Below are 54861 nucleotides of genomic sequence, written 5' to 3'. Positions count from 1 at the left end.
AACTTATCCCCATACAAAAAGCCTCCCCATCCATTTGTGGAGGCTTTCTTATTTTTGTCACCCCATGGCAAAATCCAGCGCAGATACTCCTCTCATGCAGCAGCACCGGGCCATCAAACAAAAATACCCCGATGCCGTTCTTCTCTTCCGCGTAGGCGACTTCTATGAAACTTTCGGAGGAGATGCCATCACTGCCTCGAAGGTCCTGGGTATCACCCTCACCAAACGCAACAACGGAGCCGCCCACTCCCTCGAACTGGCAGGCTTCCCCCACCATTCCCTGGACACCTATCTCCACAAGCTGGTAAAAGCAGGCTATCGCGTCGCCATCTGCGATCAGCTGGAAGACCCCAAATCCGTCAAAGGCATCGTCAAACGAGGCGTCACGGAAATGGTAACTCCCGGCGTCGCCACCAACGAAAAGTTATTAGAAGGCAATAGCAATAATTTCCTGGCAGGCATCTATTTCCCCGACCACTGGCCCGATGACAAGAACGGTCTGGGCATCGCCTTCCTCGACATCAGCACGGGCGAATTCTTTGTGGCGGAAGGAGATACCGAATATATAGACAAGCTGCTGCAGACCCTTCACCCCGCCGAGGTTATCTTTCAGCGCAATTTTCAAAAACACTTTAAGGAAATATTCGGGTCCCGGTTCTACACCTATACGATGGAGGATTGGATCTTTGAAGAAGCATACGCCACCGACATTCTCCTCAAACATTTTCAGACCCACAGCTTCAAAGGATTCGGCGTAGAGCATATGCACGAAGGCATGGTGGCCGCGGGGGCGGTACTGCATTATTTAAAGGACACGGAACATCCGCATCTGCAGCATATCAGCTCGATCGTACGCCTGGACAGAGAAGATCATCTGTGGATGGACAAGTTCACCATCCGCAACCTGGAACTGTTGACGAACACGGACCATCGCGAACAAAGCCTCAGCCTCCTGAAAGTGCTGGATCATACCGTGTCCCTCATGGGGGCGCGGCTGCTGAAGCGCTGGCTGCTCATGCCTTTGAAAGACAGTCTCCGGATCCAGCGACGCCTGGATGCCGTAGAATTCTTTATAAAAGGTCCCGATCTGCGCGGCAGTCTTTCCCGTCATATACATCAGTGCGGCGACATCGAAAGGCTGGTCAGCAAGATCCCCGTAAAAAAGATCAACCCCCGCGAGCTGCTGGTACTGGCAAAAGGCCTGCAGCACATCGACGAAATAAAACAAACAGGCGCCGACATCGACGACGAACACATCCGTCAGCTGACCACCCGCCTGGATATCTGCCGGCCCATCATGGAAAGGATCTTCGCCACCATCACGGACAACCCGCCCGTGGCTGTCGCCAAGGGAGAAACCATTCGCGCCGGCATCAACGATGAACTGGATCGTCTTCGGAAGATAGCCACGGGAGGCAGGGAATATCTCGGGGAGCTGCAGCAGAAGGAAGCGGAAAGATCGGGCATATCCTCGCTGAAAGTAGGTTTCAACAATGTATTCGGCTATTACCTGGAAGTCACCAACGCGCATAAGAATAAAGTGCCCGGGGAATGGATGCGCAAACAGACGCTGGCCAATGCCGAACGTTATATCACCCCCGAGCTGAAAGAATATGAAGAGCAGATCACCGGTGCGGATGAAAAGATATTGACGCTGGAGACAGGACTATATGACCATCTGGTGAGAGATCTGCAGGAATACATCGCCCCGATGCAGACCAATGGACAGGTGCTGGCCGAGTTGGATTGCCTCCTGACCTTTGCAGGCAATGCGCTTCAATACAACTACAAAAAACCCATCCTCCACGAAGGGCGTGACATGGAGCTGAAAGAAAGCCGCCATCCCGTCATCGAAACGAACCTGCCTCCCGGCGAGACATACATAGCCAATGACCTGCTGCTATCCCCTTCATCCCAGCAGATCATCATTCTCACAGGTCCCAATATGAGCGGTAAGAGCGCTTTGTTAAGACAGACGGCGCTGATCACCCTGATGGCCCACATGGGTAGCTTCGTACCCTGTGATGCAGCCAGGATACCGCTGACAGATAAGATCTTCACCCGTGTAGGCGCTTCCGACAACCTCAGCGCCGGTGAATCCACTTTCATGGTCGAAATGAACGAGACCGCCAGCATCATCAACAATATCACTCCGGCCAGCCTGGTGCTGCTCGACGAGATAGGAAGAGGCACCTCTACGTATGATGGCATATCCATCGCCTGGAGCATCGCAGAATATCTCCATAATTCGCCGCATGCGCCCAAGACATTGTTCGCCACTCATTATCATGAGCTCAACGAGCTGGAGAACAAGCTGCCCCGCGTCAGGAATTATCATATCACCAATAAGGAAGTAGGCAATAAAGTGATCTTCCTCCGCAAGCTGGCCCCCGGCGGCAGCACGCACAGCTTTGGTATCCACGTGGCCAGGCTGGCAGGCATGCCCCCCGCCCTTCTTCAAAGAGCTGGTGAGATCCTTCGGCAATTGGAGGACAAGCAAGCCGGCGCTCATATCGGGGACGTCATCAAGGATATCGCTGCTCCCAAATTGCAGCTGTCTATCTTCGATGCCCACACGGAAACCTTCGACCATATCCGCCGTCTGCTGGAAAGTATGGATATCAATCGATTGACTCCCGTCGAGGCCCTGCTCAAGCTGCAGGAGATAAAAAGCGTCCTGAAATAAGCGCCTGTCCGTCCTGCCCCCGGCGCGTTTCATCCGCCCAAAATACGGTCTTGTCCAAAAAAGTAACCCCATGGCGTTCCGATTGCGTTTCGTGTGTTATTTTACGTTAGCTAAACAGACCCGCTCCCTCGTCGCTGAATAGAAGATCAGTCATTGCAATTCGACATAATTTCATTAAATTACTATTGGATCTACTGATAATAAACCTTTCATCTTAAACGATCGTCCTATGATAAGATATGTTTATCAGTTAAGAGATTTCCGCAGCTGGCTCAAAGGTTTCAGCAGAGTTCTAAAATTGCCCGTAGTAGCTGGAAAGATACAGATCCCCCATTCCGTCGGTGACGGATACGTGATGGCTGCCAATATCAATACGGATATCTCCTATGTCATCATGAACTTCTCCCTGCATGAAGATCTGGTATTCCTCCGTAAAAAATCTTCTCTCTACGGTCTTAGTCTTTTTTTCAACCAGGTAAATGTCAGCGACTTTTTCGTGATCCGCGAACCACACAATACCATCACCGATAAAAGCCCCAACAGAAGCAATATATTTTTATCCTCCACCAACTATGATCTGGAGGTGACCTATTCGAGAGGCTCGAGGTTGAGACGTGTCGGTCTTTTCTTCAGCCCCTCCTTTGTCGGCCGCTGTGTCAAAAAAGATCTATTGCTCGACCTCCTCGTATATGCGGACAACCGGCTGCGAAATATAAACAGAGAACCCATCACTTTCGAATACCGGCAGCTGCTGGAAGATATCTTTAGCGCCGACCATCAGTCCCCTATCACTCACCTGCTTATACAGAACAGGGTGCTCATGCTGACGGAAAAATTCCTCAACGCCTTCCTTACCAAGGCTCCCCTCCTGAAAGAATCCGGTGGATTAAAACAAAAGGATAAGGAAAAGGACATCGACGCGCTGAAGGATGTAGAACGGATCCTCAGCAACAATAAGTTGGATAAATTCCCCTCCATCGACATGCTTTCCAAAACCGCCATGATGAGCTCCACCAAGCTCAAGACCAAGTTCAAAGAAATATACGGAATGAAATTATATGAATTCTACAACCGTAACAGGCTGGAAAAAGCAAAAGAAATGCTGCAAACAGGCAAATACAGCGTAAAACAAGTAGGAATGAATATTGGTTTCTCGAATTTGAGTAACTTTGCCAAGGCGTTCAAAAAAGAGTTTGGCATTCTTCCAAAAGAGATCATCAAGGGCCGTTAGCCAAAACTTTTCATATCTGCTCCTGCATGGCATTGATCTAGCTCAAGAAAACGTTAAATAGCCTTTGCAGCTATTAAAACACTCCCTACAGCCAATCCCCAAACACTATTTACCGTAATTTTGCGCTTTTGCGGCTATGGACCGCGTGCCTTATCTCAAAACCACGACAGCTGCCGATGATGTAATTAAATTTTAGAGTAGACGAAATACAGTGACCATGGTAATGCAATCATTCAAGCTGGAGAACTATGAAAAATGGTTGGAAGAATTCGCAGCGCTTCTGAACACACCTGTTAAAGACCATTTGCTCGTTTTACCCCCTCATGTTGGAGAAGGAACCATTTTGGCTCACACGATGAGCCCGAATCTTTCCTATGCCGTGATGAATTTCCGGCTTAACTCCGATCTTGAGATATATCGCGAACCGGATGGCGCAAAAGGGTTTTCCCTTTCCTTTAACCAGGTGGAAGTCAATAAGGAAGTGTGGCTCAAGGACGACCAACCTGTTGCAGCAGACAAAGGCTCCCTCCGAAACGACATTTTTCTTTCCGACACCCGGGAACCATTGCACGTCAAGATACCGGCCGGCAGCACGGTGAAGAGGCTGATGATCTTCGCTACGCATGAGCTCGCCTCCCGTTATTTGTCAACGGAGCTCCTGGAGAAGCTCGAAGCCTTTGCCCGCGCCAACAGCCTATCCGACAACCCATATTTCGTCAGCCTTCCGCATCGCGAGACGCTGAAAGAGCTGTTTGAAATGAAAGAGAACGATCCGCTGAGCCAGATCCGTCGCCTGTCCCGTATCATTCATCTGACGGAGAAATTCCTCCATTCGTTCCTGCGCCAGGAACAGGCATCGCTGCCCAGGGCTATCAAAAAGAACGACCTGGAGAGCATGCAGCACATCGAACAGATCCTCAGCAGCAGGCTGGAAGGCTTCCCTTCGCTGGAATCGCTGGCCCATGAAGTATTCATGAGCACCAGCAAGCTGAAGAATCTTTTCAAGCAGATCTACGGATACACCCTGTATGACTATTATAATAAGAACAGGCTCCAACGGGCCAAAGAAATGCTGATCACCGGCCAATGCAGCATCAAGCAGGCCGGCAGCGAGATTGGCTTCTCGAACCTTAGCCATTTCGCAAAGGCTTTCAAAAAAGAGTTCGGCATTCTTCCCAGGGACCTGGTGAGACACAAGTAACAAGTAGACACACACATGAGAGGAAACAAAGGCCCGCTTACGCGGGCCTTTACATTAGGTCACATCAGATCTTTCAGCCGCCCGTACAGCTCCGTATAGATCGCATACGATGGCCCATATATATCCTGCCGCCGCGGCTCATAACTATCCTTTATTTTGATCAGGGTTGCAGCCTCCTCCAATCCGGGGATGATCCCCAATGCATATGCCCCCATGATACAGGCGCCGATGGCGGATGCATCCGCGCTGCCGGTAGTATACACCGTCCGGCCAAAGATCTCGGCCATCATCTGCAGCCACAGCGGGCTATGCGTAAATCCCCCGCTGGCATAGATATGTTTTATCGGACCGATGGTCTCTTCCAGCGAGACCCCTACCTGCCGCAGGCTAAAGCCGATCCCTTCCAACACGGCCCGCATAAAATGCGCCCGTCCATGACTGGCCTTTATCCCAAAGAACACTCCCCTGGCATCCGCATTCCAGACAGGCGCCCTTTCCCCCAGCAAATACGGCAGAAAGATCAACCCATCCGAACCGGCCACCTCAAAAGCGCCCCGGACCAGCTCTTCTACGGGTCTTCCACCACCCAGGTTCGTGGCAAACCATTGCACGGCGCCGCCTCCATTGTTGGTTGCGCCGCCACAGACATAAAGGTCCGGAGTGAGTATATATCGAAAGATCCTTTCCTGTGCATCATAGGCAGGGCTTTGCGCCGTCATGCGGATAGCCCCGCTGGTGCCAATGGTGAGCGCCGTCTCACCCGGCTTTACCACCCCGCTGCCCAGGTTCGCCAGACACCCATCGCTTCCCCCAATGATAAACGGCAGTCCCTTTGGCAATCCCTCCAGCCGGTGGCCCGTTTCTTTATGCGTACAGGCAACAGGCTCCGACAGCTGGTCCTCCCGGATCCCCGCCAGCTCCAACGACTCCCTGTACCAGGTGAACCGATAGATATCGAACAGCCCCGTGGCAGACGCCAGGGAATGATCCACCTGGTACTTGCCAAAAAGCTTCCACCAGATATATTCTTTTATGGAAATAAATCGGGTCGCACGCCGGAAGACATCCGGCTCCTTTTCCCTCAACCAAAGTAATTTGCATAAAGGCGACATCGCATGTATCGGCGTGCCCGTCTGCCGGTAGATGAGCCGGCCCGCTTCGCTGGCTTTAAGCTTGTCTGCAAAAGATCTGCTACGGCTGTCCGCCCAGGTCATGGCCCGCGTCAACAGCTCTCCCTGTTGATCCACGGCTATCAAACTATGCATGGCGCAGCTAAAGCTGACACCTGCCAGCCCAGCCTGACCTCCCGTCCGTGACAACACCTCGGACAGCACTTTGAGGACGGCATCCCATAACGCACGCGGGTCCAGTTCATGCATCCCCTCTTCACCCGTAAAAGCGGCATAGGAAGAATTGGCATCGGCCAGCACGCGCCCCATATCCGTAAAAGCTACAGCTTTGGTATTGGTAGTGCCAATGTCGATGCCGATGATGTAAGACATAAAATATGCGGTCGGTGAAATATCAGATCATGTCCTTCAGCTTATCTACCACAGTATCCACCTCTTCTTTCGTATTGTGTTTGCTAAAAGAAAAACGAACCGTCACCTGATTGGGATTGTTATTGATGGCCCTGATCACATGTGACCCCTGCTCCGCGCCGCTGGTGCAGGCGCTGCCGCCGCTGGCGCAGATGTGATTGATGTCGAGGTTGAACAAAAGCATTTCCGACTTCTCCGTCTTGGGGAAGGACACGCTCAGTACGGTGTACAGGCTTCTTCCAAGCGCATCCCCATTGAAGGAGATCCCCTTCACATGCTTTTTCAGCTGCTCCATCATATAGACCTTTATTCCTTTGATATACGCGCTGTCTTCTTCGAACGCCCTGGTAGCGAGTTCCAGCGCCCTGGCAAAGCCGACGATGCCGTACAGGTTTTCCGTTCCCGCGCGCATATTGCGCTCCTGCGAGCCGCCGTGTATAAAAGGGTGGATCTTTACATTCTCGTTGATATATAGTAAACCCACTCCCTTGGGGCCGTGGAATTTATGCCCCGCTCCGGTGATAAAATGGACAGGCGTATTCCGCAGGTCGAATGGGAAATGGCCCACCGTCTGAACGGTGTCGGAGTGGAAATAAGCCCCATAAAGCTTGCACAGTTCACCCACCGCATGGATATCCAGCATATTGCCGATCTCATTGTTGGCGTGCATCAGCGATACGATGGTCTTTTCCTGGGTGGAAGCCAGCTTGTGCTCCAGGTCTTCCAGGTCGATGTGACCATTGGGCAGCAGCTCCACCCAGCTGAGCGCAGCTTCGCCTTTCTTATGAAGATGTTCCACCGTATGCAGGGTGGCATGATGTTCCAGCGGCGAGCTGATGATATGCGTACACCCCAGGTCCCGCACCGCTGCGGTAATGGCTGTATTGGAGCTTTCCGTACCACCGGAAGTAAAGAAGATCTCCGCCGGATGGGCATTCAGGATCTTCGCCACGGACTTGCGTGCATTCTCGATCGCCAGCCTGGACTCCCGTCCATATGAGTAAATTGAAGAAGGATTGCCGAATTTCTCTGTCAGATAGGGCATCATGGCTTCCAAAACAAGAGGATCCAGGGTCGTCGTAGCGGCATTGTCGAAATAAATTCTTTCCATAGCGGGCGTAAAGATACAATATTCTTCAGCTGTGACATATGTCGGCTGGACGACATCGGGCTGCACAAGGGACAAAGGCAGCCGGGAGCTAGATGAACTCCTTGATATCCTGCATAAGGCGCGTAGCTATATTATTAGCCGTCGTCTCGAAATTACTCTCGGCGTAGATACGGATAATGGGTTCCGTATTGGACGTACGCAAGTGCACCCAATCGCTGTCAAACTCTATCTTTAACCCATCGTCGGTGTTGACGGGATGATTTTTATATTTCTTCTTGATCTTGTCAAAGATGGCCGGGACATCGATACCTCGCTGCAGCTCGATCTTATTCTTGGAAATAAAATAATCCGGATAGCGGGCCCTGAAAGAACGGATCCCATTCCTATGATAGGATAAGGCGCTGAGAAAGAGTCCGATACCGATAAGGGCATCCCTGCCGTAATGCAGGTCGGGGACGATGATGCCCCCATTTCCCTCTCCGCCGATGACGGCATTCACCGCCTTCATCGTGTTCACCACATTCACCTCCCCCACGGCGGATGGATAATAGGCGCCGCCATGCTTCAGCGTGATCTCCTTCAGCGCCTTGGTGCTGCTCATATTGCTGACGGTATTGCCGGGTCGTTTGCTCAGCACATAATCCGCTACGGCTACCAATGTGTATTCCTCTCCGAACATGCTGCCGTCCTCACATACAAAACAAAGCCTGTCCACATCGGGGTCTACGGCAATACCCAGGCTCGCCTTTGATTTTTGCACCGTAGCGCTCAATCCGGAAAGATTCTCCGGTAAAGGTTCCGGGTTATGCGCAAAACGTCCATTGATCTCCTCATTCAACAGTATCACTTCTTCTACGCCCAACGCCTTTAGCAAAGGAGGCAGGAAAAGCGCTCCCGTGGAATTGATCGTGTCGACCACTATCTTATAATGCTTTTGCTGAATGCTTTGAACATCTACCAGCGGATGATGCACAATGGCATCGATGTGTTTCTGCAGCCAGGTGGTATTGAGCGCATAGCTGCCCAGCTTTTCGACAGGCGCAAAAGAGAGATCGCCCCTTTCCGCTTTTTCCAGGATGGCCGCGCCTTCCTTCGCGCTGATAAACTCCCCATCGCTATTCAGCAGCTTCAATGCATTCCATTCCTTTGGATTGTGGCTGGCTGTAATGATAATGCCGCCTGCCGCCTTTTCTCCGACGACGGCCAGCTCAACCGTGGGTGTAGTGGATAATCCCAGATCGATCACATCCAATCCCATCCCGATCAGCGTGCTGACAACCAGCTGGCTGACCATCTCGCCGCTGATACGGCCATCTCTACCGATGACGATCTTATTACCGCCCGGGCGGGTACGGGCGTCTTGCGCAAGTATCCGGCTGCCGAATGCAGCGGTGAATTTGACAATGTCAAGCGGCGACAGGTTCTCGGACGGTCGCCCTCCAATTGTCCCTCTGATTCCGGAAATACTCTTGATCAACGCCACGATCGAATAGATTTTACTTTAAATATACGGGTTTGAGTGGAGCGGTAGGCTACTACTTTGTGGGAATTCCTAAAGAATTGAATTTTAAAACGAACCTCAACCTTTCTGAAAAATAGATCATATTCCTTATAAAAATCTATTTTTTCGGACATTTTAAAAATCCGCAACTAAAATGCCAGAAACCATTTAATTTCTTACAAAATATCAACAAATTTGCCAGCGGACCACGGGTTCGCCGGCCGAAGTTCCCATCATTAAATATTCACCGGGGATGGGGTACATTTCGGCATAAATTATACTTACATCCCCTGCCGGCTCCCGGATGCCGGACCTGGCCTGCGGACGCGGGCGTCATGCCCGCGTCCTGGCCGATGAAGGCTTCGACGTGACGGGCATCGACCTGTCCGGGAACAGCATTAATTATGCCCTGCAATATGAGAATGATCATATGCCGAAGACAGACCGGAACGCCACTCTCAAAAGGAAATAGACGGCGTGATCTATCATAGGTATTCGGGAACTATGAGCTACAACCCTATGACAGCAAGCATTCTCCCCGTCTGCCGATCATCGCGCAGAAGAAGCAATAGCCGTGTCCTTCTTGTTTCTCAATATCATGTATTTCGCCGTCTCGAAGACGCCTTCCGTCAATTGACGCAGTTCCTTTTTCACCGGTCCGTTCATCACCGAATCAGGGACGGGGTCGTTATTGAGGACCGAAGCCATCTGCTCTTTTCCCGTCTTTTGCAACAGACGATATACATAACCGTTATGAACCACGCTGATGGATTCCTGGTCCGGGTTGTAGATGAAGGCCAGCTCCTTGTCATTGCTGTAACGCGCACTGTCCAGCAGGTCCCGTCCCAGGGCCGTATTCTTATAGGGGATATGACAGAGCCCGGCGAGGGTAGGCAGTACGTCCACCTGTGAGCAGGTCTTCGTGACCCGGCGGGGAGCGATCAGCTTTGGCGCATAGATCAGCAATGGTACATGCTCGGCCGTGAGGAACATATCTGTCCATGCTTTGGGGAACATTTTCCCCGCATCGCCCGGTATACCGTGATCCCCCACAAAAAGAAAGATAGTATTGTCGAAGTATTTTTCTTTCGAGGCCGCCTCGATAAAACTGCGATATCCGAAGTCTGTATAACGAAAGGCGTTCATTTCCTCGTTGCTGCCAAATCCGCATTTCTGCAAGGAATCCTGCGATACGGAGATGGAATGGAAAGCCTGCTTATCCTCGTCGGGAATGGTATAAGGACGATGGTTGTCGGCCGTTTGAATGACGGCAAAGAATGGCTTGTCCTCCCGGCTGAGGATCCCATTGGCCTCCAGGAACAGGTTCTTGTCGCTGATGCCCCATACATCCACCTTGGGAGATTTGAAGTTCTCCTGTTCATAGATCTTCAACCCTTCGATATTATTGGTGAGCAATCCTCTTATATTCGCCCAGCTGGTGCTGCCACCCAAAAAATAGAATTTGTCATATCCCTGGAAATCGCTGATGATCGTGTGCTGATCCACGGCGGCCGGGTTGCGGCTGGAAGTGGAGGTTGGAATAGCCACATCGGGGATACCCGTGATCACCGCCCATACTCCTCGGGCGGTACCATAGCTGGGCGTAAAGCAATGGTCGAAGAACAGTCCCTGCTGGCACATGCTGTTGAAAAAAGGGGTCGTGTTCAGCGGATTGCCCCACATGCTGCTTTTATAGCCGCTAAAGGATTCGCAAATGACCACTACCACATTAGGCATACGGGCGGTGACACCCGGCAAGACAGGTATGTCCCTTCTGACGGCGGCAGCCAGCGGATCGGAACCCGGTTGTCCACTCGCCACCTGGTGGAACCCAAAATAAGGCGCCAGCTCGGGCAAGGCCTGTTTTACCCTGGCCTCATCATAGGCGATATGCCGGAACTTCAGACTGCTAAAAAAGGATTGGAAAGGGTTTAGCGACAGGCTGGCCTTATAGTCATTGCCCAGGCTAAAGGCATCGCTCCATCGAAGAGGAAATTGCCCCACCCGCCCAAAGATGGCCAGCGCCAATAGCAGAAATGTCCCAACCCACCAACCTGCCCGTCCGGAGGTCTTGAGCACAGGGTCCTGTCCCCTGCCAATGCGTTTATATAGATATTTAGCCCCTTTCGCCACCAGCCAGGTGCCTATTATCAGCAGGAGCAGGATACGCAGGACGGGATAGGTCTGCCAGACCATATTGGCGGAGATATTGGCATCGGCCAGATAATTCAGAACGCTGGCATTCAGCCGCTGTGAAAGATAGCTGTAATGGGCAAAATCCACCGAGTAAAAGAAAAGGATGAGAAATCCGGATAACGCGATAAGGAAAATAGTCCATTTACGGCCCGCCGGCTTGCGGAATGGGTTTAAGAACGGCAGACTGCCGGTGATTAGGAGAAGAGCGCAAAGGATACCTACATAACGCAGGTCAAACCGGATCCCAAGGACAAAGGACGAGATCAGGTCGGAGAAAGAATGGCCCTGTCTGCTAAAAAAAAGGAAGAGACCCAGACGCAACAAGCTCATGATCAATAAAAAAATAATCCCCATCACAAAAATCAAACGAATCAATTTCGGTATCTTTATTCCTGCCTTTGTTCCCATGACCTGCCGGTATTATTTTTTTCAGGACGGACCCTGGTCCGTCGTCCGAAGGACAATAATTAAAAAATAGGCACAATTGGACTAAATTTTCCAGAAGTCCAATTGGGCCGCAATTAAATGGGCATAAAATTAGGGCAATTATTCAGGAAACCATGATTTTACTTGACAGTGACAGTCATTCAGGCCTCATACAAAACATCTTACGGGCTGACCATTGGCTGTTCAACAAGGTCAACCAGGACTGGACGGGCCCTTTCGGCGACCTCATCTTCCCTTTTCTGCGGGAAGCGGAATTCTGGGTACCTTTTTATCTCTTCCTCCTGGTGTTCATTACCCTGAACTTTGGCAAAAAAGGCTGGCGATGGGCGCTCTTCCTGGTCACAACAGCCGCCATCAGCGATCAGGTCAGCAGCGATGTGATAAAACGCCTTGTTTTCCGTCTGCGACCCTGTCATAACCCCGAGCTGGCCGACAATATCCATATTCTGGTAGGATACTGTCCGGTGAGCTCCAGCTTTACTTCTTCACATGCCTGCAACCATTTTGCGGCTGCCTGGTTTATATTCTTGACCCTGCGGCATACCAGCAGGTGGTGGGGATGGGTGTTTGCCTGGGCTTTTTTAATATCTTACGCACAAGTATATGTAGGAGTGCATTACCCTGTGGATATAGCTTGCGGGGCCCTTGTGGGCAGTATGATCGGATGGCTGCTCGCACGCGTGTTCAAATGGCTGTCCGGCACGCTTACCCCGCACATTTCACAACCCTATAATCATCAACATGTTTGAGATAGTAATTTTACTTTTTCTGATCTTTTTGAACGGGTTGTTCGTCATGGCGGAGATAGCGCTGGTATCTGCCCGAAAAAGCAGGCTGGAACAATTGGCTGACAAAGGGGATGACAAGGCAAAGGCCGCTCTCCGGCTGGCCGAAAACCCTGAGCTGTTCCTATCTACTGCGCAGATCGGTATTACGCTCGTGGCCATCCTCGTAGGTTATTACTCGGGCGAAAAGTTCGCCGCCAACCTGACACCCTACCTGGAAAAAATATCCTATCTCCATAAATACGCGGCTGATATCTCCACCGCCCTTATCCTGGTGCTGGTCACCCTCCTTTCCATCATCTTCGGAGAGCTGATCCCCAAACGCATCGGCCTGCTTCGGGCCGAACAGATCGCCCGGCTGGTGGCCAGACCCGTAAGAACCCTTTCCCTCGTCACCCACCCCATCGTCTGGCTGCTGAACACCACCAGCAATCTTTTCTTCAAGTTCTTCCCTATCACCCCTTCTCAGGACGGAGCCGTCACGGAAGACGAAATAAAGGCCATCATCCACGAAGGCACGGAACAAGGCACCATCGAAGAAGCCGAACAGGAGATCATTGAAAGAGTTTTTCATTTGGGCGACCGGAACATAACTTCCCTGATGACCCATCGCAGCGATATCATCTGGTTCGACCTCAACGAAAATGAAGAGACCATCAAGGAAAAGATCATCCGGGAGCCGCATTCCGTCTATCCCATCTGCGACGGGGCCATCGACAATATCAAAGGCGTCGTTTCCATAAAGGACCTGTATGTGACAGAAGATACCGTCCTGTTCAAGGATATCATGACACCGGCCCTTTTCATTCCGGAAAACAATTCGGCTTATGTGGTGCTGGAAAAATTCAAACAGTCCAAGATCCACTGCTGTTTCATCGTGGATGAATACGGCAGCCTCCAGGGGCTCATAACCCTGAACGATATACTGGAAGCCATCATCGGTGAGATCGCCCAGCAGGATATACCCGATTATGAGATCACCACCCGTGAGGATGGCAGCTTCCTCGTTGACGCCCAGATACCTTTCTATGACTTCCTCACCTACTTCCACAAGACAGCCTGGATGAATGAAGGCGACCACGAGTTCGATACGCTGGCCGGCTTTATCCTCAACGAGCTGGAACGCATACCCTCCATCGGTGAAAAAATGGAATGGAGGGGTTTCACCTTCGAAGTGATAGACATGGATGCACAACGCATCGACAAGGTGCTGGTAAGCCTTTCCGAAGAATTGAAAAACGAGGTAAAGGAGGAAGAGGAAGCCTAAGGTCCCCGCCGGCAGCTAAAATTCAAAGCTGGCCGAGGCTACAGGATAATCCAGCCGGGTGCTTTTCTTTACTCCTCCTGCCGAGGCATGCATGATATTGATCTCCTGGTTGAATCCGTCGTATAGCAGGTTGTTATTGACATCCAGCTTCTTCACGGACGGAACGTTATCTACCTGGAAATAGCTCCAGGTCCCATCCTCCTCTTTCTCGCTGCCTATGAAATGCAGGGATACGGGATGTCCGTCCACTTTCAGCTGTAAATGTTTTTCTACATAATCCGCTATCAGCTTGTCATTGGCCGCCTTGTTCTTTGCATCGGATAGATCTACCTTGGCATGCGCCGTCTTTTCCAGCACGGCCTCGAAATCATTGGTGAACATCTTACAGCTGATCTCCAGCGTCTTGTCCTTTCCATTGTGGTTTATCTCCGTGACGGTGATATACAGGGGATGTAATAAGATCATCAACCATTTAAATAGAGATGCAGCCATTTAAAAAGTAAATTTTTATGTTACAAAAGTCTGAATAATTTTGACCACCGCGAAACAAAGTTTCGACAGACATGGGAGAATTCAATATATATTTTGGGTTAGGCACCCACCATATCCTTAATCTTGACGCCAAAGATCATCTTCTCTTTGTAGCAGCCCTATGCCTGCGCTATCAGCTAAAGGACTGGAAAAAGGTGGCTGTACTGGTCACTGCTTTTACCATCGGGCATTCCATCACGCTGGCCCTCACCGCTACAGGCGCGGTACATATAAACAAGACATGGATCGAATTTCTCATCCCTGTCACCATCATCGTCACGGCCTTCAACAATCTGCTGCAACGCCGCGAACAGGTGGAACATCCGTCCCGTCTGCCTCTCATTTACTTCTTTGCCCTCTTTTTCGGCCTTATCCACGGCATGGCCTTCGGCAGCGACCTGCGCAGCCTGATGACCAGGGAAGAAGTGATCATACCCCTGCTGGCCTTTAACCTGGGCATCGAAGCCGCCCAGCTGCTCGTGGTAGCCCTTTTCCTGTTAATTTCCTTTATTTTCGTGCAGCTCCTGCGGGCGCCCAGGATAGGATGGATGCGTATTGCATCCGTGATAATACTGTTGTGGTCCATGCAAATGGCATGGGAAAGGTGGCCCACTCATCATTAATTTTAATAATAACAACACACATGATACGAAAACCACTGCTATTGTTTATGAGTCTTGCCGCCACCGGCGCCACCATGGCTCAGAACAACTCAACTTCCAATCACGGTAATAAATTCGAAGCCCTGGGCACTATGCTGCCTACGCCGAATGAATACCGTACCGCCAGCGGCGCCCCCGGTCCCAAATACTGGCAACAACGCTGCGACTACGACATCAAAGCCACGCTGGACGAAGACAAGCAATGGCTCACAGGATCGGAAACCATCACCTATTTCAACAATTCTCCCGACGAGCTCACCTACCTGTGGCTCCAGCTGGACGAGAACGAGCACAGCGCAAAGAACAACGCCAACTACCAGGACGGAAGCTCCATGCCCGGTATGATGAGCGACCAGAGCATAAGCCGCAGCATGCAGATGAAAGTGAATAACGACTATGGCGACAATATCACCAGGATTACGGATGCCATGGGCGTCAATCTGAAATATATGGTCAATAAGACTATGATGCGGGTGGAGCTGCCTGCGGTGTTGAAACCCGGTCAGAAATTCATTTTTAAAATAGACTGGAACTATCACGTCTCCGACAGGATGAAATACGGTGGACGGGGCGGCTATGAATATTTCCCCGAAGACGGCAACTATCTCTTCACCATGACCCAATGGTATCCCCGCCTTTGCGTGTACAGCGATTTCCAGGGCTGGCAGAACAACCAGTTCACGGGCCGCGGCGAGTTTGCCCTCACCTTTGGCAACTTCAAGGTCCAGATGACGGTCCCTGCCGACCATGTCATCGGCGCCACCGGCGAATGCCAGAACTATCAGCAGGTGCTGACACCCGCGCAGTTCACCCGCTGGCAGCAGGCGCAGACTGCCAAAGAGCCTGTCGAGGTCGTCACCCTGGCCGAAGCCAAAACATCCATGGTCAAAAAGACCAAACAAACAAAGACATGGATCTTCAAGGCCGACAACGTACGCGACTTTGCCTGGGGCTCCTCCCGGAGGTTTGTCATGGACGCCATGCCGGCGTATGTGGAAGGCAAAAAGGTGATGTGCATGAGCTACTATGGACAGGAAGCTTATCCGCTCTATCGCCGCTTCTCCACCAAGGCGGTGGCACATACCATCAAGACCTATTCGCATTTTACCATTCCCTTCCCCTATCCTGTGGCGCAGAGCGTGGAAGCTTCCAATGGGATGGAATACCCGATGATCTGCTTCAACTACGGCAGGGCAGAGAAAGATGGCACTTACAGCGAAGCCACCAAATATGGCATGCTGGGCGTCATCATCCACGAAGTGGGACATAACTTCTTCCCCATGATCATCAACAGCGACGAGCGTCAATGGTCCTGGATGGACGAAGGGCTGAACTCCTTTGTGGAATACCTTACCGAGGAGCTATGGGATAACAAATTCCCCGTACGGGGTAAAGGGCCGGCCTGGGCCATCGTGGATTATATGAAGCTTCCCAAAGACCAGCTGGAGCCTATCATGACCAATTCCGAGAACATCGTCAACTTCGGTCCCAATGCCTATACAAAACCCGCCACCGGTCTCAATATGCTGCGCGAAACGATCATGGGCCGCGAGCTGTTCGACTATGCGTTCAAGGAATACGCCCGCCGCTGGGCCTTTAAACACCCCACTCCCGCCGATCTGTTCAGGACGATGAACGACGCCAGCGCAGAAAATCTCGACTGGTTCTGGCGCGGCTGGTTCTATGGCATCGAGCCCGTCGACCTCTCCCTCGACAGCGTCAAACACCTGACCCCCGACTTCACGCATGTCCCGGCACATACCGATTCCACCGTCGTCAGGCACATCGACAAACCCATGCCCGACGGCCGCTTCCCGACGGACATCTCCAAGGTAAGGAACCGCGAAGACAAGAGCATCATCTTCCCCTCGGACGCCGACACGAGCCTGCACGATTTTTACTACAAATACACCCGTGGACAGATCCCCTACGACACCACCAGCTATACGGTTCACTCCACCTTTATCAATGGAAGAGAGGTCGGCACCTTCTCGAACGAACCGCTGGACGATGCCGACAAGGCAAAACTGCAGTCAAAACAATTCTATGAGCTGCAGTTCAGCAACAAAGGCGGCCTGGTGATGCCCCTCATCATCGAGTGGACCTACAAGGACGGCACAAAAGAAATCGAACGCATCCCCGCCCAGGTCTGGCGCAAAAACGAGAGCCATCTCACCAAGATCTTCGTAAAAGACAGGGAAGTACAGAGCATCAAGCTCGACCCGAACCGCGAGACCGCCGACATCGACGAAAGCAACAACAGCTGGCCCGTCGTTCAGACGGAAAGCAAGTTCGAAATTTTCAAAGCCAGGCAGCTCGGCCCCCGCGCCATCCCGCAAGCCAACAACCCGATGCAGTTGACGGGTAAGGACAAGAAAGCATTCTAAACACCTCAAAGCAAAGACCCCGGCAAATGCCGGGGTCTTTCTTATCTATGAACTGATCTATATCCGGTGCGACGGCCCATCTGGATGGAGCGGATTCACTGACAGCAAGGAAGCCTCAAGGGCACGAGAAAGGCACTGAATCAAATTTAATTATTTCCTACATTCACCCAATGAAAAAACTTCTCTCCCTTCTCTTCCTCTGCGCGACCCTATCGGTAACGGCCGCCGCCGGCCCCGTCGACACCATCCTCGTCCACAGCAACGCAATGAACAAAGACGTCAAATGCGTCATCATCCGGCCATCCCAAAAACCCGGCGCCACCGGACACTGGCCCGTCATCTACCTCCTCCACGGTCACAGCGGCAACTATGCCCAATGGATACAAACGGCCCCGCAACTCGCACCGGAAGCCACCACCGACGGCATCCTCTTCGTCTGCCCCGACGGCGGCTACGACAGCTGGTGGTTCGACAGCCCCGTCGACCCCAAAGTCCGCTATGAGACCTTCGTCACCACCGAACTGATCCCCTATATCGACGCCCACTACCCGACCCGCGCCGACAACGCTCACCGCGCCATCACCGGCCTCAGCATGGGCGGACACGGCGCCCTCTACCTCGCGATCCGCCATCGCGCTCTCTTCGGCGCAGCCGGCGCCACAAGCGGCGGCGTCGACTTCACCCCCTTCCCCGAAAAATGGGGCATAAAAAAGGACCTCGGCGACTACGCCACCCATAAGGACATCTGGGAGAACAACACCGTCCTCCATGCCGTCGACAACCTGCAAAACGGTCAGTTGAAAATTATCTTCGACTGCGGCGTAAGCGATTTCTTCCTGCCCGTCAACCGCAACCTCCACCAAAAATTACTGGATAGAAAAATTGATCATGACTATATCGAACGCCCCGGCGGGCATGAGCATGATTACTGGAACAACAGCATCGATTACCAGGTAATGTACTTTGAAAAATTTTTTAACTCAGCGCCCTCACCGCAAGGCCGGTGAGCATTGAACTAATACACGCTCCCGTCCTGCACTCTTACTTTTTTCTTACCGATCTTCTTCTCGAACTCGAGCACCTCCTTCGGTTTGGCAACCGTTTTCGGGGCCACGGCGGCCGCCGTTTGCTGGGCAGCAGGATGCTCTAACTTCCCGACGGTATAGGTCTCCTGCCGGGCGACCCTGCCGGTGGCAGGATCGTAATATTTCCAGACGCCGTCCTTGATGGCGGCACCTTCATTCTTAACAACAACGGTTTTGTAACTATCAAGCTTGTCCACATCCTCTACCTGCAACGTATCGTACTCCTTATCCGGGTTGATCGCTCGCCAGCTCTCCTCACGCAACAGCGTGCCGTTCATGCCGAAATACTGGCAAACACCTTCTTTCAAACCCCATTTGTAGAATTCCACACCGGAGATATCGCCACCCAGCGTATAGGTGCGCCAAAGCCCCTCTTTCCGGTTGTTCTTGAAAACACCCTCTTCCTCATATCCCGGTTCTCCTCTAAGCTCATCCACATGGATCACCCATCGCCCCTGCTTCTTATCATTTTGGTCCACACAATTCAAGGTATCCCCCTTGGGGCTGAGGATATAGCTCTTCCACTGGGAATAAGCATGGGATGCGCTCAACAACATCGCCGGGATCATATAGAAAAGGATACGTCGCATACTATTAAATTTAACGAAAATCGTTCCAATTTATGATATTTGCCGGAGCCGACGGAGGAGGCTCGTCTGAAGCACGATTATTAGCTTATATCTAATTGACCTACATGAAACTATATATATTGTTATTCATCCTGCCTGCATTCGCAACCAGCCTTCGCGCCCAAACCAAACCCGCCGGATCCACCACCGTCCAGCCCTCCACCACAGTTCCCACGACTATTCACCAGATAAAAGCCGAACTGGAAAAAAGCCCCAACCCCATTCTCTACGCCCGGGACATCCTGAAAAAACGCTGGAAGATCGATACCATCATCGTCAGCCGGACCCGCCATTTCCAGGCCATCGCCGACAGCCTCGCTTACACCGGGAAAGAAAAGAAAGTATATGGTCCCTACGGACCCGCAGGGAACCGTTTTTTGGTGCAGCTGCTCAGCAAGGCGCCCAACCAGTTCTACCACATCAGCCAGATATTCATCGACACCGCCTTCTTCCGCCGCCGCGTCGCCGATTCGCTGGCCGACGCCATTATCCGGAAGATCCGGAGCGGTACTGCAACCTTCGAACAGATGTCACAAACCTACTCCATGGGTGGCGAAAGCGTGACAAAAGGCGACCTGGGCTGGATCGCCCGCGGCATTCTACAGCCAACGATCGAGCACGAAGTGCTGGTCCATAAAAAAGGGGATGTCTTCAAGATCTGGAGTCCCGCAGGACTGCATATCATCCGCAAGACCGATGATCCCAAACAGGATACCGGCTTCGCCCTGATGCTCCAGGTGTTCCTATAAAAAGTATCTTATAGCCAATTCATATCCCTTCAACCCCAACCCAGCAATGGTTCCTTTTGCCTTGGCAGAGACATGCGAGATATGCCGGAAGGCTTCCCGGGCATGAACATTGGAGATATGCACTTCGATCACCGGTGCCGGAATGGCCGCGATGGCGTCACCGATCGCCACCGACGTATGGGTATAACCGCCAGGATTGAGAATAATGGCATCCGAAGCAAAACCCGCTCGTTGCAACTCACCGATCAACTCCCCTTCCACATTGCTTTGGAAGTAGTCGAAGCGGATCTCCGGAAATTTCGCGCGCAGTTCCCCGAGATAGGTATCGAATCCCTGGCTCCCGTATACATCCGGTTCCCGCTTACCCAGCAGGTTGAGATTGGGCCCATTGATGATCGTTATTGTCATGGCGGAGGTTTTATTCCTAATTGTATTCCCGCATCAGCGCAACGAACTCATCGAAGAGATACCGGCTGTCATGCGGACCGGGGGTGGACTCGGGATGGTATTGAACGGAAAAGGCAGGCCGGTCCTTCAGCCTGATCCCTTCAATCGATTCGTCGTTGAGGTTGACATGCGTCACCTCGATATTCGATGCCTTGCGAACAGCCTCGGGATCAACCCCAAAACCATGGTTCTGCGTGGTGATCTCGCAACGGCCGGTGACCAGGTTCTTCACGGGATGATTGAGCCCGCGATGCCCATGGTGCATCTTGAAGGTCGGGATATCATTGGCCAGCGCCAGCAGCTGATGCCCCAGGCAGATGCCGAACAACGGCCTCTTCTCCTTCAGTATCTCCTTGACCATCGGGATCGCATAATCCATCGGTGCCGGGTCGCCGGGACCGTTGGAGAGAAAATAACCGCTGGGGGAGAACTCCTTCAGCTTCGCCAGCGGCGTCCGGGCCGGGAATACTTTCACATACGCGCCGCGGTCGACCATACACTGCAGGATATGTTTCTTCACGCCAAAGTCCAGCACGGCCACCCGCAGGGTCGAGGCCGGATCACCCAGCTCATATTCCTTGTCCGTGCTGACAGCCGAAGCCAGCTCCAGTCCGTCCATCGAAGGCGTTTTGGCCAGCACACCCTTCAACGCGTCGAGATCGGTCGTCTCCGAGGAAATGACGCAGTTCATGGCGCCTTTTACCCGGACATGGGTCACCAGGCTCCGGGTATCGACCCCTTCGATACAAACGATGTTATTGGCCTTCATATATTCGTCCAGCGAACCCTTGGCCTGCATCCGGGAGAACTGCTCCTCCAGGTTACGGCCGATCAACCCGCGGATCTTGACGCCGGACGACTCCACATCACTCTCCTTCACCCCGTAATTACCGATATGAACGCTGTTCATGATCAGCACCTGGCCAAAATAACTGGGATCCGTGAACACCTCCTGGTAGCCCGTCATCCCGGTGTTGAAACAGATCTCACCCGAAGTGGTGCCTATCTTACCAAAAGCCTGGCCATGATGAACTGTGCCGTCTTCGAGCAGGAGGACGGCAGGAACGAATGTGGAAGTATGGGACATGTGAAATGAAAAATTTGGCAAAACTAATGAAAAAAAGAACCCGGCGAATGCGCCGGGTTCCCTAATTTTTATACAGAGGCCCTGTGAATTACTCAGTCGGCCCGTCTTCCTTCTTGGCTTCCTTAGCCCCGGCAGGAGCGGCATCGCCAGCAGCCTTTTTCTTGCTGCCACCTGCACGGCGGGTCTTCTTGCCCGCAGCTTCCTTGACCTCGCCCTTACCCTTGCCATAAACCTCGTTGAAGTCGACCAGCTCGATCAGGGCCGTTTCAGCGTTGTCACCAACCCGGGTGCCCAATTTAATGATCCGCGTATAACCACCGGGACGACCGGCTACCTTCGTAGCGACCTCGTCAAAAAGCGTGGTAACGGCTTCCTTGTCCTGCAGGTAGCTGAAAACGACGCGACGCTGATGGGTCGTATTGTCCTTTGCCTTGGTGATCAGCGGCTCTACATAGGTCCGCAGCGACTTTGCCTTGGCAAGAGTGGTAACGATCCGCTTGTGCGCGATCAGTTGAATGGCCAGATTGCTCAGCAACGCCTTCCGATGCGATGCCGTACGGCCAAGATTGTTGATTTTGTCTCCGTGACGCATGACTGTTTGATTTAAACCTTACACCGTGTCAGGAATTGCAAGGCTGTATTAAAAAAGAGGTGGACCCCAACCTTGGGGTCCACTATGAATTAAAAACTCACTCGTCGTCTACCTTAAGCTTCGTCAGGTCCATACCGAAGTGCAGACCCCGCTCGCCGAGCACCTGCTCGATCTCCGCCAGCGACTTCTGACCGAAGTTGCGGAATTTCATCAGGTCCTCCTGCTCGTAGGTAACCAGCTCGCTAAGACTGTTGATCTTGGCGGCTTTCAGACAGTTGAACGCCCGTACGGAAAGATCGAGATCCTCCAGCGGGGTCTTCAGGATCTTGCGCAACTGCAACGTCTGCTCATCCACCAGGTCTTCCTTCTTCTCTTCCTTATTGTCGAAAGTGATGTTCTCGTCGGTAATGATCATCAGGTGCTGGATAAGGATGCGCGATGCCTGCTTTACAGCCTCTTCCGGATGAATGGTCCCGTCCGTGGAAACTTCCATGATCAGCTTTTCGAAGTCGGTGCGCTGTTCCACACGGGTATTCTCGATAGAATACTTCACATTCTTGATGGGAGTGAATATTGCATCGGTCGGAATATAGCCGAACGGAGCGTCTTTGGGCTTGTTGTCTTCGGCCGGAACATAACCACGGCCCTTGCCGATGGTGATCTCGATGTCCAACTTCGCAGAAGAATCCAGGGTACAGATGAGCAGTCCGGGGTTCATAACCTCGAACGAAGGAGTAGCTTCTCCAAGCGTTCCGGCCGTGAATTCCGTCCTGTTCTTCAGGCTCAGCGTGATCTTTTCCTGTGCCACTTCATGCTCAACCTTCTTCTTGAAACGAACCTGCTTCAGATTCAGGATGATTTCCACCACATCTTCCGTCACGCCCTTCAAAGTAGCGAACTCGTGATCGGCACCCTCGATCTTGACCCCAATGATCGCATATCCTTCCAGAGAGCTGAGCAACACCCGGCGAAGGGCATTCCCGATGGTGACACCATAACCCGGCTCTAAAGGGCGAAATTCGAATTGAGCTTCAAAATCGGTCGCCTTTTGAAGAATGATCTTGTCTGGTTTCTGGAAATTTAAAATGGCCATATTTAAATTTACGATTTAACGATTACTTGTGTGCATCGGGCGATCCCGCCCGCCGCTTACTTGGAATACAATTCAACAATCAACTGCTCCTTAATGTTCTCAGGCACGCTCTCCCGCTCCGGGAAGGCGATAAAAGTACCCTTGAACTCGGCTTCGGACCAGTCCAGCCAGTTGATCCTGGCATTCTTGCCCCGGATCTGGCTGGTGATGCCGGTATTCCCCTTGGCGCTTTCCTTCAGCCCGATGACGTCCCCGGGACGCAGCTGGAAAGAAGGAACGTTCACCACTTCACCATTCACGGTGATATGCTTGTGCGCAACCAGCTGACGGGCCGCAGGCCGGGAAGGCGCTACGCCAAGACGGTATACCGTATTGTCGAGCCGGGCTTCCAACAACTTGATCAGGTTCTCACCGGTAACCCCCTTACGACGGTTGGCTTCTTCGAAAGTTTTACGGAACTGACGCTCCAGTACGCCATAGGTGTACTTGGCCTTCTGCTTTTCTTTCAGCTGCAGGGCATACTCGCCCGGAGCCTTGCGCTTCTTCGTCCCGCCATGCTGGCCGGGAGGATTGCTGTTCTTGGTAAGATACTTGCCATTGCCTAAGATAGGCTCGCCGAAAATGCGGGAAATTCTTGTCTTCGGTCCAGTGTAACGTGCCATAATGTGCTTTGTTAGATTTTTGAGTTACCCGGGTAAGATTGTTCAAAAATCTTAAAATTGAATCCTACCCGGCTTCTGAATATATACAGCCGCCACTACCGTGGCGGCCAATTGACTATACACGGCGTTTCTTCGGCGGACGGCAGCCGTTATGGGGCAGCGGGGTCACATCCTTGATCATCACCACTTCGATCCCGTTGTTGGACAGGGCGCGGATAGCGCTCTCACGGCCCGAACCAGGACCCTTCACATAAACATCCACCTTCTTCAGACCGGCATCGACAGCCGTCTTGGCAGCATCCGAAGAAGCCATCTGCGCGGCATACGGAGTGTTCTTCTTGGAACCCTTAAAGCCCATCTTCCCGGCACTGCTCCAGGAAATCACCTGCCCGTTCTTGTTGGTAAGGCTGATGATGATGTTGTTGAAGCTGGCGGTGATATGCGCATCACCATAAACATCCACCTTTACGATCCTTTTCTTAGCAGCGGCTTTCGCGCTGTTTGCTTGTGCTTTTGCCATACGGTTACCTTAGGTAATCTTTTTTGCTCCTCCACCGGCATAACCGGCCGGATTCGCCGTTTAAAAATCTTCCCGTCGCCGGGACCGGATCAACCCTCCGCCTGCACCACCAGCATCTGGCGCCGATCCTTCAAATTTTCGCGTCTGGTGCAAATATGAACAAGCACGAACCGGACTGCCCAAAGGCAACGCCTAAACAGGGCAGCTCCAGCTCATGCATGACTCAACTATTTCTTGGCTACCTTCTTCTTGCCGGCAACCGTCTTACGCTTGCCCTTCCGGGTACGGCTGTTGGTACGCGTACGCTGACCACGCACAGGCAGACCCTTACGATGACGAAGCCCACGATAACAGGCAATATCCAGCAACCGCTTGATATTCATCTGCACCTCGGAACGAAGCGCACCCTCTACCTTGAACTCATTCGTAATGATATTACGAATGGCGTTCAACTCCTCATCATTCCACTGATGCACCTTCTTGTCGAAATCGATCCCCGCCTTGGTCAGGATATACTGAGCAGTCGAACGACCAATACCGAAGATATAGGTAAGTCCGATCTCCCCCCGTTTATTTTTTGGTAAGTCTACACCGGCAATACGAGCCATATTCTCTTATTTGTTTTTAATTTGTTTTTCGCCTTCGGCAAAAACCCGCCAATGTCGGGCCTTCGGCCATCGGGTCCCTTACCCCTGTCTTTGCTTAAAACGAGGGTTCTTCTTGTTGATAACATACAGCTTCCCCTTCCTTCTCACGATCTTACAATCGGCGCTGCGCTTTTTAATGGATGCACGAACTTTCATGATGAGTAGTTTGTCTTTTATTTTGTATCACGCAGTCGGCTTCGCCTCGTGTCATGATATTATATTATTTGTACCTGAATATGATCCTCCCCCTTGTCAGATCGTAGGGACTCATCTCAACCCCCACTTTATCCCCCGGTAATATCCGTATGTAATTCATCCTCATTTTCCCCGAGATAGTGGCCAGTATCTCATGCCCGTTTTCCAGCTTAACTTTGAACATAGCATTGGATAAGGCTTCCAGAATGATACCATCTTGTTTAATGAGTGCTTGTTTCGCCATACAGTTTTTGGGAGCGCAAAGATAGGATTTCTTTGCCGAAATACGAAAACTTCGGCAAGAAAAATCAAATTAAATGAATTTTTTAGAAATTTTCCCGGCCAGGGCCGGTTTATCCACCTTCTAATGAGTTTGAACCTCCCTCACAAGGTCGATCTTCGTCATTCCATGGAAATGATTCTGCAACCCATGAACCGCCAAAGGCTGCGTTATATGCCGCCGATCCTCCCGATACCACATTTCAAAATCGGAAAAATTCCCTTTTCCGGACAAAAGGATGCGGAACGGCCCCTTCAGGTACTTGATCTTCCCATCCGGCATCTCCTGTCTCTCGAACCCGAACTGCGTCAGCTGCCCCTCGTCTAAAGGTATGGGATACAGATCATTAGGGGTGTACCAGAACTCCTGGTCATCCCCCGTCCTCACCTGTACCTCCCTGTCCGCCCCATTCAGCCCGAGCACCTCCCCTTCCGTGCGCTTGCCGTCAAATTCGACCAGCACATAGTCTCCCGTCCGTAATTCGTGAAACTGGATCATATGACATCGTTTTAGTGTTGTTATTTTCCAATTTACGGATTTTCATCAGAACAGCCTAATCGAGCTTCAATGCCGCTAACGTATTGTCAATAAAAGCAATCTCCTCCGCCGTCAGCTCCACCCGGCTCGCCCGTGCATTCTGCACCGCCTGCGCAGCATCCCGCGCCCCCACCAACGCTATCGTGATCCCCGGCCGCTGGATCGTCCACCGGATGACCAACTGCGCCAGCGTCGAACCCTTTGCCTCCGCCAACGGCCGCAGCTGATCCAAAAAGGCATTGATCCGGTTCAGGCTCTCACCCTGGTAATACTTGCTGTCCCCACGGTTGTCCCCTTCATTAAACCGGTGCCCCGGCCGGATCTTGCCCGACAAAAGCCCCCGCTGCAACGGACTGTAAGCCAGAATGGCCTTCTTATGCTCCAGGCAATAAGGCACCAGCTCCTTCTCGATATCCCGCCGCACCATGCTGTATGGCACCTGGTCCGACGCCAGCCGGATCGTCTTTTCCGCCTCCCTCATCTGTGCCACATCATAGTTCGATACCCCGGCCGCCCGGATCTTGCCTGCCTTCTGCAGCTCCGCCAACGCCTCCATCGTCTCGGCGATCGGCGTCGTGACATCAGGCCAATGCTGCTGATATACATCGATGTAGTCCGTCCGCAGCCTCCGCAAACTATCCTCACACTCTTTTATGATACTCTCCCTACCGCCATATTTATAAATGTCCAGCGGCCTGCCCGCATTGTCCTGGCTCTTAAAGGCAAAATCACCCCGGGCCAGATCCCACCGCATCCCGAACTTGGTCATCACCTGCACCCTGTCCCGCGGAATCCCCTGCAAAGCCTCCCCTACGATCTCCTCACTAAGCCCCTGCCCATACACCGCCGCCGTATCGATCGACGTAACCCCTTCGTCATACGATGCCCGGATCGCCGCCACGGCATCCGATCGCTCGCTGCCACCCCACATCCATCCGCCAATAGCCCAGGCCCCAAACGTGATCACCGAGGCCGAAACACCCGACTCCCCCAATTGTCTGTATTCCATAATAATCTATTTTACCCCACAAAGTTTTTTGCGGCGCAGGGATATTTTTTAAAATCCCGAAGCCCCAAAGATAAAAGCCGGCGGGCAAACCCCACCGGCTCACTTTATTCTGAGCAGCTGCAAACCACAGCGCCGCCCCTATTTCACCACGATCTTCAACGTCGTCCTCCCCGTAGCCGTATTCAGCTGCAACACGTACAATCCTGCCGAAACCCCATACTGCTTCACATCCGGCCAGCCGATCGTATTAACCCCCGCGGTCAAGACAAGCTCCTCCCTCAGAACCACCCGACCCGCCAGATCGAAAAGCTCCAGGCGCGCCGGTCCACCCGCAACCCCCTGGATATGCACATACAGTCCATGTTCCACCGGGTTCGGATACTCATACAACCGCGCCGGGTCCTCCGTAAACGAAGCCCCGCTTCTCACCAACCCTGGACCTGCGACAGCCGTCGAATGCGTCCCACACCCATGCCGGTCGTACGCGACCCCACCCAAATAGGAGGTCGTATCCAACCCCGTCTCCTGCCCATACTGGTTAAAGGTGGAATCGGTCTTGAAGGCAAGCCCGTTGCCAACCGTATCCCGCAGGAAATATGCCCGGCACGGATCATTGTGCTTCGTATAATAGTTATTGTAAGTAAATACCGCCCCCGACTGTGCAAAAGCAAACAACAACACATTGTCCGATGACGAATAAACATCATTCTCATCAAAGGTCAGGTTCTGGATACGCTGCATAACCATCTCCGCCGCCTGCCCCGAACTATCCGGCGTGCCATACCGGCCGTTCGCCCGCGCATAAAGGGTCGGATTGATCGTCCAGTCATCCGTGACCGTATTATACTTCACCACGACATTATTACAAGTGGAGGTTGAATTATTACTCCCCAGGTACATCCCCGGCCCAAGATTGCTCCAGAAATTATTGCTGATGATCGTATGCCCGCCACTGGTGCTGGAATCCTGTTCATTGCCGACGGACAGCCCCGTCCCGTTATTATAGCTTTCATTGCCCTGCACTTTTACATTCAACGACCCATCCAGGTAAATGCCCGCCGAGGTGGCAACCGGCGAGATACACCGGTACACGGAATTATCCTTGATCAACCCGTTCCTCACCTGGTTGTTGGCCTTCAACAAATTGGGATACTGCTGAAGCACCCATTTGTAATTTCCCGCCGCCACAATGCCGATATTGGCGACATCATAGACCTCATTTCCGCTGATGGTAAAAGTATCGACATTGCCGTTCAGCGTCATCCCTTCCGCATAACCAGGGACAATATTGTGAATCGTATTCTCGCTGATCACGAGATTGGTAATAGGAGTATTGCTGTTGCCAAGCACCGTGATCGCGCTGAGGACGTCGTCCGGTTGCGGGTTCTTCGCCTTCACGGTATCCCGGGTCCATTTCATATTGTAAATATCATTGCTGTCGATCGTGATATGCGAACATTTTCCCGCAACCTCGATCCCAAACCGGCTATCCTTGGAACCCGGGACGTTCAGCGTCGAGTCATCGGTCAGATTCTGCAGATTAAGCCCCCGCACCTCGATATAACTGGCGCTGTCGATGATAATGATACAGGAGAATTTCTGATGCAGGTTCCCTCCGTCCAACGTGGCGTCTTCTCCCGGATAGTGTGTCAGGATGGTCCACTTGCCGTTCTGTCCCCTGTTGGGCCCGATATAGATGCTGGTATCCAGATAGTACGTTCCCGCCCGCAGGTAGATCGTGACATTGGAGTCCACCAGCACACCCGTACCCGTCGACCAGTCATAACCCGCATTATTGGCGGCGTATCGCGGCGTCGCCCAGGGCTTCACCTTCGAACCGGTACCCGTTACATCATTCCCCGTCGTACTGACATAATATTGATAGCGAGGCTGCTTCAGAATAATGTTTGAAAAGCTATTGACCGCTTCCGTCACCGTCCCCACCGTTCCATACAAGGTGATCACGCTGTCCGTCGCCCCACACGCGATCGAATTAAAGGAACTACTATCGATCCGGATATGGTCCGGCGTTCCCCCCAACGAGCCGTTGATCATCACCGGCGCGATATTATAATCGGCCCCCGTCGGGAACTTGGCCTCGGCCGTATCGCTGTTCCAAAGCATATTCCGAAAGGTACAGCTGTCGATATGAACACTGTCGCTGGCGCCGCTGATCACCACGCCATAGGCATTCATGTTGGTGATATTGGCAAACACCAACCGCCTCAGCCGGACATTACTGGCGCCCGCGGTATTCACCATGTATCCATAAGCAGTCGTCAGCCTCGACCCATCGAAGACGGCCTGCTCTCCCGGATAGGAGGCCAGGGTAAACGTATGACCATTCAACCCGCTCTTCGTCGACCCAAGATAAATGATCGAGTCCGCAGCATAGTTAAAAAAATAAGTCCCTTTTCGGAAATACACGGTCACATCGCTGCTTACCGGCTGCGGCGATCCCCAGACCGCCGAAAGAATATTGTTCCAGGGATGCGCGGCGGAACCATCCCCACCCGCCGCAGCGGCGCTGTCCACATAAAAGGTCTGACCCTGAGCGGCAACGACGCAAAGAAGTAGCTGCAAGCCCGCAAAGGCTTGTAAAATTGTACGCTTCATAAGACTAATATTTAATGATTAAGGTTGCGAAGTAGTCGGTCCTGGAGGGTCCTTTAGCTGCCGCCTGACAACGTCGGCAGGATAACGAAGCGCCAGTTCCCTTATCTCGTAGCTGAACCGCTCGAAGGTCTCAACCCATAACCGCGCTTCTTCCGGGGTATATTCGTAGAACCCCCTTCCATTCGCCACACCTCGCCCGCCTGACCGGACGACATCGTCGATCAACTTCGGAACTTCCGTACTGTTACAAAGTGTCGGGAACAGATCTTTCATTACGTTGTGATAGGCAGCCACGCCTGTCAGGTCCATCCACCGGAACGCGCCCACCAGCGTCATCCAATAGCCCGCATTGTTGCGGCAAGCCCTGTCCACATCCTCGATGGTTGCATAGCCGCTCTCGACAAGATAACAGGCCTCCCGGTACAACGCATACATCAGGCGGTTGGTGATAAAACCCCGGATATCCTTCCGCACCAGCGTCGGCTCCTTTCCCCAGCAATGCGCCAGCCGGTACAGCCACTCCCCCTTCTCAACGACACTCAAATCCCCGCAGATCACCTCCAGGAACCGCGTCGTATGCGAAGGCTCCGCCCAATGCAACCCAAAGAAGCGACCGGGATGGGTCGTTTCACGTTGCAGGATACTGATAGGTATCGCCGACGTGTTGCTCGTCACCAGGACATCGGCTCCGACCACCGCCTCGATCTTCCCATAAACCTCCCGCTTGACAGCAAGATCCTCGAGCGTACATTCGATCACCAGCAAACACTCCTTCAACGCCCCATAATCCTCGCCGATCAGCAACCGGTTCCAAAGGCTCTCCGGCGCAACCCTGATCAGCCCCTCCCGGTACGAATGCTCAAGATGCCCCCGGATTCGATCCCCGGCAGTCAAAAGATCGCCCGGTACTGGCGCCACCGCGATCACGGGATGCCCCGCCATCAGCAGACAGGCCGCAATGCTGCACCCCATCATCCCGAGCCCGACCACGCCCACAGTCAACTCTGCCGTTTCGAATTCCTTCTCCATAAAGCCATAAAGTTATTAGTATGTCGCCCGTCCGCCGGACAGATCGAAAGTAAAACCGGTAGTATAGCTGTTCTCCTGCGAAACGATATACGCCGCCAACGACGCCGCCTCGTCCAGCGTACCGCACCGCTTCATAGGGATCTTATCGGTCATGTATTTCACCTGCTCCTCCGGCATCGCGTCCACCAGCGGGGTTCGGATGACCGCCGGCGCAAGCGCATTGATCGTTACGCCCGTCCCCGCATATTCCTTGCCTTGCACCTTCGCCATGCCGATCACCGCCGCCTTGGAAGCCGAATAGGCCAGCATCCCGGCATTTCCCTCCTTACCCGCAATGGAAGCAATATGCAGGATACGGCCATACCCCTGCCCCACCATCACCGGCAATACATATTTGGATGTGAAATAAGATCCCATGAAATTGACCTCGAAGACCAACCGCAGATTGTCGGTCCCGGTGGCATGACTCATAAGACTCGTCTCCCCCGTTATTCCCGCGCTGTTGACGAGGATGTCAATGCGCCCCCGCTCCCGGGCCACTCCTTCCACAACTCGTTTTACCTCCTCCTCTTTCGTTATATCCAGCGCATAGACCTCACCGCTGCCGGCAAACTCCTTCCGCATCTCCTCCATCTGCCCGGGTCTTCCAAAGAGATCCAGCAACGCCACCCAGGCGCCCTCCGCCGCCAGCCGCCGGGCGATAGCCAAACCAAGGCCCGACGCGGCCCCCGTGACAAGCGCTATATGATGGTTCATCCGGGCAGTCATTCCCGCAGTTTGGTAAAAAGATTTTGGTTCGCAAAGTAATATTAACGAAATAGCCCGTAAGAACGTCGTTCAAACGGTTGCATGAAAATTCACTCAAACGGTTGCGTGAGATTCTAATAGACCTTTACCCCCGATGCATACGTAGCCTCCGGCTTTACCTGCAGCACCTCCGCAGCCGGAACATCCATCAGGTCCTTATTCAAAATGACAAGATCAGCCTTCTTGCCCACCTCGAGACTCCCGATCTCCTTCTCCAGGCAATCGGCTTTCGCCGCCCAAATGGTCATCCCGCGGATCGCCTGCTCCCTCGTCAGCGCATCCTCCGGTTGAAAACCGCCGGCCGGATACCCCTTTGCATCTACCCGGAACACCGCCGCAAGGAAGGTCTTGAAAGGACTGATATCCTCTACCGGGAAATCGGTCCCCAGCGGCAACCAGCCGTTCTCCTTCAACAACCGCTGGAACGCATACGCCCCCTTTAACCTCTCCGGCCCCAGCCGCTCGCCGGCCCAATACATATCGCTGGTGGCATGCGTAGGCTGCACCGAAGGGATCACCGAGGTCTTACCGAACAGATCGAAATCGGCGTCGTTGATCACCTGCGCATGCTCCACCCGCCAACGCTTATCATTGGGGCCCCTCAGGTATTTGTTGTAGACCGTTAGGATTATCCGGTTCCCCGAATCCCCGATCGCATGCGTACACAACTGCCAGTCGGTACCGATCAGCCTCGCCGCCAGCGAATCGAAATGCGCCGGCGCACTCAGCAGAAAACCCTGCCAGCCCGGCCGGTCGCTGTAGGGCCGCAACAGGCAGGCGCCCCGGCTGCCCAACGCTCCATCCGCATAAGCCTTCACTCCTTTTATGTACAAAAGATCCGTCTTGTACGGCCCCTTCGGCAGGTAGCGATCCAACACCTCCTTATCATCCCGCAACATCACATACACCCGCATCTTCAGCAACCCGGCCTTTTGCAGGGAATCCAGCCCTTCTATCTCCCGGGTGCCAAGACCCGGATCGGTCACAGTAGTCAGCCCCTGCGCAAAACAGTTCCGTTGCGCCAGATCCATCCGCTCCTTAAATTCGGCAGCCCCCATCCCCGGCATCGCCCGGTGAAGCAATCCCTGCGCGTTGTCGACAAGGATGCCCGTCAGTTTCCCGTTCCTCGTTTCGACCGTCCCGCCCTCCAGGGTCTGACCGGCATGGATACCCGCGAGCTCCAACGCCTTGGCATTGGCGATCAGCGCATGCCCGTCCACCCGCTCCAGCACCACCGGCGTCGTCGGAAATTGTTGATTCAACAAAGTATTGTCCGGAAAGGCCTTGCCCGGAAACCGGTTTTGATCCCATCCCCGCCCCTCGATCCAGGCCAAACCCGGATGGGCATCGGAAAACCGCTTCACCCGCTGCACCACTTCCTCGAAGCTCGCACTTCCAAACAACGCGGCCGTGAACAGCGAGTTGCCATACCCCACAAAATGCCCGTGCGCATCGATAAACCCCGGATACATCGCCTTCCCGCCCAGGTCGATCGTCCGGGCAGCAGTATACCGCCCCTGCAGCTCCTTATCCGTCCCCACGGCCAGTATCTTCCCGTCCTTTACCGCAAGGGCTTCCACCCTGGTAAAAGCGCTGTCCACGGTATAGATCTTCCCGTGGACAAACAGCAGGTCGGCCTGCTCCCGGGAATGACAAGAACAGAATCCTGCAACCAATAACAACAGGAAAGATCCGGAGGACAGGAATTTCATACGCAGTAGTATTTCCCCCGAATATACAGAATCACTCCATCCAACCCAACACTCATTCCGCCCAACTCATCGTATACCCCGGATTCTCGATGTCCAGCGCCTCAACGGTCAGCGACAAAGGATGGAACGTATCCACCATCACCGCCAGCTCCTTCGTCTCCTTCGCCCCGATACTACGCTGAACCGCCCCCGGATGAGGCCCATGGGGAATGCCGCCCGGATGCAGCGTGATCATCCCCCTCGTCACGTTCTTCCTGCTCATAAAGTCGCCGTCGACATAGTACAACACCTCGTCACTATCGATATTACTGTGGTTATACGGCGCCGGGATCGCCATCGGGTGGTAGTCGAACAGCCGCGGACAAAAAGAACAAACGACGAAATTATGCCCCTCGAAGGTCTGATGCACGGGCGGCGGCTGGTGAACCCGGCCCGTGATCGGCTCGAAATCATGGATGCTGAAGGCAAACGGGTAGCAATATCCGTCCCAGCCGATCACATCGAAAGGATGATGTCCATAATGGATCCCATACATCCGCCCCTTCTTCTTGGTACGAATCAGGAAATCTCCCTTCTCGTCCCGCGTGACCAGCGACTGCGGTCCACGGATATCCCGCTCGCAATAAGGCGAATGCTCCAACAGCTGACCATATGGACTGAGATATTTTTTAGGATACCGGATCGGGCTCAGGGATTCTACGATAAAAAGCCGGTTCTCTGCGCCGTCGAATCGTATCTGGTAGATCGTCCCCCTCGGCACCACGAGATAATCCCCGTATCCGAAGGTCAACTCGCCATACATGGTTCTCAGAACCCCACTACCCTGGTGGATAAAGATCAGCTCATCCGCATCGGCATTCTTGTAGAAATAGTCCTCCATACTGCACCCCGGCGCCGCCAGCACAATATGACAATCGTTGTTGACAAGCACCGGTTTGCGGCTTTCCAGGTAATCAGCCGTCGGCTGCACCTTGAATCCCTCGAAACTGCGATGTTTCAGCATCTTCTCCTCCGCGATCCTCGGCATCGCATCCACCGGATCATCCGTACCAATGATCTCCGTAGGCGGATGAACATGATACAACAGCGAATAGTCATTGGAAAAACCTTCGGTGGAGAACAGCTGCTCCGAATACAGCGTACCGTTGGGTTGATGGAATTGCGTGTGACGCTTGTGTGGGATCGTCCCCAAAGAATAGTAGTGCGGCATAAACAGATCGTTGCTCAAAAGTACTAAATTTGGCAAAAATATCGCATGCTGCGGATCGGCCTGATCTCCGACACCCACCATTTCCTCGACGAAAAAGTCTTTACCCATTTCGAAAATTGCGACGAGATCTGGCATGCCGGCGATTTCGGCACGATCCAACTGGCCAACCGCCTGGCCGGGTTCAAACCCCTAAAAGGTGTTTATGGCAACATCGATGGCCCAGACATCCGCGGTGTTTACCCTGAGAACCTCCACTGGCAGGCCGAAGGCGTAAAAGTCTTTATGACCCATATCGGCGGCTACCCGCCAAACTACAATGTCCGCGTCAAAAAAGAGCTCGACGCAAATCCGCCACAGCTCTTCATCTGTGGCCACTCCCATATTTTAAAAGTCATGTTCGACGAAAAGCGCCAATGCCTTCACATGAATCCCGGCGCCGCCGGCCGCCAGGGATGGCATACCGTCCGGACCCTCATCCGCTTTACTATCGATGGACCCGACATGAAAGACTGTGAAGTGATCGAACTATAGATACTCCAGTAGCTTGCTCCTCAGCTCATTCGGTTTGAACGGCTTACTCACAAAATCGTTCATCCCGCAAGCTATGATCTCATTGATGATCTCATTCTTCGGCGATGCCGTGATCGCCAGTATCGGCACCTCCTTGAAGTGCTTCCGGATCTTCCGCGTACAGGCAAACCCATCCAGCACCGGCATCTGCACATCCATCAGGATCAGGTCGTACTTGCGGCGCGAAACAAATTCCAGCGCCTGCCGGCCATCCACGACGACCTCAAGCTGCGCACCCCACCCCGTGATGAACCGCCGCGCTATATTCGCATTGAATACATTGTCTTCCGCCAGCAGGATCAGCTTGTTCCTGAAGGCATCATTGCTCTTGTTCACCACCTTCGCCAGGCCGGCGTTCGGATCGGAATGGCTCCCCTGCAGCAGGTCCAGCGTAAAGCTGAAACTGGAACCCTTTCCTGGAGTGCTCGCCACCAGGATCGAGCTGCCCATCAGCTCCACCAGCCGCCCGGAAATGGAAAGGCCCAATCCCGTGCCGCCATACAACCGCGTCGTATCGCTGTCCGCCTGCGTGAACTGCTCGAATATCTTCTCCTGCTTCTCCTCGGGAATGCCGATCCCCGAATCGACCACCGAGAACCGCGTGATGAAATGACTACCGGTATTCTCCACCATTTCCACCTTCAGCTTCACAAAGCCTTCGTGCGTGAACTTGATGGCGTTGCTGATCAGGTTGTTCAATACCTGCGACAGCCGGAAATTATCACCCCTGACATAAAAGGGCATCCGGTCGTCACACTCTACGTCGAAGACGATATTCTTCTCCCTCGCCTTATAGCTGAAGGATTGATAAAGGCTCTGGGTCAGCTCCCGCAGGTTGAAATCGATCGCCGACAGCTCTATCTTCCCCGAATCCAGCTTGGTGAAATCGAGGATATCGTTGATAATATGCAACAGGCTCTCGCCCGAGAATTGCAGCGTCCGCAGGTCCTCCTGCTGATCCTCCCTCGGCTGGGACTGCAACAGAAGATGCGTGATCCCGATCACCGCGTTCAGCGGCGTCCGCAGCTCATGACTCATCACGCTGAGGAACTGCGACTTCGCCTTCGCTGCCTGTTCGGCCTTCTCCTTCATCTGCACGAGCTCCTGCTCCCGCTGCCGCCGGCTCGAGATGTCGCGGATAAAGGCGCTATAATAGGATTCGTTCTCATCGACGATGGCCGTAACCGTCAATTCGATCGGGAACTCCTCCTTGTTCTTGCGCACTGCCGTCAGCTCATGCCGCTGATTCAGCATCGGCGTCACATCATTCTGCGGGAAGCCCGGAAATCCGTTCCAATGCGTATGGTCGTAGGACAATGGCAGGATCGTCTCCAGCAGCGTCCGCCCCTTTACCTCCTTTTCGGTGTAGCCGAAGATCTCCACCGCGGCCTGGTTCCAGTGAATGATATGCCCGTACGCACCCGTGATGACGATCGCATCCAACGCCGAGGAGATCACCCCGCTCAACATGATCTCATTCTTACGCAAAAGGCGCTGCGTGCGCTCGTTCTCCTTTATCTTCTGGTCAAGCGCGATATTCAGCTGCTCGGACTCAGCCAGCTTTTCGAGGAATATCTGCTCGATCTGTGACTGCGTAAAGATGCCCAAATGCTCCCGGTCGACGATCTCCTTCGGGACAAGGGTGATCATATAGGGGAAGAACTCCAGTTCCTTGTACTTGTTGGAAAAGGAGTCGTAGCTCTTCTCGAAGATCTTACCCGCCAGCGGCTCGCCGTAGTTATTTCCGATGAATTTGAAGACATCGAAGCTGAGGAATTGAAGTTTCCGGAACGCTTCCGGGTCCCGCCGTTGCTTGTCCAGCTCCGTCAGTTCGCCGATCTTCCGCTCAAAATAACCGTCACCCGCCCGGCCGAACTTATCCCGGACGGCCGCAAGAAACGGCTGCAGGAAATGTATCGCAAGCGTGTTCTTTTGTTCGGTCTCGGAGACAAAAAGGATGTTGAAGATGGAACTGTCCTGTAACAAAACGGGAAATCGCTGCCGGACCCTTTCCCTCAGCGACCTTCGGTCATATTGTTCCGATTCAAAAGTGGTGAGATATTTTTCGAACAGCAGATAGGTATGGAATACCTCTTCCGTATCTTTACCCGCCGCCTTCGAGCCCAGTTGGATCAGCTGCTCGGCATTGGCCGGTGCGGCGATACACCCGATGAGAAACTCGAAGAGCGCCTTGTACAGGGCAGACTCTCTCTCTCCTCTCCGGGGAGATTTTGGCTTACTCCTACCCTTAAGCAGTTGTTTTAACATAGTCCTTCCGATCCGGGATTAACAAACGAATGTCTGGACTATGCGCCTTTGCTGGCCTTGTAGATCGACCAGAAACCCAGACCCGATAAGGCCCAGGTAACGATCAGGGCAATAAACCACGCAACCGATCCGCTGATCTGACCCAGGAGGGTCTTGAAGATATTGATGCCGTAATAGTGCTCGATCTGCATGTGGAGGTGACCGACGGCCATCACCAGGAAGCCCCAGGCCATATACGTCATCCCCTTGCCGAACTTGCCGCCCCGCAGCGCATAGGCCGTCAGAAAGGCAAAGAAGACGGAAATGAACAGGAAGGGCAGCTCCATGACGCCAAACCAGTAGTTCGCAGATGCGCCGTGGATCACCGAAGCAACATTGCTTACCTGCAGCAGGTCACAGTGCGATTGAGCATAAACGGTAGAAGAGGAGGTGAGGGTCCCCACGGTGATAAGAAGTAGCAACAGGGGTCGAAATTTTTTCATAAAATGGGATTTTGGACAATAAAATTCGAGTTTTTCCCGTCTGGATGATGTCTCGATCTCCCGTTGCCGGGACTTTTATATGTACGTCGTACATATATTATTGTAGAAACGGGTAATGAACAAAAAAATTGCAGCCAACATGCAAAATTTCCGTACTGGTTTCGTCTTTGATGAAAGCTTGAACGCCAGCTTCTTGGCCGAACTGTTCGACGGCGATACTACATACGCAGAAACCGTCTTTGAGGATTTCCTCCGCGACCTGCCCGTCTACTGGGACCGCGTCGAAGCAGCCTACGAGTCCAAGGATCTTCCCGTTTTGGGAACAAGCGTCCATACCTGCAAAACCTTGTTCGGTTATGTAGGATTTACTGATCTGCAGGACCTTTGTCAACAATTCGAGAACAAATGTTCCGTTAATACTGCGGAAGAATTGCGGTTGGACTACATTCGCCTGATACAGAGAAAGGAAAAAGCCCAACATATTATAGAAAAAGAATATGATCGGCTGAGAAAGTTCAACACAGCAAACGGCTAGATTAGATAAAGGCTCAGTAATTTTGTATTTAATGCTTACCTCCTGCCCACACAATGGTTCATCCGGGTAGGATTGTTTTTGTTTGATGGATTGTTTTTCGGATGTTATGAAGTTGTCTTGTATTATAGTGGAAGATATCCAGATCGCCGCGGATTTTCTTCGCAAGTTCTGTGAGAAGAGCGACATGGTCGAGGTGAAGGGTCATTTCCTGAACGTAACGGATGCCCTCGAATTCCTCGACAGGGAAAAAGTGGATCTTCTCTTCCTCGACGTCGAAATGCCGGGAGCTACCGGTTTCGACCTGCTGGATCGCCTCACCTACTCGCCAAAGATCATTCTTACCACCTCAAAGACCGAATACGCTTTTAACGCTTTTCAATATCATGTCGACGACTATCTGAAAAAACCTTTCACCTTCAAGCGCTTCCAGGAAGCCATCGAAAAGCTCCAGCAGAAAACCGCGGCCGCGGCCCCCGCGCCGGCCCCCGTACAACCGACGATCACCGCACCCGACACTGAATTTCTCTTCATAAAGGCCGAGGACAAGCTCATCAAGCTCAAGAAGGATGATATCCTCTTCCTCGAAAGCATGCGCGACTACGTGAAGTTCGTCACGCAAGGCAAGAACTATATCACCTACAGCACCCTCAAGAACATGGAGGAGAAACTCATCGGTCCCAACTTCCTAAAGGTGCACCGGTCGTATATAGTAAACATCACAAAGATCGACGACATTCGTGGCAACACCATCTACCTTCTTGGAAATCAAATCCCTATTGGCAAGGGACACAAGGAGGAAGTAACCGCCCGCCTCAATATTCTCTAATCCGGAACGACTCCCATTTTTTTGCCGTTCTTCCGCTTCCCGGAAGGCCGTTCTTTCGTCGGGAAAGCCGGACTTTCGTCGGGCAAAAGCAAGCCTTCATCGAATAAGTTTCACTTCTTTAACATTGTTTTACATCTTTGTATCAGCAACTGAGAACAATCCAATACCGACTGAGAAAAACCCCTGATATCCGAAGAACCAGCATCCAAAGATCCTGACAAACCAACTATCCAGATCCGAAGAACCACCGATCCAAATCCTAAGAAACCCCCGATCCAAAATCCCTGAGAACCGAAAAATCCAGATCCGAAGAACCACCGATCCAAATCCAGGAAAACCGGCCCGTTTACGATCCGTATCCGAAAAGCCAAAATGGCCAAACCCGAATCCAAACCGAAAAACAGAACCAAATCCAAGAGTCCTGAAAAACCTGGAAGAATGCCAGGGTAGAACCCGGGAAAAAACTTGAATCCGAATTCCCTCTTGAAGCCTGAAAAAGATCGTTGTTGGCCCTGACAAATTTTTGCGACCGCCCCCACCTCGGGGGCGGTTCTTATTTGCGACCCGCCGGGGGCGGTTGCAAAACGCCGAAGGCCGTCATCAGCGCTTCACAAACGGGCCGCCAACGGCGGCCATTCCCACCCCGGAAAAACTAAGCCAGGAATTCCCTTCGTCGTGCAAAGCCAACTTTCGTCGTGCAAAAGACCCCCTCCGACGAAAAAACTTCCAAACCCCCTCCATCCTTCGCATCTTTGTATCAACAAACGAAAACAATCCAAATCCAATCCGAAAAACGAATAATCCAAACCCTAAAAACCCAACCGGCCAACATCCTCAGAAAAACCAAAGAATCCAGGACTACGAAAACCCCAAAATCCAATCTCTAAGAAGACCGTAGAAGATCCAAACCCTAAACCATGTTGTAGTGCAAAATCCAGAACCCTAAAAAAACCAATCGTAGAACCCTGACAAAAAGATTGCGGCCGCGATAGCATCGCGGCCGCTCTTCATTCCCGAACGGGCGGAGCCCGTTCAAATCATTAACGCTTCACAAACGGGCTGCCGCAGGCAGCCATCAAGGTCGGAAAGCCACTAAAACCAAGGCCTCGAAATCCCCTCCCTGAACGGCCACGGTATCGTCGCCAGGATAATCACCAGGGCAATCAAAAACAACCAGAATCCCCTCTTAAATTTCTTCGCATCCGGGATCGCCTTCTTCGCCACTCCCCGCCCGATCGTGATCAGCACGATCGCCACCAGCATCCCGAAAATATGCTCCACCGCATAGAACCGCGCAACCCGATCCTTCATCACCTCCCCAAAACCCAGGTTCGAAATGTTCGCCAGCCCCCAGGGCCCCGCCAGGTACAGGTACAGACCCACCAGCAGCTGCGTATGTGCCGAGATCATCAGGAATAATCCCGCCTTCCTGTCCCCCGCTCCAAAAGGCCGCCCCGAACTCATCCCGGTATAGCATTGATAGATCACAACGATTTCCAAAAGAAGGATCACCCATCGAATGAAACTATGCAGGTGTAACAGTCCGGTGTACATGTAGATAGATTTAGATTTTTTGCAAATGGGCCCAAAGCTACGACCGCCCTTCCTAAAACGGAAAATAATTGTCAATCGGCTATGGCTGGGAAGGCCCGTCCCGAAATGGGAAGCATCTAAAAGAAAACACCTACTTAATTTCATTGACAATCAAATACTTATCATTCAGGCATCCTTTTGGAACATCCCAGTCCGCACCATTGATCCTTTATCCGTTAGAAATACAATTCCCTTTATGAAACCGACCTTTTTCGCAGTACTCTTTCTCCTCTTCGCCGGCATCTCGCTCCAAACGGAGGCGCAGGTTACGGTAAACATCACCTCAAATACCACCACCTCCTCCTACGGTTCCGGCATCGTTTGCAGTAATTGTACTATCAACATCTCGTCCGGTGTCACCTTCACCATCGATAACAACTGGTCCTGTAACACCTGTACCTTCAATGGCGGCACGGTAAACATCAAGGCCGGCTCCAGCTCCTCCCTCAACGGGGTTGAGTCGTTCAATAACATGCAGGTGCTGATCAACCAGTCCTTCAATCAGAACAACAATATTACCTTCACCGGTGATACCGTCGCCTTCAATGCTTCTATGAACCTTGGCAACGGCCGCATCAACCTCGCTACCAGCCGGGTATCCGTCAATGCCGACCTTACCCTTAATAGAAGCACTCTGGATAGGGACTCGCTGCATCTCAACGCCAATCTTACCCTGAGCAACGCCACGGACACGATCTCGAACAGCCATGTTACCGTCGCAACAGGTAAGTCCGTCTCAGTCAATACCACCCTTTTCACCAATGACGTCTTTGCGTTCAACGGGTCGTCCTCGATGACGGTCTTCAACGGGATGACCTCCTCCAACAGCAGCTACTACCTGGCCGGAACCTCCAAAATCACCTCCGCCAGCACAAGCCTCTCGGGGGATGACGTCAACATGTCGGGTACGACCAATTCATTTTCGACGACTACGCTTTCGCTCACCAATACCACCGCGGAACTGAAGAGCACCGGCAACGCCAGCTTCACCGGCAGCAGCCTGACCTCTTCCGGCGGCTCGATCACCGGCGGGAACAATGCTAACTTCAACATCAGCAACGCCGCAACCATGGTCAATACACCGGTTACCCTCAACGGCAGCGCTTCGTCCTTCACGGCCGGATCACTTTCGGCATCGGGCGGCGGTTTTACAGGAACCAACGGAACGAAAATAAATATCTCCAACGCCGTCAATCTGGTCAACACTCCCGTTTCAGTCAGCGGAACCGGCGGCACCTTCACCGGCGGCTCCCTTACGATGTCGGGCGGCTCTCTCACGGCCTCCAGCGCATCTATCAGTATCAGCAACGGCGTAAGCCTGACCAATACGCCGACCACGGTCACCAACGGTAGTTTCTCCGGCGGATCGACCAGCATCACCGGCAGCTCTTTCACCGCCACCAATTCGACCGTCACTTTTAATTCGCTCACCACAGACACAGTGTCGTTCACGGCGAGCGGTTCGACCGTTACCAGTAACAACGCAGTGAGCATGACCAATACTACCGCCAATTTCACCAACGGCAGCTTTACCGGCAACTCGCTGACCACCTCCGGTGGTTCGTTCACAACCTCCGGCACTGCCGTCACCAGCAACAATGCAATAAACATGACCAATACGCCGGCTTCGCTCAGCGGCGGTAGCTTCAAGGGCAACTCGCTGACTACCTCCGGCGGATCGTTCTCGGCCACAAACACGCCCGTCACAAGCAACAACACGATCAGCTTCAGCAATACGCCTGCTTCCTTCAGCGGAAGCACCCTGAAAGGCAACTCACTTACGGTTTCCGGCAGCAGTTTTGATCTGAACAATACCACCGCCACCATCTCCAACGCCGATAATTTCACCAACGCCACCGTCACGATCAGCGGCACTTCGTCCCTTACCGGCAACTCGGGAAGTTTGTCAGGTACGACGATGACCATGAGCGGTACGTCCTCCGTATCCGTTAGCAATGCATGGAACATAGATAACAGCACATTGGAGCTCGACGGCAACGCGACCGTCTCTTCAGGGTCGACGAGCGTCACAAACCATTCCTGGTTCCGCATCGGCGACGGCTCCCTCGGAAGCACCGCGCACGTCAGCGTTTCCGGCGGCTTCAGCGTCGACAACACCTCCAACGCAGGCATCGCAAATAACAATAACTATCTGTATATCCCCAATGGGCCCGGCTCCCTCAAGACCAATACCATCAGTTGTAACGGCGGCGGTACCCAGCATGCTTGCTCCACCGGGTATGTATATGGTTGCGGAACGATCAACAGTTCCGGTGGTTTGGGCTGTATCGTCCTGGCGACCGCCAATATCGATTTGACGGCAACCGCCGCCGGTCCCGGCCAGGTCTCGATCGTCTTTGCCGACCAGGAAACCTCCGCGGCCGATCATTACCTGGTCCAGCGCAATGCCGGCGATAACCAATGGAACACCATCAGCACCCTCGATGCCGGCAGCTATACAGGCCAATATCGCTATACCGATGCCGACGCCCCCGACGGCTCCATAGAATACCGCATCGAAAGGGTCGACCCTAACGGCAAGATACTCTACTCTTCCATCGCCACGGTCAGCGTCGAAGCAAACAACAGCGCCATCAGTATCCATCCCAACCCGGCAACCGGCGGTGTGTTCTATCTCACTACCTCGTATACGGGCGAAATGGTCGTCAACGTCTTTACGCTCACCGGCCAGCTCCTCTATCACACGGAAGGCAGAGGCCAGACCCAATACGGTATCCGTCTGCCCGCACAGGCGCAGGCCCTTGGCTCCGTCGTCGTACAAACCATCAGCCAGGCCGGCAACCGGACCTTTACGGTCCTTGTCAGGTAATCCTTACATTTGTTGCATGACGAAGACTCTTGTACTCACCCTCACCGTAGCCCTCGCAGGCTGCTGTATAACGGCGTGTAACAACCATGAAGACAAAAAGAACGACGCAACGGCAACCCTGCATCGCCTGCCCTATAAACCGTTGACCGATAGCCTCGACCAGGCAAAAGGTGACGCCGCCGGACTCTACTACCGGCGCGCCGAACTGCTCGCCCATAACAATCTCCACGAACTGGCCGCCATCGACTTCCGGCACAGCTGGGAGCTTAGGCCCGACGAAACCACCGGGTTCCGCTATGCCGCCACGCTGGGCATCATCGGCCAGGCCGACCGGGCCATGCAGCTGCTGAAAGATTGCGAGCGTCGCTTCCCCGATAACCCCGCCTTTCCCTCGATGCTCGGCGAGCTATATCAGCAATCCGGGAAGATCCGCGAGGCGATCGCCGTCTACGACAGTATCCTGGCCAAAGACAGCGGCGACTTCGAGGCCTGGTATGAAAAAGGACTCCTGCTCGAAAAGGCCAAAGACACGGCCGGCGCGATCACCGCCCTCGGCAACGCCTGGCGCCTCCAGCCGACGAACACCTATGGCCTCGAGCTGGCCCACATGTACGCAGAAAACCGTAACCCCGCCGCACTGCCCATCTGCGACGAGATCCTCAAAAAAGACTCCGCCCACGAGCTGCTCGACCCCCTCTTTATAAAAGGCATCTTTTATTCGAATACGACCCAGTACAAAAAGGCCATCGTCCAATTCGATTCCTGCATCCGCCGCGACTGGAAATTCACCGACGCCTACCTCGAAAAAGGGATCGCCCTTTACGAACAAAAACAATATGACTCGGCCATGAGCACCTTCCTCATGACCGTGCGGGTCTCCAATACCTACCCTGACGGCTACTACTGGGTCGGCCGCTGCTATGAAGCCACCGGCAGGAACGATCAGGCCATCCTCTACTACCACCAGGCCCTGGCCCTCGACAAAGACTTCACCGAGGCCGCCGACCGCATCAAGAAGCTCCAGTAATTCCCCGAACCACACACCCCTCGCCAACCAACGGCCGATTCCAGCAGAATCCCTATCTTTAAGCCGGACAAAAACGACAGAAAATGCCCATCATAGCGCCCTCTTTGCTGGCCTCGAATTTCCTCCGCCTCGAAGATGAATGCAAAATGCTAAACGAAAGCGACGCCGACTGGTACCACCTCGACGTCATGGACGGTAGATTTGTCCCCAATATCAGCTACGGCATGCCCATCATCGAACAGCTCCGGAAAATGACAAAAAAGACCTTCGACGTCCACCTCATGATCGAGGAGCCCGAACGCTACGCAGAAGCCTTCAAAAAGGCCGGGGCCGACCGCCTCACCGTTCACATCGAAGCCTGCCGCCACCTTCATCGCAATCTCCAGCAGATCCACTCCCTCGGCATGAAGGCCGGAGTCGCCCTCAACCCCCATTCCCCCATCGAACTTCTCACCGACGTCCTTCAGGACATCGATACCGTCCTCGTCATGAGCGTCAATCCAGGCTTCGGCGGCCAGGAGTTCATCCAGCATACCTGTCAAAAGATCCGCAATCTCCGCCGCATGGTCCATGACCGCGGCCTCCCCACCCTAATCGAGATCGACGGCGGCGTCACCGTCGAGAACGCCGCAATGATCGTCAGGTCCGGCGCCGACGTCCTCGTCGCCGGCAGCACCGTCTTCCATTCCAAAGACCCAAAAGCCACCATCCACACACTTAAAAACATCGCCTGATCGTTCTTCTCCCAACGTAAACAAAATTGACTTGAGAATCGTCATCGCGCTGGTCCTTCTCTCCCTGGCTTTCCCAGTCCTTGCCCAGAAAAAAGGGGCGCGGGTCTCCGGCCGGGTCCTCGACGAGAACGAAAATCCACTCCCCGGTGTCTCCGTAACCATCCTCGGCCGCACCACCGGCCTCACCACCACCGACTCCGGCACCTTCCGCATAAAAGTACCCGCCGAAAAAGCCTTCGCCCTCGTCTTCTCCTTCACCGGCCATAAACCCGAACAACGCAATTTCTTCCTGAGCGAAGGCGAAGAGGAACATATCGTCGTTCGCCTCGAACACGGCGGTAAAGCCCTTCAGGAGGTCATCGTACAGGATCAGCGCGACCGCCAGGAAGCCGGCCTCATAAAGATCAACCCCAAGAACGCCATCAACATCCCCGCACCCGTCGGAGGCATCGAAAGCCTGCTGAAGATCTTCGTCGGATCCAACAACGAACTGACCTCCCAATACTCCGTCCGCGGCGGTAACTACGACGAGAACCTCACCTACATCAACGACTTCGAGGTCTTCCGCCCCTATCTCGTCAACAACGCCCAACAGGAAGGGCTTAGCATCATCAACCCCGAGCTCACCCGCAGCGTTAATTTCTACACCGGCGGCTTCCAGGCCCGCTACGGCGACAAGATCTCTTCGGCGTTGGATATCCAATACCGGAAGCCAAAAGACATAAGATTCGGCGGCTCCGCCTATCTCGGCCTGCTCGAACAAGGCCTCCACCTCGAAGGCGCCGCCGCCAACAACAAATTCACCTGGCTCATCGGGCTGCGCAACCGCACCAACAGCAGCCTCCTCAGCAGCCAGGAGACCAAAGGTTCATACGCTCCCTCTTCCTCCGATCTCCAGGCACAATTCAGCTACCAACTCACTCCCCGCACCGAGATCGGGCTGCTCGGCACACTCTCTCAAACCCGCTTCCATCTCATCCCTGAATCCAGCCAGCTCACCTCGTCCATCTTCTCGCCCTACTACACCGCCAACCTCGGCCTCGATATCTACTTCGAAGGACAGGAGAAGGACAACTATCAAACCAACCTCCTCGGCCTTTCCCTCACCCAGCAGCTCAACCCAAGGCTCAAGCTAAAATGGATGGCCTCCCGGTTCGAGGACAAAGAACAACAGAACTACGACATCACCGGTATCTACCTCTTCGGCGACCGCGATTTCGATAAATCCAGCTCCACCTTCGGACAGATCACCAACCCCCTCGGCGCCGGCGCCTACCAAAACTTCGCCCGCGACCGGCTCGACATCGCCGTCTGGAAAGCCACCCACAAAGGTTACCTCTCACTCAAACATCATTACGTCCAATGGGGTATCAGCGCCGAACGGCAAGTTGTCGAGTCCCATCTCAACGAATGGCAATACCAGGACTCGGCCGGGTATTCCCTGCCCTATGTCCCCGGTACCCCCGGCATCTCCAACGTGGTCATCGGCAACCAGTCCCCGGGTATCAACCGCACCACGGGTTTTATCCAGGACAATCTTTTGTTCAGTGATTCCGCCCGCTTTACCCTGCAGGGCGGCGTGCGATACAATTACAATGATCTCAACCACGAGTTCCTCGTCTCGCCCCGCATCGGCGCAAGCTGGCGCCCGCGAAGCGCCAAGCGCGATATCATCTACCGCGCCTCGGTCGGTATCTACAACCAGCCGCCTTTTTTCCGCGAGATGCTGCGCCCCGACGGCTCGCTCAACACCCGCCTGAAAGCCCAACGAAGCTGGCAGGTCACGGCCGGCTTCGACCGCAACTTCACCATCAACCAACGGCCCTTCCGTTTCACGACCGAAGCATACTATAAGAGCATGACCCGCGTCGACCCCTACGACATCAACAACGTCCATATTCAATATTTCGCCCTCAACGACGCAAAGGCCTACGCCACCGGTGTCGAATTCCGCCTCACCGGCGAGCTCGTAAAAGACGCCGAAAGCTACCTCAGCCTCGGCTTCATGCGGTCGATGGAAAAGATCGACACGTTCTACTATCATTATACCATCGACAGCCTCGGCCGCCCCCTCGACAGCACAAAACGGCAAATGGGCTGGGTCCGCCGGCCCAGCGACCGCCTCTTCAACCTCGGCCTCTTCCTGCAGGATTATCTCCCGACCAACAAGAATCTTAAAGCTTACCTCAATTTCCTGTTCGGCAGCAACCTGCCCTTCAATATCCCGGGTAATCTCCAATACCGCAACGCCCTGACCATCGACCCCTATATCCGCATCGATATCGGCTTCAGCGCACTGCTCCTCGACAGCGAAAAAAGCAACCGCCGATCCCATAACCCGTTCCGCAACTTCGAAAACATCTGGGCCACCCTCGAAGTATTCAATTTGATCGATCGGGCCAACACCATCTCCTACATGCTGATCAAGGATTTCAGTAACACCACCTACGCCATCCCCAACCGCCTCACCCCCCGCCTGCTGAACCTGAAGTTGGTAGGACGGTTCTAGGGCGCCCCCTCCGGGCCGGGCTCTCGCTGTAGTCCTCCCGGCCCAAGCTAACACTGGCCGGTCCGGGCTGCCTCTCCGATCCCTGGCGCAACTCCCCGGCTTCCCGATACTTCCTCACCCCGCCAGTTACCCCCCAGTCCGTACCGGCGCCTTCGGCGCCTTGCGGGGCCTATGATGGGCCTTCGGCCGGCCGTCCCGTGGACGGCCACTGCGCGTTTGACGCAAAACTTTTTCGTCAAACCCGCAAAAAATTTGCGTACATTCACGCATAAGTTCCCAAAAAAACCGCAATCTTCCCATCCCGGGAACCCATCCTGTGACAAAAATTTCATAATCGTATTATTCTCAATGCATTAACTTTTTGGCCGCAAATTGGCCTTTCATACTGTAAATCGCGCACTATGAACACGCTCGCAAACATCCTTAACGCAGTACTTACCTCTCTGAACTTTCAGAAACAACAGATGCCCGCATTGATCCCGGTCCGTGTCGTTACCAAGGTTCCGGCTCAGCACCAATAACGCCCTCAGCGTCCCAACGCCCCGGCCACCCGTGACGATCGCATAATACCCCTAAACAAATCCAGAGGCTATGGTTATGGCAATTGAAATTTCGGTGTACCCGAATCCGTTTGATCATTATCTCATGCTCGAGATAACGTGTGAAGAGTCCATTGACTGCATCATCCTGTTGGCCGATCTCCAGCATGGAAAGATCATCCGCATGTTGGGCGCCGGCCTCAAAACCGGTACCAACCGCGTCCCCCTCGACGATCTGCAAAATCTTTCCGCAGGCAACTACCAGCTGGAGATAAAAACCGCGACCGCCGAAGCCGTCTTCCGCACCAAACTGTTCAAACAGTCCGCCGAAGGCCCGGTGATCCATCTCAACTAACAGGCTGACAACCCGTCGCTTTCTTTTCTTTCATATGGTCTTGACCCCCCAGAGGCGCTCCAGCGCCTCTTTTTCATACCTTTGGCCCATGACCAGGCTCTCCGTCAACATCAATAAATTCGCCACCCTCCGCAACAGCCGTGGCGGCAACAACCCCGACGTCCTCAAAGCAGCCGTAGACGCCCAGCTCTTTGGCGCCGACGGCGTCACCGTCCACCCCCGCCCCGACGAACGCCACATCCGCTATTCCGACGTATATGCCATCAAACCCATCATCACCACCGAATTCAATATCGAAGGCAACTCGCAGGAACAGAAATTCGTCGACCTCGTCCTCGACGTAAAACCCACCCAGGTCACCCTCGTCCCCGATGCCCTGAACCAGATCACCTCCAACCACGGCTGGGACACGATCCGCCACAAAGCATATTTAAAGGACATCGTCGCCGTCTTCCAAAAAGCCGGCATCCGCGTCAGCCTCTTCGTCGACCCCATTCTCGCGATGGTCGAAGGGGCGGCCGAAACCGGGACCGATCGCATCGAGCTCTATACCGAAGCCTACGCCCACGGCTACCACCAAAACCGCGAAGCCGCCATCGCCCCCTACCGCGAAGCCGCCATCCGCGCCCGCGAGCTCGGCCTCGGCCTCAACGCCGGTCATGACCTCGATCTCCGGAACCTCCACTATTTCGCCCTCAACATCCCCGGCCTCGACGAGGTCTCCATCGGTCACGCCCTCATTTGCGACGCCCTCTACCTCGGCTACGAGAACGCCGTCCAGCTCTACAAACGCCAGCTCCAGCTTACACCCTAGCACCGCGGATCGACACAACCAAAGGAATAACCCGCATTTCAACAACTCCCCCCCTTTCTTCAACGGCTCGGAAACCCCGCCGCAGCCCGCCTCTTTATATCCTTCTAAAATACCTCCGATGTAAATTCCCTTGCACCCGGCCGCCCCAAAATCTATCTTCGAAATACAACTGTTCACAACATTCTTCACCTGCTAAACGCAACACCATGACCAAAGCCAATTTTCATGGCCTCCTGGCCCTGCTATGTCTTGCCACCACCCTTTCAACCACCGCCCAACTGACATCGCTCCCCAGCGGCGGCAATAAAAAAGCCGCCGTCACCGAGCGCATAGGCCTCACCGATGTAACTCTCACCTACGACCGTCCCGCCGTCAAAGGCCGGGAAGGCCAGATATGGGGAAAGCTGATCCCCGAAGGATATACCGACCAGGGCTTCGGCACAAGCAAGGCCGCACCCTGGCGTGCAGGCTCCAACGAGAATACCACCATCACCTTCACATCGGACGTAATGGTCGAAGGTAAACCCCTTCCCGCCGGCAAATACGGCTTCTTCATCGCCTATAGCCCAAGCGAGTGCACGCTCATCTTCTCGCACAACAACTCTTCCTGGGGCAGCTTCTTCTACGATCCAAAGGAAGACGCACTCCGCGTCACGGTCAAGCCGGTTCCTCTTAACAATGAAGTGGAAAGGCTGCGGTATGAGTTCACCGATCAGACCGAGAACAGCGCTACCATTGCCCTCGAATGGGAAAAACTTAGCATCCCCTTCAAGGTAGAGGTCAATTATGTCGAACAGCAGCTCGCAAGCTTCCGCCGGGAACTGCGCAATACCCCCGGCTTCAACTATAACTCCTTTATGCAGGCCGCCCAGTTCTGCGCAACCCGCAAGGTTGACCTGGAAGAAGGGCTCGCCTGGGCCGATGCCGCCATCAGCCTGCCCGGCATCGGTGACAAGAACTTCAATACGCTCTCCACAAAAGCAATGGTCCTCAACGCCCTCAACCGCAAGGACGAGGCCGACGCGATCATGAAAGAAGCCCTGCCGCTCGGCAAGGTCACCGACGTCCACGTCTATGCCCGCACGCTCATAGCGGCAAAAAGGAACAAGGACGCCTTCGACGCCTTCCAGTTCAACTACAATAAACACCCGAATGAATTCACCACGAATATGGGGATGGCTCGCGGCTACTCCGCCATGGGAGACTATAAGAAAGCCCTCGACTATCTGAAGAAGGCCCAGGCCCAGGCGCCCGACGATCTTAACAAGAACAATATCGCAACACTGTTACCCAAACTCGAAAAAGGTCAGGATATCAACTAAATAAAAAACCCCACCGGCGGTGGGGTTTTTTTTATCTTAATTGCACCCAAGCAACTCGCACAGCTTCTGCTGCAATTCCACCCCTCTCAGATTCCTCCCCACAATTTTCCCACTCGGATCCACAAGCAGATTCTGCGGAATACTCTCAATGTGGTACTTCGCTGCAACATCATTATACCAGTACTTCAGATCACTCACCTGCGTCCAGGCCAGTCCATCGTCCTTGATCGCCTTGATCCAGGGCTCCTTTGCCTTGTCGAGACTGACGCCAAGCACCGTAAAATTCTTATCCTTGAATTTCTTATAGGTCGCTACGACATTCGGATTCTCCATCCGGCATGGGCCGCACCAGGAAGCCCAGAAATCAACCAGCACATACTTCCCTTTGAAAGAAGAAAGCGTGACCGCATGACCCGCAGTGTCGTTTTGGGTAAAGTCGGGCGCTTCCGTCCCGATCGCCCCAACCAGCGCCTTTTCCAGCAGCGGACTGAGATACTGGGCATAATATCCCTTCTGAACCTCAGGTGAAAGCGAATGCAACCGCCGCTGCTGCCCCATCACATCCTCGGTCAACTGATTGACCACGACCAGCACGAACGGCGAAACCATGGAATTGGGCCGTTTGCCGATATATTGATCCACCGCTACAAAGATGGAATCCGTCAAATGCTTGTAGACCTTGAACACGGAGTCCTTATTGACCCCGCCGCCCGCCGCATTCGACTGCGCGATCACGCCATTCAACCGCGTAAAATAGGGCGTAAACATCGCCTGGAAGGCCATAAAATCATCATTGGTCGGCGATCCCGCCGTCCTTATCTGCGAGACATTGGTCACATCCCCACTCATACTCATTTTATCGTTGCCAAGGAACACCGGCACCTTCTTCTTCGAACTCGCAAAATTCACTTCGTAAAGATTGGCCTCCGACACATGCCCCTTCAGCACAAACTGCCCACCCTTGATCATCCCCGTCGCCACCGTATCCGTCGGATTGGAGGCATCGGTAATATACACGGCGGAACCCTCGGCCGCCCCCGTGACCTTGCCCTCGATCGTAAACCCCTCCGGCTTCTGCGCCAGCCCAAATACCGGCAACACCATTAACACCCCAAAGAACAATTTCATATAGTTACTATTTTTTATGTCTCTCCTTCAAGACATTCGTTACATCCTGTAAGTTAAACCCTTTTGCGTTGAGTAGGATCAAATAATGGAACAAAAGGTCGGCAGCCTCACTAAGAAAAAGGGTATCATCATGGTCCTTCGCCTCGATCACCAACTCTACCGCTTCTTCCCCAACCTTTTGCGCAATCTTATTGATCCCCTTGCCAAACAGCTTCGCCACATAGGAGCTCTCGGCATTTCCCTCCAGCTTCCGCTGCTCGATGATCTCCTCCAAACAAACAAGAAAATCCTCGCGATGGTTCTTTTCATCCCAGCAGGTATCGGCGCCGGTGTGACACACCGGCCCCAACGGCTCGGCCTTGATCAGCAGGGTATCCTGGTCACAGTCCACGGCAATACGCCTGACCAGCAGAAAATTGCCGCTCTCCTCCCCCTTCGTCCAAAGCCGGCCCTTGCTCCGGCTGAAAAAGGTCACTTTTCCCTCCTGCTGCGTCTGATCCAACGCCGCCTGGTTCATATAACCCAACATCAATACTTTCTCCGTTATATGATCCTGTATCACGGCCGGCACCAGCCCGTCCGGCGACTTCGAAAAATTAACAACCATAGTCTCTGTTTTATACGATCCGCACGGTTACCCCGCGCTCCCGCAAATATCCTTTTAAATCCGGAATAGCTATTTCCTTAAAATGAAAGATACTCGCCGCCAGCGCGGCATCCGCCTTCCCCTCACCCAGCACCCTCACAAAATGATCCGGCGTCCCGCCCCCACCGGACGCAATGACCGGCACCGGCAACGACTCCGCCAGCTGCCGCGTAATATCCAACGCAAACCCCCGCTTCGTCCCATCATTGTTCATCGAGGTCAGCAGGATCTCACCCGCTCCCCGGTCCACCGCCTCCCGCGCCCAATCGAAACAAAACCGCTCCGTCTTCACCCTCCCGCCATTTAGATACACATACCACTGCCCATCTTCCTCCATCCTGGTATCGATCGCCGCCACCACACACTGCGACCCAAACTCCTTCGCCAGCTCCGAAACCAGCTCCGGCCGCCGGAATGCAGAAGTATTTACCGATATCTTATCGGCCCCATTCTGCAACAACACCTGCACATCTTCCACGCTGCTGATGCCACCCCCGACCGTAAACGGGATATTGATATGATGCGCGATCCGGTTTACGAGCTCGCTCAGCGTCTTCCGCTTCTCATTGGTGGCCGTAATATCCAGGAATACCAGCTCGTCCGCCCCCTCCCGCGCATACAACGCCCCCAATTCCACCGGGTCGCCGGCGTCGCGGATGTTCTCGAAGTTCACCCCTTTGACCGTCCTGCCATCCTTGATATCGAGGCAGGGTATGATCCGTTTTGTCAGCATAGTTCTTTCAAGGTTATCCTTCCTTCATAAATAGCCTTTCCGATGATGACCCCGGCACAACCCACTTCCTCCAGCCGCCGGACATCACCCATCCCACTCACCCCGCCGCTCGCAATAAAATGCAGCCCGGGGAATTTCTCGACGATATTTTTATAGAGGTCCAGCGCCGGCCCCTGCAACAAACCATCCTTGCTCACATCCGTACAAAAAAGCTGCCGCACACCCTTCTCCATATATTCCGCGATAAAATCATAGATCCACCGGTCCGTCGTCTCCAGCCAACCGCCCACCGCGATCTTCTCATCCTTCACGTCGGCGCCCAACAGGAACTTATCCGCCCCATATGCCTGTAGCCAGCTCACAAACAACGGCCCATCCTTCACCGCAACGCTGCCGACCGTCGCCAGCGCCGCCCCGGAGTTGAAAACGATCTCCACATCCGCCTCCGTCTTGATGCCACCGCCAAAATCTATCACCAATCCCGTCTTCCCCGCCAGCGTCTCCAGCACCTTCCAGTTCTTCACCGCACCCGCTTTCGCCCCATCCAGGTCCACGAGGTGCAGACGCCGCAACCCCGCATCCTCGAACTGCCGGGCCACCTCGAGCGGCCGCTCGTTATACACCTTCTTTTGCTCGTAGTCCCCTTGCGTGAGTCGAACACACTTTCCGTCTATAATATCTATCGCCGGTATGATCTCCATAATTACATCTCAATAAAATTTCTCAATATCCTTTCTCCCGCCTGCGCGGATTTCTCGGGGTGGAACTGCACCCCATAAAAATTATCCCGGTGCAACGCCGAACTGTAGGCCTGCCCATACTCTGTCTTCCCGATCGTGTGCGCTCCCAACGCGGCATAATACCCATGCACGAAATAACAATAACTATTCTCCCCCACGCCCTCGAACAGCGGCGTACGAAGATCATAGATCGTATTCCAACCGATCTGCGGCACCTTCAGTCCACCCTCACCCGAAAAATGTTTCACCCTCTCTTCAAATATTCCCAAACAGCTCGTATCATTCTCCTCGCTGTAGCTGCACATCAGTTGCATCCCTAAACAAATGCCCAATACAGGCTGGCGAAGTCCCCGGATCAGCTCGTCCAGTCCTCGCTCCCGCAGGTACCCCATCGCCGTGCTCGCCTCCCCAACCCCGGGAAAGATCACCTTGTCCGCCGCCGTGATCAACGCAGCATCGTCGGTGACCACCGCCTGCCGGCCAATACGTTCCAATGCATACAACACCGACTGGATGTTCCCCGCATTATATTTGACAATGACCAGACTCATAGTATCCCCGATAAAAAAGTTTTCGTCGCTTTACCTATATCTTTTGCCCCATCCAGCGCCCGGATATATGCCGTTCCGATGATCGCCCCATTCGCATGCCGGCAGGCGGCGTCAAAAGTCCCCTTATCCCGGATACCAAACCCGACCAACACAGGATTATTCAGGTTCATTTCCTTCAGCCGCGCAAAATACGCCTCCTGCTCTCCC

51 protein-coding genes (1 of these 51 running past the window's edge) are annotated in these 54861 nt (G+C 53.5%); 20 read left to right on the top strand and 31 right to left on the bottom strand.

The genetic code is table 11. The features are described from left to right. Positions 1 to 64: 64 nt before the first annotated feature. The 3 genes from mutS (at position 65) to VHE34_RS11910 (ending at position 5118) form a co-directional block, all read left to right on the top strand. Complete coding sequence (gene mutS, locus VHE34_RS11920) at positions 65 to 2686, top strand: DNA mismatch repair protein MutS (RefSeq protein ID WP_325588093.1); 2622 nt, start codon at positions 65 to 67, stop codon at positions 2684 to 2686. 229 nt (positions 2687 to 2915) lie between these two features. Beyond that, a complete protein-coding gene (locus VHE34_RS11915; RefSeq protein ID WP_325588091.1) occupies positions 2916 to 3917 on the top strand; it encodes a helix-turn-helix transcriptional regulator in 1002 nt (333 codons plus the stop codon). A gap of 217 nt (positions 3918 to 4134) precedes the next feature. Continuing rightward, complete coding sequence (locus tag VHE34_RS11910) at positions 4135 to 5118, top strand: helix-turn-helix transcriptional regulator (RefSeq protein WP_325588089.1); 984 nt, start codon at positions 4135 to 4137, stop codon at positions 5116 to 5118. A 59-nt stretch (positions 5119 to 5177) separates the two neighbouring features. Here VHE34_RS11910 and VHE34_RS11905 read toward each other — a convergent pair whose 3' ends face one another. The 3 genes from VHE34_RS11905 to glmM form a co-directional block, all read right to left on the bottom strand. After that, positions 5178 to 6620, bottom strand: coding sequence for a gluconokinase (locus tag VHE34_RS11905; RefSeq protein WP_325588087.1), 1443 nt, complete (start codon positions 6618 to 6620; stop codon positions 5178 to 5180). A gap of 22 nt (positions 6621 to 6642) precedes the next feature. Next, positions 6643 to 7770: a cysteine desulfurase family protein gene (locus VHE34_RS11900; RefSeq protein ID WP_325588085.1), complete on the bottom strand. Its 1128-nt coding sequence runs from the start codon at positions 7768 to 7770 to the stop codon at positions 6643 to 6645. A gap of 88 nt (positions 7771 to 7858) precedes the next feature. Further along, positions 7859 to 9253 carry a phosphoglucosamine mutase gene (gene glmM, locus VHE34_RS11895; protein WP_325588083.1) on the bottom strand — a complete coding sequence of 465 codons (1395 nt, stop codon included), beginning with the start codon at positions 9251 to 9253 and terminating at the stop codon, positions 7859 to 7861. A gap of 322 nt (positions 9254 to 9575) precedes the next feature. On the opposite strand from glmM, the gene VHE34_RS11890 reads away from it, so the two are divergent. Beyond that, a complete protein-coding gene (locus VHE34_RS11890; RefSeq protein WP_325588081.1) occupies positions 9576 to 9743 on the top strand; it encodes a class I SAM-dependent methyltransferase in 168 nt (55 codons plus the stop codon). A gap of 77 nt (positions 9744 to 9820) precedes the next feature. On the opposite strand, the gene VHE34_RS11885 is transcribed toward VHE34_RS11890, so the two are convergent. Next, entirely contained in the window at positions 9821 to 11797 is a 1977-nt protein-coding gene (locus VHE34_RS11885; protein WP_325588079.1) for an LTA synthase family protein, read from the bottom strand. Between the two features lie 230 nt (positions 11798 to 12027). Here VHE34_RS11885 and VHE34_RS11880 point away from each other — a divergent pair, with 230 nt between their 5' ends. Both VHE34_RS11880 and VHE34_RS11875 read left to right on the top strand, forming a co-directional pair. After that, positions 12028 to 12663 carry a phosphatase PAP2 family protein gene (locus VHE34_RS11880; RefSeq protein WP_325588077.1) on the top strand — a complete coding sequence of 212 codons (636 nt, stop codon included), beginning with the start codon at positions 12028 to 12030 and terminating at the stop codon, positions 12661 to 12663. Continuing rightward, positions 12656 to 13966 (top strand): hemolysin family protein, encoded by a 1311-nt coding sequence (locus tag VHE34_RS11875; protein WP_325588075.1) that lies wholly within the window; start codon positions 12656 to 12658, stop codon positions 13964 to 13966. Before VHE34_RS11880 ends, VHE34_RS11875 begins: the two co-directional genes overlap by 8 nt. A 15-nt stretch (positions 13967 to 13981) precedes the next feature. Here the strand turns inward: VHE34_RS11875 and VHE34_RS11870 are convergent, their stop codons facing one another. Further along, positions 13982 to 14458, bottom strand: coding sequence for a DUF6702 family protein (locus VHE34_RS11870; RefSeq protein WP_325588073.1), 477 nt, complete (start codon positions 14456 to 14458; stop codon positions 13982 to 13984). Positions 14459 to 14529: 71 nt separating this feature from the next. Here VHE34_RS11870 and VHE34_RS11865 point away from each other — a divergent pair, with 71 nt between their 5' ends. The 3 genes from VHE34_RS11865 (at position 14530) to VHE34_RS11855 (ending at position 18553) form a co-directional block, all read left to right on the top strand. Further along, positions 14530 to 15120 (top strand): HupE/UreJ family protein, encoded by a 591-nt coding sequence (locus tag VHE34_RS11865; RefSeq protein ID WP_325588071.1) that lies wholly within the window; start codon positions 14530 to 14532, stop codon positions 15118 to 15120. A 20-nt stretch (positions 15121 to 15140) separates the two neighbouring features. Further along, positions 15141 to 17546: a M1 family metallopeptidase gene (locus VHE34_RS11860; RefSeq protein ID WP_325588069.1), complete on the top strand. Its 2406-nt coding sequence runs from the start codon at positions 15141 to 15143 to the stop codon at positions 17544 to 17546. A 170-nt stretch (positions 17547 to 17716) separates the two neighbouring features. Further along, positions 17717 to 18553: an alpha/beta hydrolase family protein gene (locus VHE34_RS11855; protein WP_325588067.1), complete on the top strand. Its 837-nt coding sequence runs from the start codon at positions 17717 to 17719 to the stop codon at positions 18551 to 18553. An 8-nt stretch (positions 18554 to 18561) separates the two neighbouring features. Here the strand turns inward: VHE34_RS11855 and VHE34_RS11850 are convergent, their stop codons facing one another. Next, complete coding sequence (locus tag VHE34_RS11850; RefSeq protein ID WP_325588065.1) at positions 18562 to 19221, bottom strand: hypothetical protein; 660 nt, start codon at positions 19219 to 19221, stop codon at positions 18562 to 18564. A 104-nt stretch (positions 19222 to 19325) separates the two neighbouring features. Between VHE34_RS11850 and VHE34_RS11845 the strand changes: the two genes are divergently transcribed. Next, positions 19326 to 20009, top strand: coding sequence for a peptidylprolyl isomerase (locus VHE34_RS11845; RefSeq protein WP_325588063.1), 684 nt, complete (start codon positions 19326 to 19328; stop codon positions 20007 to 20009). Here the strand turns inward: VHE34_RS11845 and aroQ are convergent. The 16 genes from aroQ to VHE34_RS11765 form a co-directional block, all read right to left on the bottom strand. Continuing rightward, positions 20004 to 20417: a type II 3-dehydroquinate dehydratase gene (aroQ, locus tag VHE34_RS11840; RefSeq protein ID WP_325588061.1), complete on the bottom strand. Its 414-nt coding sequence runs from the start codon at positions 20415 to 20417 to the stop codon at positions 20004 to 20006. The two genes, VHE34_RS11845 and aroQ, sit on opposite strands and share 6 nt — an antisense overlap. Positions 20418 to 20433: 16 nt before the next feature. Beyond that, the gene (carA, locus tag VHE34_RS11835; protein WP_325588059.1) at positions 20434 to 21543 is read right to left on the bottom strand and encodes a glutamine-hydrolyzing carbamoyl-phosphate synthase small subunit; all 1110 of its coding nucleotides are present in this window, start codon (positions 21541 to 21543) and stop codon (positions 20434 to 20436) included. 88 nt (positions 21544 to 21631) lie between these two features. Beyond that, positions 21632 to 22135 carry a 50S ribosomal protein L17 gene (rplQ, locus tag VHE34_RS11830; protein ID WP_349255689.1) on the bottom strand — a complete coding sequence of 168 codons (504 nt, stop codon included), beginning with the start codon at positions 22133 to 22135 and terminating at the stop codon, positions 21632 to 21634. Between the two features lie 97 nt (positions 22136 to 22232). Next, the gene (locus tag VHE34_RS11825; protein ID WP_325588057.1) at positions 22233 to 23228 is read right to left on the bottom strand and encodes a DNA-directed RNA polymerase subunit alpha; all 996 of its coding nucleotides are present in this window, start codon (positions 23226 to 23228) and stop codon (positions 22233 to 22235) included. Positions 23229 to 23284: 56 nt separating this feature from the next. Then, positions 23285 to 23890 carry a 30S ribosomal protein S4 gene (gene rpsD / locus VHE34_RS11820; protein ID WP_325588055.1) on the bottom strand — a complete coding sequence of 202 codons (606 nt, stop codon included), beginning with the start codon at positions 23888 to 23890 and terminating at the stop codon, positions 23285 to 23287. A gap of 115 nt (positions 23891 to 24005) precedes the next feature. Further along, positions 24006 to 24410, bottom strand: a complete 405-nt coding sequence (rpsK, locus tag VHE34_RS11815) for a 30S ribosomal protein S11 (RefSeq protein WP_325588053.1) — start codon at positions 24408 to 24410, stop codon at positions 24006 to 24008. Between the two features lie 227 nt (positions 24411 to 24637). Then, the gene (rpsM, locus tag VHE34_RS11810) at positions 24638 to 25018 is read right to left on the bottom strand and encodes a 30S ribosomal protein S13 (RefSeq protein WP_188929707.1); all 381 of its coding nucleotides are present in this window, start codon (positions 25016 to 25018) and stop codon (positions 24638 to 24640) included. Between the two features lie 78 nt (positions 25019 to 25096). Further along, complete coding sequence (gene ykgO, locus VHE34_RS11805; RefSeq protein ID WP_038084689.1) at positions 25097 to 25213, bottom strand: type B 50S ribosomal protein L36; 117 nt, start codon at positions 25211 to 25213, stop codon at positions 25097 to 25099. A 64-nt stretch (positions 25214 to 25277) separates the two neighbouring features. After that, the gene (infA, locus tag VHE34_RS11800) at positions 25278 to 25496 is read right to left on the bottom strand and encodes a translation initiation factor IF-1 (RefSeq protein WP_188929708.1); all 219 of its coding nucleotides are present in this window, start codon (positions 25494 to 25496) and stop codon (positions 25278 to 25280) included. A gap of 120 nt (positions 25497 to 25616) precedes the next feature. Beyond that, positions 25617 to 26030: a hypothetical protein gene (locus VHE34_RS11795; RefSeq protein ID WP_325588043.1), complete on the bottom strand. Its 414-nt coding sequence runs from the start codon at positions 26028 to 26030 to the stop codon at positions 25617 to 25619. A gap of 55 nt (positions 26031 to 26085) precedes the next feature. Next, positions 26086 to 27078: an aldo/keto reductase gene (locus VHE34_RS11790; RefSeq protein ID WP_325588041.1), complete on the bottom strand. Its 993-nt coding sequence runs from the start codon at positions 27076 to 27078 to the stop codon at positions 26086 to 26088. A gap of 138 nt (positions 27079 to 27216) precedes the next feature. After that, positions 27217 to 29694 (bottom strand): T9SS type A sorting domain-containing protein, encoded by a 2478-nt coding sequence (locus tag VHE34_RS11785; protein ID WP_325588039.1) that lies wholly within the window; start codon positions 29692 to 29694, stop codon positions 27217 to 27219. An 18-nt stretch (positions 29695 to 29712) separates the two neighbouring features. Then, positions 29713 to 30723, bottom strand: coding sequence for a 3-hydroxyacyl-CoA dehydrogenase family protein (locus VHE34_RS11780; RefSeq protein WP_325588037.1), 1011 nt, complete (start codon positions 30721 to 30723; stop codon positions 29713 to 29715). Positions 30724 to 30738: 15 nt separating this feature from the next. Next, positions 30739 to 31491 carry an SDR family NAD(P)-dependent oxidoreductase gene (locus VHE34_RS11775; protein ID WP_325588035.1) on the bottom strand — a complete coding sequence of 251 codons (753 nt, stop codon included), beginning with the start codon at positions 31489 to 31491 and terminating at the stop codon, positions 30739 to 30741. A 113-nt stretch (positions 31492 to 31604) separates the two neighbouring features. Further along, the gene (locus VHE34_RS11770; protein ID WP_325588033.1) at positions 31605 to 33242 is read right to left on the bottom strand and encodes an amidohydrolase; all 1638 of its coding nucleotides are present in this window, start codon (positions 33240 to 33242) and stop codon (positions 31605 to 31607) included. A 52-nt stretch (positions 33243 to 33294) separates the two neighbouring features. Beyond that, on the bottom strand, positions 33295 to 34470 hold the full coding sequence (locus tag VHE34_RS11765) for a homogentisate 1,2-dioxygenase (protein ID WP_325588031.1): 1176 nt from the start codon (positions 34468 to 34470) through the stop codon (positions 33295 to 33297). A gap of 27 nt (positions 34471 to 34497) precedes the next feature. On the opposite strand from VHE34_RS11765, the gene VHE34_RS11760 reads away from it, so the two are divergent. After that, on the top strand, positions 34498 to 34983 hold the full coding sequence (locus VHE34_RS11760) for a metallophosphoesterase family protein (protein WP_325588029.1): 486 nt from the start codon (positions 34498 to 34500) through the stop codon (positions 34981 to 34983). On the opposite strand, the gene VHE34_RS11755 is transcribed toward VHE34_RS11760, so the two are convergent. Continuing rightward, positions 34978 to 37290, bottom strand: a complete 2313-nt coding sequence (locus tag VHE34_RS11755; RefSeq protein WP_325588027.1) for a PAS domain-containing hybrid sensor histidine kinase/response regulator — start codon at positions 37288 to 37290, stop codon at positions 34978 to 34980. The genes VHE34_RS11760 and VHE34_RS11755 overlap by 6 nt on opposite strands. A gap of 38 nt (positions 37291 to 37328) precedes the next feature. Then, positions 37329 to 37772, bottom strand: a complete 444-nt coding sequence (locus tag VHE34_RS11750) for a hypothetical protein (protein WP_325588023.1) — start codon at positions 37770 to 37772, stop codon at positions 37329 to 37331. Between the two features lie 115 nt (positions 37773 to 37887). Between VHE34_RS11750 and VHE34_RS11745 the strand changes: the two genes are divergently transcribed. Next, complete coding sequence (locus tag VHE34_RS11745) at positions 37888 to 38307, top strand: Hpt domain-containing protein (RefSeq protein WP_325588021.1); 420 nt, start codon at positions 37888 to 37890, stop codon at positions 38305 to 38307. A 106-nt stretch (positions 38308 to 38413) separates the two neighbouring features. Continuing rightward, positions 38414 to 39133, top strand: coding sequence for a LytTR family DNA-binding domain-containing protein (locus VHE34_RS11740; protein WP_325588019.1), 720 nt, complete (start codon positions 38414 to 38416; stop codon positions 39131 to 39133). A 1092-nt stretch (positions 39134 to 40225) separates the two neighbouring features. Here the strand turns inward: VHE34_RS11740 and VHE34_RS11735 are convergent. Beyond that, positions 40226 to 40687 (bottom strand): hypothetical protein, encoded by a 462-nt coding sequence (locus VHE34_RS11735; protein WP_325588017.1) that lies wholly within the window; start codon positions 40685 to 40687, stop codon positions 40226 to 40228. A 235-nt stretch (positions 40688 to 40922) separates the two neighbouring features. Here VHE34_RS11735 and VHE34_RS11730 point away from each other — a divergent pair, with 235 nt between their 5' ends. The 7 genes from VHE34_RS11730 to VHE34_RS11700 all read left to right on the top strand — a co-directional run bounded on the left by VHE34_RS11730 (position 40923) and on the right by VHE34_RS11700 (position 50856). Then, the gene (locus VHE34_RS11730) at positions 40923 to 43556 is read left to right on the top strand and encodes a hypothetical protein (RefSeq protein ID WP_325588015.1); all 2634 of its coding nucleotides are present in this window, start codon (positions 40923 to 40925) and stop codon (positions 43554 to 43556) included. Between the two features lie 16 nt (positions 43557 to 43572). Beyond that, positions 43573 to 44583, top strand: coding sequence for a tetratricopeptide repeat protein (locus VHE34_RS11725; RefSeq protein ID WP_325588013.1), 1011 nt, complete (start codon positions 43573 to 43575; stop codon positions 44581 to 44583). An 83-nt stretch (positions 44584 to 44666) separates the two neighbouring features. Next, positions 44667 to 45317 carry a ribulose-phosphate 3-epimerase gene (rpe, locus tag VHE34_RS11720; protein WP_325588011.1) on the top strand — a complete coding sequence of 217 codons (651 nt, stop codon included), beginning with the start codon at positions 44667 to 44669 and terminating at the stop codon, positions 45315 to 45317. 31 nt (positions 45318 to 45348) lie between these two features. Continuing rightward, positions 45349 to 47826, top strand: coding sequence for a carboxypeptidase-like regulatory domain-containing protein (locus tag VHE34_RS11715; protein ID WP_325588009.1), 2478 nt, complete (start codon positions 45349 to 45351; stop codon positions 47824 to 47826). A 597-nt stretch (positions 47827 to 48423) separates the two neighbouring features. Beyond that, entirely contained in the window at positions 48424 to 48720 is a 297-nt protein-coding gene (locus VHE34_RS11710; RefSeq protein WP_325588008.1) for a hypothetical protein, read from the top strand. An 88-nt stretch (positions 48721 to 48808) separates the two neighbouring features. Next, entirely contained in the window at positions 48809 to 49534 is a 726-nt protein-coding gene (locus VHE34_RS11705) for a pyridoxine 5'-phosphate synthase (RefSeq protein WP_325588007.1), read from the top strand. 206 nt (positions 49535 to 49740) lie between these two features. Then, a complete protein-coding gene (locus VHE34_RS11700; protein ID WP_325588005.1) occupies positions 49741 to 50856 on the top strand; it encodes a DUF2911 domain-containing protein in 1116 nt (371 codons plus the stop codon). 36 nt (positions 50857 to 50892) lie between these two features. On the opposite strand, the gene VHE34_RS11695 is transcribed toward VHE34_RS11700, so the two are convergent. The 6 genes in view from VHE34_RS11695 to trpA are tightly spaced (at most 10 nt apart) and all read right to left on the bottom strand, a layout consistent with a single transcriptional unit that may run on beyond the window. After that, entirely contained in the window at positions 50893 to 51984 is a 1092-nt protein-coding gene (locus tag VHE34_RS11695; RefSeq protein WP_325588003.1) for a TlpA disulfide reductase family protein, read from the bottom strand. 7 nt (positions 51985 to 51991) lie between these two features. Then, on the bottom strand, positions 51992 to 52591 hold the full coding sequence (hisIE, locus tag VHE34_RS11690; RefSeq protein WP_325588001.1) for a bifunctional phosphoribosyl-AMP cyclohydrolase/phosphoribosyl-ATP diphosphatase HisIE: 600 nt from the start codon (positions 52589 to 52591) through the stop codon (positions 51992 to 51994). Positions 52592 to 52601: 10 nt separating this feature from the next. Beyond that, complete coding sequence (gene hisF, locus VHE34_RS11685; RefSeq protein WP_325587999.1) at positions 52602 to 53363, bottom strand: imidazole glycerol phosphate synthase subunit HisF; 762 nt, start codon at positions 53361 to 53363, stop codon at positions 52602 to 52604. Continuing rightward, on the bottom strand, positions 53357 to 54064 hold the full coding sequence (gene hisA / locus VHE34_RS11680; RefSeq protein WP_325587997.1) for a 1-(5-phosphoribosyl)-5-[(5-phosphoribosylamino)methylideneamino]imidazole-4-carboxamide isomerase: 708 nt from the start codon (positions 54062 to 54064) through the stop codon (positions 53357 to 53359). The genes hisF and hisA overlap by 7 nt, the downstream gene beginning before the upstream one ends. Positions 54065 to 54066: 2 nt before the next feature. After that, complete coding sequence (gene hisH, locus VHE34_RS11675; RefSeq protein ID WP_325587995.1) at positions 54067 to 54654, bottom strand: imidazole glycerol phosphate synthase subunit HisH; 588 nt, start codon at positions 54652 to 54654, stop codon at positions 54067 to 54069. Further along, on the bottom strand, positions 54651 to 54861 hold the final stretch of the coding sequence (gene trpA, locus VHE34_RS11670) for a tryptophan synthase subunit alpha (RefSeq protein ID WP_325587993.1). The gene runs 557 nt beyond the window's last position; 211 of the gene's 768 nt are visible here — the last part of the coding sequence; its start codon lies beyond the right edge, outside the window; its stop codon occupies positions 54651 to 54653. The genes hisH and trpA overlap by 4 nt, the downstream gene beginning before the upstream one ends.

Source organism: Puia sp. (assembly GCF_035546395.1).
In the GTDB taxonomy this organism is placed as follows: domain Bacteria; phylum Bacteroidota; class Bacteroidia; order Chitinophagales; family Chitinophagaceae; genus Puia.
Note: the sequence above shows the minus strand (reverse complement) of the source record. Positions and strands in the feature narration are given on the sequence as shown.

Coding starts and splice junctions, on each gene's coding strand:
- mutS (WP_325588093.1), top strand. CDS start 65: ATGGCAAAATCCAGCGCAGATACTCCTCTCATGCAGCAGCACCGGGCC.
- VHE34_RS11915 (WP_325588091.1), top strand. CDS start 2,916: ATGATAAGATATGTTTATCAGTTAAGAGATTTCCGCAGCTGGCTCAAA.
- VHE34_RS11910 (WP_325588089.1), top strand. CDS start 4,135: ATGGTAATGCAATCATTCAAGCTGGAGAACTATGAAAAATGGTTGGAA.
- VHE34_RS11905 (WP_325588087.1), bottom strand. CDS start 6,620: ATGTCTTACATCATCGGCATCGACATTGGCACTACCAATACCAAAGCT.
- VHE34_RS11900 (WP_325588085.1), bottom strand. CDS start 7,770: ATGGAAAGAATTTATTTCGACAATGCCGCTACGACGACCCTGGATCCT.
- VHE34_RS11890 (WP_325588081.1), top strand. CDS start 9,576: ATGCCGGACCTGGCCTGCGGACGCGGGCGTCATGCCCGCGTCCTGGCC.
- VHE34_RS11885 (WP_325588079.1), bottom strand. CDS start 11,797: ATGAGCTTGTTGCGTCTGGGTCTCTTCCTTTTTTTTAGCAGACAGGGC.
- VHE34_RS11880 (WP_325588077.1), top strand. CDS start 12,028: ATGATTTTACTTGACAGTGACAGTCATTCAGGCCTCATACAAAACATC.
- VHE34_RS11875 (WP_325588075.1), top strand. CDS start 12,656: ATGTTTGAGATAGTAATTTTACTTTTTCTGATCTTTTTGAACGGGTTG.
- VHE34_RS11870 (WP_325588073.1), bottom strand. CDS start 14,458: ATGGCTGCATCTCTATTTAAATGGTTGATGATCTTATTACATCCCCTG.
- VHE34_RS11865 (WP_325588071.1), top strand. CDS start 14,530: ATGGGAGAATTCAATATATATTTTGGGTTAGGCACCCACCATATCCTT.
- VHE34_RS11860 (WP_325588069.1), top strand. CDS start 15,141: ATGATACGAAAACCACTGCTATTGTTTATGAGTCTTGCCGCCACCGGC.
- VHE34_RS11855 (WP_325588067.1), top strand. CDS start 17,717: ATGAAAAAACTTCTCTCCCTTCTCTTCCTCTGCGCGACCCTATCGGTA.
- VHE34_RS11850 (WP_325588065.1), bottom strand. CDS start 19,221: ATGCGACGTATCCTTTTCTATATGATCCCGGCGATGTTGTTGAGCGCA.
- VHE34_RS11845 (WP_325588063.1), top strand. CDS start 19,326: ATGAAACTATATATATTGTTATTCATCCTGCCTGCATTCGCAACCAGC.
- aroQ (WP_325588061.1), bottom strand. CDS start 20,417: ATGACAATAACGATCATCAATGGGCCCAATCTCAACCTGCTGGGTAAG.
- carA (WP_325588059.1), bottom strand. CDS start 21,543: ATGTCCCATACTTCCACATTCGTTCCTGCCGTCCTCCTGCTCGAAGAC.
- rplQ (WP_349255689.1), bottom strand. CDS start 22,135: ATGCGTCACGGAGACAAAATCAACAATCTTGGCCGTACGGCATCGCAT.
- VHE34_RS11825 (WP_325588057.1), bottom strand. CDS start 23,228: ATGGCCATTTTAAATTTCCAGAAACCAGACAAGATCATTCTTCAAAAG.
- rpsD (WP_325588055.1), bottom strand. CDS start 23,890: ATGGCACGTTACACTGGACCGAAGACAAGAATTTCCCGCATTTTCGGC.
- rpsK (WP_325588053.1), bottom strand. CDS start 24,410: ATGGCAAAAGCACAAGCAAACAGCGCGAAAGCCGCTGCTAAGAAAAGG.
- rpsM (WP_188929707.1), bottom strand. CDS start 25,018: ATGGCTCGTATTGCCGGTGTAGACTTACCAAAAAATAAACGGGGGGAG.
- ykgO (WP_038084689.1), bottom strand. CDS start 25,213: ATGAAAGTTCGTGCATCCATTAAAAAGCGCAGCGCCGATTGTAAGATC.
- infA (WP_188929708.1), bottom strand. CDS start 25,496: ATGGCGAAACAAGCACTCATTAAACAAGATGGTATCATTCTGGAAGCC.
- VHE34_RS11795 (WP_325588043.1), bottom strand. CDS start 26,030: ATGATCCAGTTTCACGAATTACGGACGGGAGACTATGTGCTGGTCGAA.
- VHE34_RS11790 (WP_325588041.1), bottom strand. CDS start 27,078: ATGGAATACAGACAATTGGGGGAGTCGGGTGTTTCGGCCTCGGTGATC.
- VHE34_RS11785 (WP_325588039.1), bottom strand. CDS start 29,694: ATGAAGCGTACAATTTTACAAGCCTTTGCGGGCTTGCAGCTACTTCTT.
- VHE34_RS11780 (WP_325588037.1), bottom strand. CDS start 30,723: ATGGAGAAGGAATTCGAAACGGCAGAGTTGACTGTGGGCGTGGTCGGG.
- VHE34_RS11775 (WP_325588035.1), bottom strand. CDS start 31,491: ATGACTGCCCGGATGAACCATCATATAGCGCTTGTCACGGGGGCCGCG.
- VHE34_RS11770 (WP_325588033.1), bottom strand. CDS start 33,242: ATGAAATTCCTGTCCTCCGGATCTTTCCTGTTGTTATTGGTTGCAGGA.
- VHE34_RS11760 (WP_325588029.1), top strand. CDS start 34,498: ATGCTGCGGATCGGCCTGATCTCCGACACCCACCATTTCCTCGACGAA.
- VHE34_RS11755 (WP_325588027.1), bottom strand. CDS start 37,290: ATGTTAAAACAACTGCTTAAGGGTAGGAGTAAGCCAAAATCTCCCCGG.
- VHE34_RS11750 (WP_325588023.1), bottom strand. CDS start 37,772: ATGAAAAAATTTCGACCCCTGTTGCTACTTCTTATCACCGTGGGGACC.
- VHE34_RS11745 (WP_325588021.1), top strand. CDS start 37,888: ATGAACAAAAAAATTGCAGCCAACATGCAAAATTTCCGTACTGGTTTC.
- VHE34_RS11740 (WP_325588019.1), top strand. CDS start 38,414: ATGAAGTTGTCTTGTATTATAGTGGAAGATATCCAGATCGCCGCGGAT.
- VHE34_RS11735 (WP_325588017.1), bottom strand. CDS start 40,687: ATGTACACCGGACTGTTACACCTGCATAGTTTCATTCGATGGGTGATC.
- VHE34_RS11730 (WP_325588015.1), top strand. CDS start 40,923: ATGAAACCGACCTTTTTCGCAGTACTCTTTCTCCTCTTCGCCGGCATC.
- VHE34_RS11725 (WP_325588013.1), top strand. CDS start 43,573: ATGACGAAGACTCTTGTACTCACCCTCACCGTAGCCCTCGCAGGCTGC.
- rpe (WP_325588011.1), top strand. CDS start 44,667: ATGCCCATCATAGCGCCCTCTTTGCTGGCCTCGAATTTCCTCCGCCTC.
- VHE34_RS11710 (WP_325588008.1), top strand. CDS start 48,424: ATGGCAATTGAAATTTCGGTGTACCCGAATCCGTTTGATCATTATCTC.
- VHE34_RS11705 (WP_325588007.1), top strand. CDS start 48,809: ATGACCAGGCTCTCCGTCAACATCAATAAATTCGCCACCCTCCGCAAC.
- VHE34_RS11700 (WP_325588005.1), top strand. CDS start 49,741: ATGACCAAAGCCAATTTTCATGGCCTCCTGGCCCTGCTATGTCTTGCC.
- VHE34_RS11695 (WP_325588003.1), bottom strand. CDS start 51,984: ATGAAATTGTTCTTTGGGGTGTTAATGGTGTTGCCGGTATTTGGGCTG.
- hisIE (WP_325588001.1), bottom strand. CDS start 52,591: ATGGTTGTTAATTTTTCGAAGTCGCCGGACGGGCTGGTGCCGGCCGTG.
- hisF (WP_325587999.1), bottom strand. CDS start 53,363: ATGCTGACAAAACGGATCATACCCTGCCTCGATATCAAGGATGGCAGG.
- hisA (WP_325587997.1), bottom strand. CDS start 54,064: ATGGAGATCATACCGGCGATAGATATTATAGACGGAAAGTGTGTTCGA.
- hisH (WP_325587995.1), bottom strand. CDS start 54,654: ATGAGTCTGGTCATTGTCAAATATAATGCGGGGAACATCCAGTCGGTG.